This window comes from Botryobacter ruber (genome assembly GCF_003347595.2).
In the GTDB taxonomy this organism is placed as follows: domain Bacteria; phylum Bacteroidota; class Bacteroidia; order Cytophagales; family Hymenobacteraceae; genus Pontibacter; species Pontibacter ruber_A.
The window spans coordinates 1-57,671 of sequence record NZ_QCZK02000018.1 but is presented as its reverse complement, the minus strand read 5'-3'; the positions used below and the strand labels follow the sequence as shown (position 1 = coordinate 57,671).

Annotated in this window: 47 protein-coding genes (1 of these 47 running past the window's edge); 21 read left to right on the top strand and 26 right to left on the bottom strand. The window is 49.6% G+C overall.

The window, feature by feature from the left end:
- From DCW36_RS04235 to porX, 7 genes are all read right to left on the bottom strand, one after another.
- Positions 1-1,843 carry the 5' portion of a T9SS type A sorting domain-containing protein gene (locus tag DCW36_RS04235; protein ID WP_164891025.1) on the bottom strand. It extends 185 nt beyond the left edge of the window, so only the first 1,843 of its 2,028 coding nucleotides appear in the window; it begins with the start codon at positions 1,841-1,843; its stop codon lies beyond the left edge, outside the window.
- A gap of 622 nt (positions 1,844-2,465) precedes the next feature.
- A complete protein-coding gene (locus tag DCW36_RS04230; RefSeq protein ID WP_164891024.1) occupies positions 2,466-2,708 on the bottom strand; it encodes a PID-CTERM protein-sorting domain-containing protein in 243 nt (80 codons plus the stop codon).
- 76 nt (positions 2,709-2,784) lie between these two features.
- The gene (locus tag DCW36_RS22465; RefSeq protein ID WP_164891023.1) at positions 2,785-4,764 is read right to left on the bottom strand and encodes a T9SS type A sorting domain-containing protein; all 1,980 of its coding nucleotides are present in this window, start codon (positions 4,762-4,764) and stop codon (positions 2,785-2,787) included.
- 1,741 nt (positions 4,765-6,505) lie between these two features.
- The gene (locus DCW36_RS04220; RefSeq protein WP_240676045.1) at positions 6,506-7,849 is read right to left on the bottom strand and encodes an undecaprenyl-phosphate glucose phosphotransferase; all 1,344 of its coding nucleotides are present in this window, start codon (positions 7,847-7,849) and stop codon (positions 6,506-6,508) included.
- 1,120 nt (positions 7,850-8,969) lie between these two features.
- A complete protein-coding gene (locus DCW36_RS04215) occupies positions 8,970-10,196 on the bottom strand; it encodes an alanine dehydrogenase (protein WP_170312502.1) in 1,227 nt (408 codons plus the stop codon).
- A gap of 1 nt (position 10,197) precedes the next feature.
- Positions 10,198-10,644 (bottom strand): tRNA (adenosine(37)-N6)-threonylcarbamoyltransferase complex ATPase subunit type 1 TsaE, encoded by a 447-nt coding sequence (gene tsaE / locus DCW36_RS04210; RefSeq protein ID WP_240676044.1) that lies wholly within the window; start codon positions 10,642-10,644, stop codon positions 10,198-10,200.
- Entirely contained in the window at positions 10,637-12,199 is a 1,563-nt protein-coding gene (gene porX, locus DCW36_RS04205; protein WP_114783161.1) for a T9SS response regulator signal transducer PorX, read from the bottom strand. Before porX ends, tsaE begins: the two co-directional genes overlap by 8 nt.
- 212 nt (positions 12,200-12,411) lie before the next feature.
- Between porX and DCW36_RS04200 the strand changes: the two genes are divergently transcribed.
- The 4 genes from DCW36_RS04200 (at position 12,412) to DCW36_RS04185 (ending at position 17,246) form a co-directional block, all read left to right on the top strand.
- Positions 12,412-13,641, top strand: a complete 1,230-nt coding sequence (locus tag DCW36_RS04200; protein WP_114783160.1) for an HD domain-containing protein — start codon at positions 12,412-12,414, stop codon at positions 13,639-13,641.
- Between the two features lie 420 nt (positions 13,642-14,061).
- Positions 14,062-14,799 (top strand): hypothetical protein, encoded by a 738-nt coding sequence (locus DCW36_RS04195; RefSeq protein ID WP_114783159.1) that lies wholly within the window; start codon positions 14,062-14,064, stop codon positions 14,797-14,799.
- Between the two features lie 180 nt (positions 14,800-14,979).
- The gene (locus DCW36_RS04190; RefSeq protein WP_114783158.1) at positions 14,980-16,026 is read left to right on the top strand and encodes a patatin-like phospholipase family protein; all 1,047 of its coding nucleotides are present in this window, start codon (positions 14,980-14,982) and stop codon (positions 16,024-16,026) included.
- A 107-nt stretch (positions 16,027-16,133) separates the two neighbouring features.
- Complete coding sequence (locus DCW36_RS04185) at positions 16,134-17,246, top strand: mandelate racemase/muconate lactonizing enzyme family protein (protein ID WP_114783157.1); 1,113 nt, start codon at positions 16,134-16,136, stop codon at positions 17,244-17,246.
- A gap of 101 nt (positions 17,247-17,347) precedes the next feature.
- Here DCW36_RS04185 and DCW36_RS04180 read toward each other — a convergent pair whose 3' ends face one another.
- A complete protein-coding gene (locus DCW36_RS04180; protein ID WP_125185453.1) occupies positions 17,348-17,983 on the bottom strand; it encodes a DUF6799 domain-containing protein in 636 nt (211 codons plus the stop codon).
- Between the two features lie 443 nt (positions 17,984-18,426).
- On the opposite strand from DCW36_RS04180, the gene lpxD reads away from it, so the two are divergent.
- The 6 genes from lpxD to DCW36_RS04150 all read left to right on the top strand — a co-directional run bounded on the left by lpxD (position 18,427) and on the right by DCW36_RS04150 (position 24,582).
- Positions 18,427-19,461, top strand: coding sequence for a UDP-3-O-(3-hydroxymyristoyl)glucosamine N-acyltransferase (gene lpxD / locus DCW36_RS04175; RefSeq protein ID WP_114783155.1), 1,035 nt, complete (start codon positions 18,427-18,429; stop codon positions 19,459-19,461).
- Positions 19,462-19,627: 166 nt separating this feature from the next.
- The gene (locus DCW36_RS04170; protein WP_114783154.1) at positions 19,628-21,022 is read left to right on the top strand and encodes a bifunctional UDP-3-O-[3-hydroxymyristoyl] N-acetylglucosamine deacetylase/3-hydroxyacyl-ACP dehydratase; all 1,395 of its coding nucleotides are present in this window, start codon (positions 19,628-19,630) and stop codon (positions 21,020-21,022) included.
- Positions 21,019-21,810, top strand: a complete 792-nt coding sequence (lpxA, locus tag DCW36_RS04165; RefSeq protein WP_114783153.1) for an acyl-ACP--UDP-N-acetylglucosamine O-acyltransferase — start codon at positions 21,019-21,021, stop codon at positions 21,808-21,810. Before DCW36_RS04170 ends, lpxA begins: the two co-directional genes overlap by 4 nt.
- On the top strand, positions 21,800-22,426 hold the full coding sequence (locus DCW36_RS04160) for an ABC transporter ATP-binding protein (RefSeq protein WP_114783152.1): 627 nt from the start codon (positions 21,800-21,802) through the stop codon (positions 22,424-22,426). Before lpxA ends, DCW36_RS04160 begins: the two co-directional genes overlap by 11 nt.
- Positions 22,427-22,789: 363 nt before the next feature.
- Positions 22,790-23,497, top strand: coding sequence for a YebC/PmpR family DNA-binding transcriptional regulator (locus tag DCW36_RS04155; protein ID WP_114783151.1), 708 nt, complete (start codon positions 22,790-22,792; stop codon positions 23,495-23,497).
- Between the two features lie 125 nt (positions 23,498-23,622).
- On the top strand, positions 23,623-24,582 hold the full coding sequence (locus DCW36_RS04150; protein WP_114783150.1) for a calcium/sodium antiporter: 960 nt from the start codon (positions 23,623-23,625) through the stop codon (positions 24,580-24,582).
- 504 nt (positions 24,583-25,086) lie between these two features.
- Here DCW36_RS04150 and DCW36_RS04145 read toward each other — a convergent pair.
- Both DCW36_RS04145 and DCW36_RS04140 read right to left on the bottom strand, forming a co-directional pair.
- Positions 25,087-26,367, bottom strand: a complete 1,281-nt coding sequence (locus tag DCW36_RS04145) for an erythromycin esterase family protein (protein ID WP_114783149.1) — start codon at positions 26,365-26,367, stop codon at positions 25,087-25,089.
- Between the two features lie 157 nt (positions 26,368-26,524).
- Positions 26,525-27,253, bottom strand: coding sequence for a DUF4197 domain-containing protein (locus DCW36_RS04140; protein ID WP_114783148.1), 729 nt, complete (start codon positions 27,251-27,253; stop codon positions 26,525-26,527).
- 63 nt (positions 27,254-27,316) lie between these two features.
- Here DCW36_RS04140 and DCW36_RS04135 point away from each other — a divergent pair, with 63 nt between their 5' ends.
- The 6 genes from DCW36_RS04135 (at position 27,317) to DCW36_RS04110 (ending at position 32,196) form a co-directional block, all read left to right on the top strand.
- On the top strand, positions 27,317-28,576 hold the full coding sequence (locus DCW36_RS04135; RefSeq protein WP_114783147.1) for a competence/damage-inducible protein A: 1,260 nt from the start codon (positions 27,317-27,319) through the stop codon (positions 28,574-28,576).
- 178 nt (positions 28,577-28,754) lie between these two features.
- Entirely contained in the window at positions 28,755-30,122 is a 1,368-nt protein-coding gene (locus DCW36_RS04130) for a dihydrolipoamide acetyltransferase family protein (protein ID WP_114783146.1), read from the top strand.
- A gap of 223 nt (positions 30,123-30,345) precedes the next feature.
- A complete protein-coding gene (locus DCW36_RS04125) occupies positions 30,346-30,861 on the top strand; it encodes a hypothetical protein (protein ID WP_114783145.1) in 516 nt (171 codons plus the stop codon).
- Between the two features lie 122 nt (positions 30,862-30,983).
- Positions 30,984-31,202, top strand: a complete 219-nt coding sequence (locus DCW36_RS04120) for a hypothetical protein (RefSeq protein ID WP_114783144.1) — start codon at positions 30,984-30,986, stop codon at positions 31,200-31,202.
- Positions 31,199-31,567, top strand: a complete 369-nt coding sequence (locus tag DCW36_RS04115; protein WP_114783143.1) for a type II toxin-antitoxin system PemK/MazF family toxin — start codon at positions 31,199-31,201, stop codon at positions 31,565-31,567. The genes DCW36_RS04120 and DCW36_RS04115 overlap by 4 nt, the downstream gene beginning before the upstream one ends.
- Positions 31,568-31,596: 29 nt before the next feature.
- Positions 31,597-32,196, top strand: coding sequence for a hypothetical protein (locus DCW36_RS04110; RefSeq protein WP_240676043.1), 600 nt, complete (start codon positions 31,597-31,599; stop codon positions 32,194-32,196).
- 93 nt (positions 32,197-32,289) lie between these two features.
- On the opposite strand, the gene DCW36_RS04105 is transcribed toward DCW36_RS04110, so the two are convergent.
- Entirely contained in the window at positions 32,290-34,938 is a 2,649-nt protein-coding gene (locus tag DCW36_RS04105) for a valine--tRNA ligase (protein ID WP_114783141.1), read from the bottom strand.
- A 101-nt stretch (positions 34,939-35,039) separates the two neighbouring features.
- Positions 35,040-35,393, bottom strand: coding sequence for a 4Fe-4S binding protein (locus DCW36_RS04100; protein WP_114783140.1), 354 nt, complete (start codon positions 35,391-35,393; stop codon positions 35,040-35,042).
- Positions 35,394-35,503: 110 nt separating this feature from the next.
- Here DCW36_RS04100 and DCW36_RS04095 point away from each other — a divergent pair, with 110 nt between their 5' ends.
- Positions 35,504-36,520 (top strand): acyl-CoA reductase, encoded by a 1,017-nt coding sequence (locus DCW36_RS04095; RefSeq protein ID WP_114783139.1) that lies wholly within the window; start codon positions 35,504-35,506, stop codon positions 36,518-36,520.
- A 248-nt stretch (positions 36,521-36,768) separates the two neighbouring features.
- Positions 36,769-37,068 (top strand): hypothetical protein, encoded by a 300-nt coding sequence (locus DCW36_RS04090; protein ID WP_114783138.1) that lies wholly within the window; start codon positions 36,769-36,771, stop codon positions 37,066-37,068.
- A gap of 148 nt (positions 37,069-37,216) precedes the next feature.
- Here DCW36_RS04090 and DCW36_RS04085 read toward each other — a convergent pair whose 3' ends face one another.
- The 8 genes from DCW36_RS04085 to DCW36_RS04050 all read right to left on the bottom strand — a co-directional run bounded on the left by DCW36_RS04085 (position 37,217) and on the right by DCW36_RS04050 (position 46,749).
- On the bottom strand, positions 37,217-38,071 hold the full coding sequence (locus DCW36_RS04085) for a nucleoside phosphorylase (protein ID WP_114783137.1): 855 nt from the start codon (positions 38,069-38,071) through the stop codon (positions 37,217-37,219).
- A gap of 141 nt (positions 38,072-38,212) precedes the next feature.
- A complete protein-coding gene (gene trhO, locus DCW36_RS04080; RefSeq protein ID WP_114783136.1) occupies positions 38,213-39,181 on the bottom strand; it encodes an oxygen-dependent tRNA uridine(34) hydroxylase TrhO in 969 nt (322 codons plus the stop codon).
- Between the two features lie 47 nt (positions 39,182-39,228).
- Positions 39,229-39,828 carry a hypothetical protein gene (locus DCW36_RS04075; RefSeq protein ID WP_114783135.1) on the bottom strand — a complete coding sequence of 200 codons (600 nt, stop codon included), beginning with the start codon at positions 39,826-39,828 and terminating at the stop codon, positions 39,229-39,231.
- Positions 39,829-39,876: 48 nt separating this feature from the next.
- A complete protein-coding gene (locus tag DCW36_RS04070; protein WP_114783134.1) occupies positions 39,877-40,512 on the bottom strand; it encodes a NeuD/PglB/VioB family sugar acetyltransferase in 636 nt (211 codons plus the stop codon).
- A gap of 47 nt (positions 40,513-40,559) precedes the next feature.
- Positions 40,560-41,870: a hypothetical protein gene (locus DCW36_RS04065; protein ID WP_125185452.1), complete on the bottom strand. Its 1,311-nt coding sequence runs from the start codon at positions 41,868-41,870 to the stop codon at positions 40,560-40,562.
- Positions 41,867-43,156 carry a DUF2851 family protein gene (locus DCW36_RS04060; RefSeq protein ID WP_114783132.1) on the bottom strand — a complete coding sequence of 430 codons (1,290 nt, stop codon included), beginning with the start codon at positions 43,154-43,156 and terminating at the stop codon, positions 41,867-41,869. The genes DCW36_RS04065 and DCW36_RS04060 overlap by 4 nt, the downstream gene beginning before the upstream one ends.
- 290 nt (positions 43,157-43,446) lie before the next feature.
- Positions 43,447-44,433: a bile acid:sodium symporter family protein gene (locus DCW36_RS04055; protein ID WP_205702868.1), complete on the bottom strand. Its 987-nt coding sequence runs from the start codon at positions 44,431-44,433 to the stop codon at positions 43,447-43,449.
- A gap of 240 nt (positions 44,434-44,673) precedes the next feature.
- Positions 44,674-46,749 carry a biosynthetic peptidoglycan transglycosylase gene (locus DCW36_RS04050; RefSeq protein WP_114783131.1) on the bottom strand — a complete coding sequence of 692 codons (2,076 nt, stop codon included), beginning with the start codon at positions 46,747-46,749 and terminating at the stop codon, positions 44,674-44,676.
- A gap of 356 nt (positions 46,750-47,105) precedes the next feature.
- On the opposite strand from DCW36_RS04050, the gene purB reads away from it, so the two are divergent.
- Positions 47,106-48,458 carry an adenylosuccinate lyase gene (gene purB / locus DCW36_RS04045; RefSeq protein WP_114783130.1) on the top strand — a complete coding sequence of 451 codons (1,353 nt, stop codon included), beginning with the start codon at positions 47,106-47,108 and terminating at the stop codon, positions 48,456-48,458.
- A 275-nt stretch (positions 48,459-48,733) separates the two neighbouring features.
- Entirely contained in the window at positions 48,734-49,237 is a 504-nt protein-coding gene (locus tag DCW36_RS04040) for a cupin domain-containing protein (RefSeq protein WP_114783129.1), read from the top strand.
- 269 nt (positions 49,238-49,506) lie between these two features.
- Here DCW36_RS04040 and DCW36_RS04035 read toward each other — a convergent pair whose 3' ends face one another.
- Genes DCW36_RS04035 through DCW36_RS04010 form a run of 6 tightly spaced genes read right to left on the bottom strand, consistent with a single transcriptional unit; the run spans position 49,507 to position 56,010 of the window.
- Positions 49,507-50,649: a glycosyltransferase gene (locus tag DCW36_RS04035; protein ID WP_114783128.1), complete on the bottom strand. Its 1,143-nt coding sequence runs from the start codon at positions 50,647-50,649 to the stop codon at positions 49,507-49,509.
- 3 nt (positions 50,650-50,652) lie between these two features.
- Positions 50,653-51,624: a glycosyltransferase family 2 protein gene (locus DCW36_RS04030; protein ID WP_114783127.1), complete on the bottom strand. Its 972-nt coding sequence runs from the start codon at positions 51,622-51,624 to the stop codon at positions 50,653-50,655.
- 4 nt (positions 51,625-51,628) lie between these two features.
- Positions 51,629-52,147: a DUF4199 domain-containing protein gene (locus tag DCW36_RS04025; RefSeq protein WP_114783126.1), complete on the bottom strand. Its 519-nt coding sequence runs from the start codon at positions 52,145-52,147 to the stop codon at positions 51,629-51,631.
- Positions 52,148-52,167: 20 nt separating this feature from the next.
- A complete protein-coding gene (locus tag DCW36_RS04020) occupies positions 52,168-52,677 on the bottom strand; it encodes a DUF4199 domain-containing protein (protein ID WP_114783125.1) in 510 nt (169 codons plus the stop codon).
- Positions 52,678-52,736: 59 nt separating this feature from the next.
- Positions 52,737-53,999 (bottom strand): dihydroorotase, encoded by a 1,263-nt coding sequence (locus DCW36_RS04015; RefSeq protein ID WP_114783124.1) that lies wholly within the window; start codon positions 53,997-53,999, stop codon positions 52,737-52,739.
- Between the two features lies 1 nt (position 54,000).
- The gene (locus DCW36_RS04010; RefSeq protein WP_114783123.1) at positions 54,001-56,010 is read right to left on the bottom strand and encodes a BatA domain-containing protein; all 2,010 of its coding nucleotides are present in this window, start codon (positions 56,008-56,010) and stop codon (positions 54,001-54,003) included.
- Positions 56,011-56,313: 303 nt separating this feature from the next.
- On the opposite strand from DCW36_RS04010, the gene DCW36_RS04005 reads away from it, so the two are divergent.
- Positions 56,314-57,354, top strand: a complete 1,041-nt coding sequence (locus DCW36_RS04005; protein WP_114783170.1) for an SDR family oxidoreductase — start codon at positions 56,314-56,316, stop codon at positions 57,352-57,354.
- Positions 57,355-57,671 lie beyond the last annotated feature (317 nt).

Sequence of the window (57,671 nt, the reverse complement as noted above, 5' to 3'; positions counted from 1 at the left end):
TTCTGGCTTCAAGACCAGAAAGCAACAGGTGGATGTCGCCCTTGCTCGGGTTTGGATAAACCATCGCCTCTACCCCGGCGGCCGTTAACTGCCCTACGCTCAGCGGGCTGCCTGCCACGGCCGAGAAATTCAGCACGAAGCGGTGCGGATCAGTCGATGGGCTCAGGCTCAGGGTGATCTCCTTGTCCTGGCTCAGTGCATGGCTCTGCTTGGTCTCTTTGTCGTACAACTGCACTTGTGCCCCTGCCGGGAAGTTTACCAGTTTGGCTACCGAGAAGGTATAGCTGCCGGCTTTGGGCACGTAGAACTCCAGTGGGAGCGACTGAGCGACATTGTTGAGCGGAAGGCCTTTGATAGCCATAGCATCTTTACCCAGTTTGGCAAACAGCATTGGCTTGCGCTCAGAGTAAGTCTGCACTTTGTAGGCATCAAACTCACCGTTTACAGCTGTGGTGGCTTCCTGCTGGAAGTATATGTAAGCCTCATCCGCCAGCCCCTGGCTGTCTTTGAGGTTGAGCTGCAGTTGCGGACGCACATCGGCTGTGGTACGGAAGAAGTGGGCGCTGTTGCTGCTGCGGGCTGCATTGGTAAAGGTAAAGGTAACAGGTGCCGTCGCACGTACAAAGAAGGCCTGCATCGCAGCAATGGTATTAACACTTGCGTTGCCAATACCATTTACAAAGCTGATATAGTCGCCTTCATACTCACCGGTAGAGCGGCTCACGTAGATTGCAGCCTCAACACTTTTCGCTCCGCCAAGCAAAGGTTGCGCCGCATAAAGGGCATCCCACTCGATACTTGAGGCGTACGGGTTGCCCAGCAGGTGCCAGCCTGCTTGTTCTGCTGCGCCTTTACTCAGTTCTACATCAATGTTGCCATTGTTGAGCGTGCCGGTAAAGCTTACTTTTTCAGAAGCTGCAATGTTCACGGTATAGCCTCTGCCTACTTGCAGAACATCATCAGTGGTCGCAGGCGAGAACCAGCCGTAGTCAAAGTCGCTGGTGTAACCGGTACCGGTAAGCCTGCTCTCGTTATAGCCGAACACGTTCGGGAAAGGGGTAAGCGTAGCCGTGTTAACAGCTGTGTTATAAGCAGGGTTTACCACAGGTGTAAAACCGGTAGTGGCAAGTCCTGATACCTTAGCCCCGCTTACCGGCGAAGCATAGTGGCGGTAGCCCAGGCCACTGTTGAGGATTGGGTTGATGTAACGCTCTACCGTTACGTTGCCTGTCACATTACCGATCTGGTAATTGTTACCTACTACATTGGCTGTGGCAGTGCCATCAGAGAGCAGCCTAAGCTTTCCGTCAGAGTTCAGGTTGCCTACAAGGGTAAGCGTCTTTGCAACGGAAACAGGGCTATTCAGCGTCAGCGTAGCGCCATTTGCCACCGTCAGCGTCTGAAAAGCAGTAGAACTGGTGCCGCCTATGGCAGCCGTACCGTGGAAAACAACTGTTTCAATTGCATTCAGGGTGCCGTTGTTGATCAGGTCGCCGGTAAGGCTCAGCTGTGCATATACAGTTAATGTAGCTCCTGCTGCTATTGTTACGCCTTTGGCTGTAACGGCACTGGTGATAACAGGTGTGCCTGAATTTATCACGGCTTGCTTGTTGGCATTAGGCACACCGTCAGTCCAGTTGCCCGCATTCTCCCACATAGTAGAACTGGTGCCTTTCCAGGTGGTGGTAGAGGTAGTGGCGGCGGCAGAGACAAAGGCATCTTCGTCATTACCGTCTACATTTAGTGCGAATAAGGGTTGTGTGCAGGAAATTCCCAGAACAGCTATAAGCAGGGCATGCTTTAGCCGTGTTGCTTTCTTTGCAGTAGTAGATTGTTCATTCATGAATGATGACATTATGTTGAAAAATGATTTACTATTGTTTTGTACAGAACAGTATAAAATTGAAAGCAGATTACAGGCAAAAGGCTTTATATATTCTTGATATTGGCGGTCTGCGAATACTTCCCATTTGCAGACTACAATCTTTATTATAGATAATATTAAAAAAGGAACAGGCTAATCCGAATTCTATAATAAGAATATATTAATACAAATATAGTTTCCTAATTTTAAAAACAAAAAAATTTATTCTTTTTTTCACATATAACCTTTTTGATTCTAGTTCTGCTTCTCAGGCTACCCTTTTTGTAATCTCATTCATTGCCTTATGGTACAGTTTTTTATCAAAATTATTTAATATCAACCAGTAAAAAAATTCTTTTTACAGTTCAGAATTTAGCAGATGTTTCTGCAGCTATTCACAAGTTTCCCCAAAACGAGCTCGGGATTTTCAGTTTTCAGGATAACAGGAGCGAGCAATATTTATTTGGAAGCAAACAATTACTATTCTAATAAAATATTTCCTGGAACTCTGATCGGATCTCCCACTACCTCCACCATATAAGCAAAGAGCCTCCGAAACTTCTGTTCCGGAGGCCCATGCTATCTTATGAGCGCCTGAATGTTATGCCTCTGGCTCCTGCTTTCTGCCTTTGCGCATCTCATGCACCTTCTTCAGTCCGTAGGCAGCACCCGCTGCCAGCAGCAGACCCGCACCGCCGTCAATCGGAACACCGGTCCTGCCTGCGCGACTTGGCCCCAGGTTGCCTGGCCTGCCACCCTGGGCAAGGGCTCCTGTGGCGGAAAAGGCCAGCAATAGCCCTACTACCAGAACGGGACGCAGTATCAATATCTTTATCTTTTTCATGACTCGTAATTTTATCTTTTACAATCTCTTTTACTTAACCCGGAAGCACCTGCTACTGCAAGCGCTCCCATTGGTCTTATTTGTCCAGCACTACCTTTTTCGTCAGCTTCTTACCGCCGGCTACTAGTTGCAGGTGGTAAACGCCTCCGGCCAATCCGGCTGCTTCCAGACGAACGCCTGCCTGTACTTCGGCAGTGCTGAAGCGGCGCTCCAGCACCGGCTGGCCCAGCATGTTGTAAAGCACCACGTCTACGGCTTCTGCTCTGGCTTCAAGACCGGTAACAGACAGGTGGATATCGCCCTTGCTCGGGTTTGGATAAACCGTCGCCTCTACCCCGGCGGCTGCTAACTGCCCTACGCTCAGCGGGCTGCCTGCCACGGCCGAGAAATTCAGCACGAATCGGTGCGGATCAGTCGATGGGTTCAGGCTCAGGGTGATCTCCTTGTCCTGGCTCAGTGCATGGCTCTGCTTGGTCACTTTATCGTACAAATGCACCTGCGCCCCTGCCGGGAAGTTTACCAGTTTGGCTACCGAGAAGGTATAGCTGCCGGCCTTTGGCACGTAGAACTCCAGCGGAAGCGACTGGGCAGCATTGTTGAGCGGAAGGCCTTTAATAGCCATGGCGTCTTTGCCCAGGTTGGCAAACAGTGTCGGCCTGCTCTCGGAGTAGGTCTGAAGCTTATAGGCATCAAACCGGCCATTTACGGCTGTAGTGGCTCCCTGCTGGAAGTACACGTAAGCCTCATCTGCCATTCCTTTGCTGTCTTTGAGGTTGAGCTGCAGCTGCGGACGCTGATCGGCTGTGACACGGAAGAAGGAGGCGCTGTTGCTGCTGCGGGCAGCATTGGTGAAGGTGAATTTGACATTATTAGCCGTCGCACGCACAAAGAAGCCTTGCATCGCAGCAATCGTAAGTGCCTCCCGGTTACCAATATCATTAACATTGCTGATATAGCCACCTTCATACTCGCCGGTAGAGCGGCTCACGTAGATTGCAGCCTCAACAGCTTTCTCTCCAGGCTCTCCGCCCAGCATATCAGGTTGTGCCTCATAAAGAGCGTCCCACTCGATGCTCGAGGCGTACGGATTACCTAACAAGTGCCAGCCGGATTCTTCTGCTGTGCCTTTGCTCAGCGTTACCTCAACTTTTTTGTTGTTGAGCGTGCCGGTAAAGCTTACTTTTTCAGAAGCTGCAATGTTAACGGTATAGCCTCTGCCCACTTCCAGTACATCAGCAGTGGTCTCTGGCGAGAACCAGCCGTAGTCGAAGTTGCTGGTGTAACCGGTACCGGTGAGCCTGCCCTCGTTATAGCCGAACACGTTCGGGAATGGGTTAAGCGCAGCCGTGTTAACAGCTGTGTTATAAACAGGGTTTACCACAGGTGTAAAGCCGGTAGTGGCAAGTCCTGCTACCGTTGCCCCGCTCACCGGCGAAGCATAGTGGCGGTAGCCCAGGCCATTGTTGATGCTTGGGTTAATGTAACGCTCTACCGTTACATTGCCCGTCACATCACCGATAATATTATTGTCGCCTACTACACTGGCTGTACCAGTGCCATCGGAGAGCAGCGTAAGCTTTCCGTCAGAGTGCAGGTCGCCGTTAAGGGTAAGGGTTCCGGCAACAGAAACAGGGCTATTCAGCGTCAGCGTAGCCAAGTTTGCCACCGTCAGCTTCTGGAAAGAAGAAAGGCTGGCACCGCCTATGGCACCCGTACCGTGGAAGATAACCGTTTCATTTGCATTCAGGGTTCCATTGTTGATCAGGTCGCCGGTAAGTTCCAGCTCCGCATTTACTGTTAAAGCAGCTTCCGCTCCTATTGTTACGCCTTTGGCTGCAGTTGGAGAAGAGACAACAGGCGCACCTGCATTTATCACGGCTTGCTTGGTCGCGCTAGGCACACCGGCGCTCCAGTTGTCCTCGTTTTCCCAGGCAGTAGAAACCGAACCGTTCCAGGTGGTAACAGTTGCTTCAGCTACGCTCAACGTAGCAACACCACTTGTAGTAGTGCAGGTACCTGCTCCTGTAACTACAACACGGTACTCATAACCGCTCATAGAAACAGCAGGCTTTGTTAAGCTAAGGGTTGCCGTTGATGCACCAGCATAAACACCTCCATTAGTTACTGGATTCCATGAACTGGCAGAGCTTGTTTTTACCTGCCACTGATAACCGGCAGCGTTTGTTGCTGTAGTTGTGAAGGAAGCGTTTTCACCGTAGGTAATGGATTGATTTGATGCTGTTGTCGCAGTTGGAGTAGGATTTACTGTAAGCGTAAAGGGGTTAGATGTAACTTCAGGACACGCACCGCTTTTCACTACCGCTCTGTAATAAGTAGTAGCTGTTATGTTAGTGTATGCTAACGTTGTTGTTGTATTAGCTATTTGAGTCCAGGCAGTGCCGTTCGTGGATGACTCCCACCTTACCACACCTCCGGTCGAACCTGATAAAGATAAACTTCCACTAGCACCTGAGCATACAGGAGAAATACCACTTATCGTTCCAGCAACTGAAGATGGGCTCACTGTAATATTAATAGGGCTGCTAGTGGCTGTCGTAGTAGTAGCACATGGTGCATTAGATGTCATTACACAGGTAATAGCATCATTGTTAGCCAATCCTGTTGCAACATAAGTTGCGCTGTTTGTACCAACATTACTGCCATTCTTCTTCCACTGATAAGAAGGAGACGTGCCCCCATTGGTTGGTGTAGCTGTAAAAGTAACGTTACTACCGGAGCAGGTAGGATTTGTACCTTGTGTAATGGCAATACTAACACTTGGTGTTACTGGAGCTGTAAGTGTAAAGTCTGAACTTGATGGACTAGTAACAGTAGGGCCAATTGAACCCACTCTTAAATATCTGGTACCAGAACCTTCTGGAAGAGTAACTGTATAAAAAATGGTCGCAGTTTCTCTGTTTGCTGAAAGAGGATATGATGCAGAAGTAAAATTTGATCCTAGAGTTGTCCAACCTCCCGTTCCAGTATTTGAAATTTGAACGTAATATTCTGTTGTTGCCTTAAAATGATCAGCAGAATTACCATTTGTGTGTTCAAGCCTAAAAGCAATCTCCAACTGCGAATTAGCACAAAAGGAATTCCCTGTAAAAGTTGGTGCATAAATTTTCTGCGCCTGCGCTCCTACTGCGGCCAGCAGCATGAAGGCCATAACGAGCATTAGCCCCCTAAAAGCAAAGTATCCTCTTGCTTTTTGTTTTAGTAAAAGTTTAACATTCATAAAATTTATTAGATAAAGGGTTTAGGTTTTTGAATTATAAGAGCCAAAGTGGATTGATTTTTAATAAACTTTTAGGGGTACCGGCATTATGTCAGGAAAACAGTAATTTCAACAGGAATAAAATTTGATACTGCTTGAACTACTTGGTAATTATATTTTTTATATAATTATTTATAAAATCAAAAGTAAACCGCATTTCCTTATTAACAAACACCTTAACTTATTTTTTTTATTAAAAAAATATTAAAAAATTCTTAACTTATCTTTAGCCGATCATAACAAGATTCGCATCCTACACTTTAAGCAAACCAGCTTATGATATTTCTAAGTTATACCGGATAATATACAGTGCCTTCCATCTCTGAAATTACATTTAGCCGACCTACGTGCAGTTCGCCCACAAGATCCCCCGAATCAAGTCCGGGATTTTCAACCTACGGGATGACAAAAGGGGAATTGGTTTGCGGAACAGTGTAAATACTATCTGGCATTATTTTAGGGTTAGATTATCTTACTTCTGCTCTTCTTTTAAAGAACAAGTTCCTTATAAAGAGAAGCTTTAATAAGCTTTTTCGTCACCACGAATGGCATTCCACACCGTTAGGAAAATTATCTTCAGATCCAGGAGCAGGTTCCAGTTTTCCAGGTACCAGAGATCTGCCTCCACCCGTTTCTCCATTTGCCTGGTGTCTTTTGTTTCACCACGGTATCCGGATACCTGTGCCCAGCCGGTAATACCTGGTGTTAAGAAATGGCGAACCATAAACTTATTGATAAGAAGCGAATAGTCTTCGGTGTGCTTGATCATGTGCGGACGTGGTCCAACAACTGACATATCGCCTAACAACACATTAAAAAACTGAGGAAGTTCGTCGATACTGGTTTTGCGCATAAAAGCTCCCACACGTGTGATGCGTGCATCTCCTTTACAAGCTTGCTTGCTATCGGAGTCGGCATTAACTGTCATACTCCTGAACTTAAGACAATAGAAAGGCCTGTTATTTTTACCCGACCGTAATTGTTTAAAGAAAACAGGCCCTTTTGAATCCAGTTTAATGATGATAGCCATCAGTGGTATAAACCAACTCAACAAAAAAACCACCACAATGAAGGAGAAAGCTATATCGAACCCGCGTTTCACAATTTCATTTGCCTTGTTCTCCAGTGGCTCCTGGCGGGGAGATAATACCGGCATATCGCCGTACACCTCCAGCATCACGTTTCTATCATACAAGGCTGTTAGATCCGGCACCAGCCTGAAGCGTATCATGTGCTTATCAGCCTCGAGCATCAGCCTTTTGATCTGCTCCAGCTGGCTGCTCTGCAGCGCACAATACACCTCTGTAACGTTGTTCTTTTTGGCGTAGCTGATACAATCATCCACCTTTCCCAATATAGCTTGCTCCTGCCCCTGTTCAGAAACAGGCTCGTCTTCAAAAAAGCCGGCTACATTATATCCCAACTGCGGATTTTCGACAATGTGCCTGTACAGGTTCTGCCCGATCTGGTTTGCTCCTACAATTACTATCTTTTGATATTCGATCCAGAACTTTCTCCTTATTTTCCGCAACGACAGAAACGACACTTTCCAGAGGAGGATGGCAAAAGAAAAAAGAGACAGCGCAATACGAAGAAAGTCATCAGACAGGCTCAGCCCTGGCAGTAAACCGGTGAGCAGCGCAGGCAGCAAGAAAAAGGTAGCCAGCGAAGCCAGCATAGTTTTTAGAACTGGTACAGCTTCCTTTCTTAATACATCTTCATAGAGTCTTGCTAACGTTGTGCAGTAATACCACAGCAGATTCAGTAGCAGAAAGTTGATCTTATAGAAGTCTGGAACGTTAGACCATAAAAGATGCGGGTTCTCTACAACAAAAGCAACGTATAGTACCAGGTTCAACAGCATGTAATCCACAATAATATTAACACACTTAAAAAGGGTGGCGTATCTGTATGTCATAAAGCTGGATTTAGTTTATTATAATATATTGTCATTTTATTGCACTAAAGTAGAATCAAGATTTTTATAATACAACTAAAAAAATATATTTTTATAAAATCCTATTTCTATATTCTGATTATGCGAATTTTACTAACAGATATTAGGGGTATTGATTAACTCAGAGTATTGTAGCAGCCACTGTTTAGACAGTGATCTTAGCAAACTCCACCAGATTCACAAACTGAATACCAAACTTGCAAAGGCCCAAATAACAATAATTAAACTATTTTAATTATAATTTTAAAGTTTTAAAGTACCATTTTGGGAAAAAGCTTTACTATTTTTGGAAAAGAAACTTGATAATAGAGAATTTAGAGAATCGCTTTAAACAACAATACCCAGATGGTGATTGAACAGGAAGGATAAACTACTTAATTAACTGTACTAAAAAAAGTTATAAATTATTTTCTCCACCTTTTGCAACCGCAGATGAAAGCTTATTTTTATCTCCTGATATTGTGCGAATGTTGCGTTCGTGCGTCCGGTAGAAGGCTGGGGCGTTTCAGTTTAAAATTTATAGCGCGGGTGTCCCTTCGTGTTTACCACTCGCGGCCTCTGCCGCAGTAATACCACATAGTATTTATTTGCTTCCATATAAATATTTCTCCCTCCTGTCATCCCGAACGGATCTTGTGGGCTAGCTGCAGAAACATCTGCTAAAAGCAGATTCGTAATGGAAGATCCTTTTTGCTATTTGCTCTAAATTGACTGAAGATTAGTTTACACCGGCCAGCGGCCGCGAGTAGTAGACACAAACGAAGACGTTCGCGCCTGGTGTAGTTGTAAGAAACGGCCCTGCGGTAGTAGGGTAACTTTATCACTGTTCTTCCAGTGATTCTCTTTGTATTGAAGATGAATAAAGAAAACATAGTAAGCCCTACATCAACAAGATAAATTGTGCATTCCCACTTCAACGGCTTATGAGAAATGAACTCCTCCCACCACCACACCCACTACTCCTCCCCTGAAAGCAAAAAACCCGCCGAAGCGGGTTCTATACAAAATGTAAAAGACCGACCACCTGCTAATTTCGCACAGCAATCATCAGCCCCAGCTCTTTATACCGCATGCCAAACCGCTTGGCGATAGGGGCATTAGTGAGGCTGCCTTTGTAGATGTACACGCCGCTGCGGTAGTGCTCGTTCATGAAGAGCACTTCGTTTACGCCGCCGTACTTTGAGATTTCGGTGAAAATGGGGGTAAAGATGTTGCTGAGGGCATTGGAGGCAGTGCGTGGAACGCGCGATGGAATGTTGGGTACGCAGTAATGAATGATATCGTACTTACGGTAAACGGGGCGGCTATGTGATGTTACTTCAGACGTTTCGAAGCAGCCGCCCTGGTCGATGCACACATCTACAATGACAGAGCCAGGCGCCATCTGCGACACAATATTCTCTTCTACCATACAGGCAATGCGGCCTTCCTCTGCCACGAGAGCACCTATCACCACATCCGCCTGTTTTATTTCGGAGTACAACACGGCTTTGTCGAGGGTGGAGGTGAACAGCTGGGTGCCAATGTTCTGCTTGAGGCGGCGTAGCTTGTAGATTTGATTGTCGAAAACCTTGACCTCGGCTCCCAATCCCAGGGCTGCACGGGCCGCATGTTCTGCCACGGTACCTGCACCCAGGATAACTACTTTGGATGGCGGAACTCCTGTAATGCCTCCCAACACCACACCTTTGCCCTCTTTGCTGCTGCTCAGGTATTCGGCGGCAATCAACATAACCGTGCTACCGGCTATCTCGCTCATGGCACGCACCACCGGTTTTGATTCCGACTTGTCCCGTATCAGCTCAAACGAAATGGCATTTATTTTCTTCCGCAGCAGGGCGTTGATATAATCTGACGTCAGGTGACCAAAGGCCAGGGCGGAAATGAGGGTCTGGTTGGGCTTAAGGTATTCAATTTCGCCGTAGGTAGGCGGGGCAATTTTGAGGATAATGTTTGCCTCGTACACCTCCTCCGGCGAATACACGATCTGGGCGCCGGCCTCCGAATATTCATGGTCGGAGTATTTGGAAGGCCCCCCAGCCCCTGCCTCAATCACGATTCGATGCCCCTGCTCGGTAAGCTGCTTTACGGCGTCCGGTGTCAGCCCTATCCTGTTTTCCTGAAACGAAGACTCTTTGGGAAGCCCAATAAAAAGGCTGCGGCGCCTCTCCTCTACCGCCAGCATCGATTCCTTTGGATAAAGTGCGGCACTCGAAGCTATTTTTCCCAAATTCGCGGCCAATCTCTCCGTCATATTATACTTTCTTAATGGTCATGATACGCGACGCACCAGCGGTGTCGGGCTGTAACGATACGAGCAGGTAATGCTCGGGCAACAGATTCGGGATAAGCGACGGCCACTCTACCAGGCACAGCTCCCCCGAATCGAAATATTCCAGGGCACCTATGCCGAGCGCTTCCTGCTCGTCTTTGATCCTGTAAAAATCAAAATGGTAAATAACCTTGCCGGCTGTAGTTTCATACTCGTTTACCAAAGCAAAGGTAGGGCTGCTCACGTTTCCCTCCACGCCCAGTTGGCGGCACAACTCCTTGATCAACGTGGTTTTGCCGGCCCCCATGGGCCCGTCGAACAGGATGAACGGCTCCTGCTTTGCCTCTTCTGCCAGCATCGCCGCTGCCGCCGGCAAATCTGCCAGCGACTTCATTTCCACTCTTGCTTTTTCTACTACGGAATTATGCATTTTTCGGCGTAAGTGTTACCAACGGAATTATAACTTCTTCCAGCGAAATGCCTCCATGCTGAAAAGTGTCTTTATAATAATTCACGTAGTAATTATAGTTGTTTGGGTACGCAAAAAAGTAATCTTCTATTGCAAATACAAACGTAGTAGAAACATTGGCTTTTGGCAAGAAAAATCGTTCAGGTTTCCGCACTGTAAACACATCTTTATCGGTGTAGCCCAGGTTTTTACCGTGTTTGTAGCGCAGATTGGTATTGGTGTTGCGGTCGCCGATAATTTTGAACGGCCGTTTCACCCGTATGGTGCCGTGGTCGGTGGTGATGATCAGGCGCGCCTTGCGTTCCGAAATAAGCTTCAGGGTTTCAAACAGCGGCGAGTGCAGAAACCAGGACCGGGTGATGGAGCGGTACGCCGATTCGTCGGGCGCTAGTTCACGTACCATGTTGCTGTCGGTGCGGGCATGAGAAAGCATGTCCACGAAATTGTAGACGATCACGTTCAGCTTGTTGTTATCCAGGTTGTTGAACTTGGCCAGCAGGTCTTTACCGGCGGCGGTGTTTGTTATTTTGTGGTAGCTGTGCTTGTCGGTAATACGGTTCTGCTGGCATTGTATGTCCAGGAACTCCGGTTCGTGCAGGTTTTTGCCTTCTTCCTCGTCGTCGCCCACCCACAGGTTGGGGTAGCGCTTGATGATTTCGGTAGGCAGCATGCCCGAGAAAATGGCATTACGAGCATAGGCAGTGGTGGTGGGCAGTATGGAATAATACATCTCCTCCGAATCAACGGTAAAGTATTCCAGGATGAGCGGCTCCAGCACCTTCCACTGATCGTAGCGCAGGTTGTCGATCAGCAGGAAATAAACGGGCTTTTCCGATTCCTTCATCATCGGGAACACCCGCTCCTTAAACACCTGGTGCGACATGAGCGGCGCATCCTCTGCGTCTTTGTTTATCCAGTCTTCGTAGTTCTCCATGATGAACTTGGAGAAATTGGAATTGGCCTCGTCCTTCTGCATGTTGATTACGTCGGCCATGCTTTTGTTTTCGGTCTCGTCTATTTCGAGCTCCCAGTACACCAGCTTCTTGTAAATATCGGCCCACTCCTGCGGACTCAGGCGCTCGCCAAAGGCCATGCCCAGCGACCGGAAGTCGCGCTGGTAGCTCATGTTGGTGCGCTCCGACACCAGCCGTTTGTTCTCGAGCACTTTTTTAACCGAAAGCAAAATCTGGTTAGGGTTGAGCGGCTTGATGAGGTAATCGGTTATCTTAGCGCCAATGGCCTCCTCCATGATATGCTCTTCTTCGCTCTTGGTGATCATGATAACCGGAATAGCCGGACGAATGGCCTTTATCTCAGTCAGCGTTTCCAGGCCGCTGATGCCGGGCATGTTTTCGTCGAGGAACACCACATCGAAAGCCGACTCCTGTATCTTCTCGATGGCATCGGCACCACTGTTTACGGGCGTGATATCGTAGCCTCGCTCGGTAAGGAAAAGGATATGGGGCTTGAGCAGGTCTATTTCATCATCGGCCCATAAAATACTGTATCTTTGCATAGTTTTATATTGGTTTTGCGTAATTTTTACTGTTATTATAACTTACGTAAATAAGCAGGTAACTTAGTGTATACTGGCAGATGCTTTTTTAGTTTTTTGTCTGAACCACAGATTTAACAGATTAAAGGATTCCACAGAAATTTCTAAAAACAAAATTAACGGGTAGGCAACACCCGCTGCTTATACGCTTAAGCCTTTAAACACAACTCCGTTTGAACAAGAAAAAAATATTTAACGACCCGGTCTATGGTTTTATTACCGTACCTACCGACCTGCTGTTCGACATTATTGAGCACCCTTACTTCCAGCGCCTGCGCCGCATAAAGCAGCTGGGGCTTACGGAAATGGTGTACCCGGGAGCGCTGCACACACGTTTTCATCATGCGCTGGGCGCCATGCACCTCATGGAAACCGCCCTGAGCACCCTCCGAAGTAAAAATAATGAAATAAACGATAAAGAGTACGAAGCATCGCTGATTGCCATCCTGCTGCACGACATCGGGCACGGTCCTTTTTCGCATGCCCTGGAAACAGCCATCTTCAGCAATGTACACCACGAGCACCTCTCGCTGCACATTATGCAGCTGCTCAACGAGGCTTTTGGCGGCAGGCTGGAACTGGCCATGCAGATTTTTACCGGTACCTACCACCGCAACTTCTTTCACCAGCTGGTAACGAGCCAGCTCGACATGGACCGCCTCGACTACCTGAACCGCGACAGCTTTTACACCGGCGTGTACGAGGGTAAAATTGGGGCCGACCGTATCATCAAAATGCTCGACGTGGCAAACGACAAACTGGTAGTGGAAGAAAAGGCAATTTACAGCATCGAAAATTTCCTGGTGTCGCGGCGGCTGATGTACTGGCAGGTGTACCTGCACAAAACCGTAATCAGCGCCGAGAACATGGTGCTGCGCACGGTACAGCGCGCGCGCCAGTTGCTGCAGCAGGGCCACGACGTTCCCGCCAGCCCCTGCCTCCGCTTTTTCCTGGCCTCCAACCTCACCCTGCAGGATTTCGAGGCCGATCACAGCATCCTGGAACGCTTCGCCTCCCTCGACGACCACGATGTGTGGAGCGGCATCAAGCAATGGGCGTCGCACTCTGACCGTATTCTCTCGTTCCTGGCCACCAGTATCCTGAACCGCCGGCTCTTCAAGGTTATCATCTCCGCCAAACCCATCGACAGTGAATTTCTGCTGGGCATCAGCGAACTGGTACAGGAGCATTTTAAAGTGAGCCCCGAAGAGGTAAAGTACCTCATGATTTCAGGCAAGATCAGCAACAACGCCTACCAGGCCGAGGGCCAGTCGATTGATGTGCTTACCAAGGCGGGTTATATGGTGGACGTAGCCGATGCCTCTGACCTGCCGAATATCCGGGCGCTGGGACATAAGGTGGAGAAATACTATGTGTGCTACCCCAAGGAAGTGGCGCATTAATTTCAGCAAACTTTTTCATACAAGCAGAAGCTTATAAATTACCTGGTTCATTATTTTTTTGAAATATTCTACTATATTGCTCCCGGTTTGCCGCCAGTTGTTTTAACCTGGCAACAGCAATACCTCCATCAATCTGGTAACACTACAATTCAGCTCAATAGTATAAATTTTCCTGCCACTCCGACGCATACGTAGGTGATGGCCAGGTATCCGGCAAATTTTGCTTTTAGTAAAATGTAGAGCTTAAATTTTTAAGCTTGCCGGTTGTATTTCTCTTCAGCAGAGCGAGCGTATGCATCCGCTACGGGCATGGTATAGTGTTTCGGAAGAGTTGATGGGATAAATCACGATTCCCTGGTATTTTATTAACAGAAGATCATATTTAAAGCTTTATTATTTCACAATTAAAAATTTACGCACATGAAAAAAATTTTACTGCTGTTATTGGGGTTCATCGCTCTTCATCCTGTTGCATTCGGACAGGTAGATGAAACCAGAAATTTTATTTACCTGTATTCCGATTCTGTAATTTATGCCAGAACTATTGATTATAAAACGCCACTTTTAGGCGGAGCGCACTTAATTGTAGACGCCAGAAAAGTAAAAGGTGAGTTAGTAAAGTTTTATCAAAACGAAAAAGGTTTTTTTGCAAATACCAGTAACTTAAACTTTACTGGCGGGACAACATTTTCAGAAAGGATCAGGAAAGGAAAAATTAACTTATACGAATTAGAAACTGTCAATTATTCCCCTGGTCATTTCAGTCCCGGAACCGGAATGTATACCGGTGGCGGATCGTCCAGGAACATCAAAAATTATTACAACATTGGGTTTGGTGAGCTAAAAAAAGCAGATTACAAAAACCTGAGCGTTGATTTAGGTGAAAACCCGGAGAGTCTGGCTCATCTAAATAAATATAAATCAAACACAAATACACAAACAATTTTATATGTTGTGGGTGGAGCAGCTATACTTGGCGGTATAATTAGCTTCGCAAACAGTGGCGAACCCCAAAACAACGAAGTGCACGCCACTCCAAACATGACAGTTCCACTGATAGGTTTAGGAATTGGCGGCGCCAGCCTCTGGACTAGCTACCTGATATCGCTTTCCAAACCAAAACACCTCCGGTCCGCTATCGACGCCTACAACAGATAATGCTGTGCAGCGGGTGTGGTGGCTGAAGCTGCATTACTTTCGTGCTGTTTTACTGGAAAGGCTCCCGCAAACGAACTCTAAAAACTATCCTGCCACTTTTACCAGTGCCAGGATAGTTTTTTTTACACAGACCGTAAAAACAATAAATAATTTACTAAACATTCGTCCCGGTAGAAGCCCATGAAAAGGTTCGTAACAACAGCACTCATTTTACTTTTCCTGTCGCTGCCGGGCTTTTCCCAGACCTGCGCGTTTCAGAACCTGGTGTTTGAAGGTGCCGGCATCCGTGGGCTTGCCTATGCGGGCGTAATCGAAGAACTCGAGAAGCACGATAAGCTGAAGGATGTGCAGAAAGTTGGAGGAACCTCGGCAGGAGCAATTACGGCACTGATGGTTTCGCTAGGGTACACATCCGAAGAAATAGCTGAAATTATTTCTTCCACGCAGTTCAGCAGGTTTAACGATGGCCGCTTTATGTTTGTCGGTGGCCTGGTGCGCATGAATAAAGTGTACGGCTGGTACCGGGGCGAAAAATTTACCGAATGGCTGGGAGCGTTAATTGAGCAGAAAACCGGAAATGCGGATATTACATTTGAACAACTTAGCCAGAAAGGCTACAAAGACCTGTATGTAACGGCAACCTGCTTAAACCGACAGCAGCTCCTCGTGTTCTCCAGAGAGAACTATCCGCACATGAAAATAAAAGATGCCGTCCGGGTTTCCATGTCGATACCGTTGTACTTTCAGGCTGTGTTTATCGACAGTACCGGGGCGGTTTACAAAAAACCAGATAAAACAAAAGAACTTGACATCGTGGTGGATGGCGGCATCATCGGCAATTTTCCCATCTTCCTGTTCGACAGGACCGAAACAGATGCAGCCAGCCTACAGCACAGGATACCAAACCCGCAAACAATCGGCGTCCGGATAGATACTGATGTGCAGATACAGAATGATGCCAGCTCACGGGAACTGGTACCGCTGGAAATAAACAGTTTCAACGACTACATCGCTGCCTTTTACATCTTCGTGCTCGAAAACCTGAACCGCAACACCTTAACGGAGGCCGACTGGTCCCGGACCATCTCCATCTCTTCCGTAGGCATCACCCCCAGGATAAAACGTTTGTCAGCTGCACAAAAAGAGAAACTGGTAAACAGTGGAAGAGAATTCACGGCCGCCTATTTATCGCAGAACTGTGCTGCTGCTACTGAACGCAACAAGTAAACCTACTCATTCTTTTCACGCCTCCCAACAACTAACCAAAATAAGGCAACACTGCCATACCTTTTCTACCCTATGCGTAACATCATGTAAAACGGGAACTCTAGCGGATGAATCCGATGAAAATTACGCAGATCGAAGTCTACAAATCGCCTATTAAACTGAAAGCGCCCTTCGTAACGGCTTTAGGCCCGCATACCTGTGCTGGAAATGTAGTGGTGGTTATCCGGACGAACGAGGGAATTACCGGTTTTGGGGAGTGCAGCCCCTTTATGGCTATAAACGGCGAAAGCATGGACACCTGCTTTGTGGTGGCGAAGTACCTGGCCAACGTGCTGAAAGACAAAAACCCGCTGGACATGGAGGCATGTTCCCGGGCCATGGATGCGGTCATTTACGGCAACGCCAGCATCAAAAGTGCTTTCGACATGGCCCTGTACGACATTGCGGCGCAACAGGCCAACCTGCCGCTGTTTGCTTTTTTGGGAGGTTCGAACAATAAAAAAATTACCACCGACTACACCGTCAGCATTGGCGATCCGCAGAAAATGGCAGCCGATGCACTGGCTATAAAGAACCGTGGCTTCCGGTTGATCAAAGTAAAACTGGGCGAAGCAGCAAAAGATGTGGAGCGGATCCGGCTTATCCGGGAAGCGGTCGGGGAAACCATACCTATCCGGATAGATGCCAACCAGGGCTGGAGCAAAGCCGAAGCCATCGAAACATTAAAGGCCCTGGCGCCTTACCAGATCCAGTACTGCGAAGAACCTATTCCCCGCTGGAATTTTATGGCGCTGCCGGAAGTGCGGCAGCAAAGCCCCATCCCCATCATGGCCGACGAATCCTGCTGCGACCACCACGACGCCAAACGCCTCACCGACCTGGCTGCCTGCGACTACATCAACATCAAGCTCGGTAAATCGTCGGGTATTTTCAAAGCCCTTAAAATTATCGAAGTGGCAGAGCAGGCAGGACTGCAACTGCAGGTAGGAGGTTTCCTGGAATCGCGTTTGGGCTTTACGGCTTCAGCCCACCTGGCCCTGGCCAGCGACAACATCGTCTACTTCGACTTCGATACGCCGCTGATGTTTGTGGAAGACCCTGTAGCAGGCGGCATCCGCTACGACAGCACCGGCGGGGTAACGCTGCCCGACCAGCCGGGCCTTGGCGCAACAGTCGATGCGCAGTACCTGCAGCGGCTGGAAAAGATGATTATCAGTTAAGGCCCGTAAAACAGGTGTAAACGCTTTGCTGCAGCCGCCACCACAGCCTCTGCTCCTGTTTTGCCGGGAGCAGAGGCTGTGGTGGCGGCTGCAGAACAGTTTTATTCTTCCGCTTTCTGCTCCTGCGCAGGCTGTGGCTCTAACGATTTCAGTTCCTGGTCAATCTGTTTAAGCCGGGCATTGATCGTTTTTAGTTCTTCATTCTTTGGAATTTCCTTCGTTTTCAGCCTGTTCATCAGTTCGGCTTTCTGCACTACCAGGCTGTTCTTTTCCGAAATCAGAGCAGAGCGCCGGGAGTGATCGGTGGTCAGCTGTCCCGTATTACCAGCTTCGGAAGGGTCCACCACGACAATGGTGCTATCGCCTGTTGTGATAATCTGCGTTGCCGTGTTGCCCAGCATGCGCTGGGAATGGCTCTGGATAGCTTCGGGCTTCATCATATCGTATTCGAGCAGCACAATTTTACCCATTTTGTTAACAGCATACCCTTCGCGGAGTTTCTGCGGTTTTTTACCGGGCAGTACCACGGTGCCATCCTGCATCACCTTGGTACCATCTTCCATGGTCACATCTTCTTCCATCGGAGTGATGGTTCCGTCGGCAATATGGATCATCTTGCCTTCGTGCATGCCATAGCCTTCTTTCAGGGCTTCCGGGGTGTTGGTTTGCGCCCAGGCCTGTTGCGCCCCCGGCACTAGCATAAAACATATAAAAAGTATTGTAAACAGCTTTTTCATGATGATAGGTTAAGTTTAGTATATTTTGCGTAAAAACCCCGATATGGTTGCACCCGCTCTTATATAATTTATCGCAGCCCGGCATTTACACCCTCTTCCTGTATTTGTGAGCACGGACAAGGTACATGCAGCCTGTTTTATTTAAGTCTCTGATCTGCTGCAGCAGCCACCATAGCCTCTGCTCCTTATTTTTATTTCTGCTGCCCCTAAGAAAGGGATCAGCAGCTTACCGAACAGCAAAAAATGCAATAGCTGACTGCATTTGCAGAAAACGCTGCCGCAACTGTATATCCTGCCAAACAGCGCAGAACAAACCGGTCCGGTTTTTTCAGGCCATGTGCATAATTATATGTAGCCCGACGTTATACACCGGGGTTATAATTTTAGTAAGTTTGCGCCCCCAAGGTAGTAGCAGATTTAATTTTTTGGTCTAATTTTACAAAATGGAATTTACTGTTCAACAGATAGCAGACCTGCTCCAGGGAACGATTGAGGGGGATAGCCAGGTAAAAGTAAACAGTTTAGGGAAGATCGAGGAAGCTCAGGCGGGTGCTCTTGCCTTTCTGTCAAATGCTAAATACGAGCCTTATCTCTATACCACGGGCGCCAGTGCCGTTATCGTTTCCGATAAGCTTGAACTCAAGAAAGCGGTAGCCGCTACCTTAATCCGGGTTCCGGACCCTTATACCAGCTTTTCTACCCTCTTAAGTTATTACCAGACGGCTTTGCTGGCCTCTAAAACAGGCGTAGAAGAACCCTGCTTTCTCGGGCAAAACAGCCAGGTCGGCGAAAACCACTACCGCGGCGCTTTCTCCTACATCGGCCACAACTGCACCATCGGCAACAATGTGCGCATTTTCCCGCAGGTTTACATCGGCGACAACGTAACCATCGGCGACAATACCACGCTGTTTGCAGGCGTAAAGGTTTATACCAATTCCGTAATCGGAAGCAACTGCACCTTACACGCCGGCGCCGTGATTGGCAGCGACGGTTTTGGCTTTGCTCCCCAGCAGGACGGCAGCTATAAAACCATCCCGCAGATTGGCAACGTGGTACTGGAAGACGATATCTCGGTAGGCGCCAACACCACCATCGACTGCGCCACCATGGGCTCTACCATTATCCGGAAAGGCACCAAGATTGATAACCTCGTACAGATCGCCCATAACGTGGAAGTGGGTCACCATACCGTTATCGCGGCCCAGACAGGCATTTCGGGTTCGTCCAAGATCGGCAATTACAACGTACTGGCAGGCCAGGTGGGCATTGTAGGCCACATCACCCTCGCCGACAGAACAACGGTAGGGGCGCAATCGGGTGTGGGCAAATCGGTAAAAGAACCCGGCACCATTATACAGGGCTCTCCGGCCTTCGATTACAAGCAAAACCTGCGCGCACTGGCTGTTTTCCGGAAATTACCCGAACTGCAGCGCGAGCTGGAAAGCCTGCGCGAAGGAAAATTTACCGAAGGGTAAACCTGACTTATCCGGTGATTATAAATAAAAGTAGCAAGACCCGCTATTATATATTAAGTTTGCAGGCGCGTAGTGTTTGCGCCCAAAACCAGTACCTTAGCACGGCAGTTCCGGCTGCCCCACCGGTGGCTGGTTACAAACAAAACGATACACTACTGTTTCATTAATGAACGAAAAACAGCATACCATTAAGGCTCCGGTAACGGTATCGGGCATTGGATTACACACGGGTGTAGTTTCTAACATGACGTTTAAGCCTGCGCCTGCCAACCACGGCTACAAATTTCAGCGTGTGGATCTGCCTGGTCAGCCTCTTGTAAATGTTGATGTAGACAATGTAGTTGACCTTTCGCGCGGCACTACCATCGAGCAGAACGGGGCCCGGGTTAATACTGTAGAACATACACTGGCCGCCCTGGTAGGCTTGCAGATCGACAATGTACTGATCGAACTCGACGGTCCTGAGCCGCCTATTATGGATGGTTCCGCGATTGAGTTTGTGAAAGCCCTGGCAAGTGTTGGCCTGGAAGAGCAGAACGCCCTGCGCAACTATTTCGAAATTACCAAAGGCCTGAGCTACAAAGACGACAGCCGTGGTGTTGAAATTGCCGCCCTCCCGCTCGACGATTACCGTCTGACGGTGATGGTGGATTACAACTCACCTGTCCTGGGAAGCCAGCATGCTTCTATTACCGATTTTAACCAGTTTGAAGCGGAAGTTGCTCCTTCCAGAACCTTCTGTTTTCTGCACGAACTGGAAGCATTGTTTAAGCAGAACCTGATAAAAGGCGGCGACCTCGGAAACGCTATCGTGATTGTGGACCGTGTGGTGCAGGACGAGGAGCTGGATTACCTGGCCGACCTGCTGCACAAACCAAAAGTTGAAGTGAAAGAAGAAGGTATCCTGAACAATACCGAACTTCGCTATAAAAACGAACCGGCCCGCCACAAGCTCCTGGACCTGATGGGTGACCTTGCCCTGATTGGCAGACCGCTGAAAGGACAGATTTTAGCAGCTCGTCCGGGTCACGCAGCCAACATTGCCTTCGCCAAAAAAGTGAAGCGCCTGATTAAAGAGTCCAGCATACAGAACGTTCCGACCTACGACCCCAGAAAGCCGCCGGTAATGGACATCAACCAGATTGCCGCTACACTGCCACACCGTTACCCTTTCCTGCTGATAGACAAGATCATCCACCTGGACGAAACCTCGGTTACAGGCATTAAAAATGTCACCATGAACGAGCCGTTCTTCCCGGGCCATTTTCCCGGCAACCCTGTGCTGCCGGGCGTGGTGCAGATAGAAGCCATGGCGCAGACAGGCGGTATCCTCGTTCTGAATACTGTTGAAAATCCTGAAGATTACTGGCCTTACTTCCTGGGGATTGACAAGTGCCGTTTCAAACGCAAAGTTCTTCCCGGAGACACCATTATATTCAAATGTGAATTGCTGGCTCCTATTAAGCGTGGCATCGCCAAAATGGCAGGTCAGGCCTTTGTGGGAGGCAAACTGGTAATGGAAGCAGAAATGTCGGCAAGTATCGTAAAAAAAGACGCATGAACCAGCCTTTAGCATACATCCACCCCGAAGCAAAAATTGCGCAGAATGTGGTAGTAGAGCCCTTCACCACCATTCACAAAAATGTTGAGATTGGCGAAGGCACCTGGATCGGACCTCACGTTACAATTATGGAGGGCGCCCGCATCGGCAAAAACTGTAAAATATTTCCTGGCGCCGTGGTTTCCTGCGTACCCCAGGACTTGAAGTTTGCCGGTGAAATTACCACCACGCATATAGGCGACAATACCGTTATCCGGGAATTTGTAACCGTTAGCCGTGGCACTGTGGATAAAATGAAAACCGTGGTGGGCAGCAACTGCCTCATTATGGCCTATGCCCACGTTGCCCACGACTGTATGGTAGGCAACAATTGCATTATCGGGAATGCCGTGCAGATGGCAGGCCACGTGGAGGTACACGATTATGCCATCATCAGTGCGACGAGTGCGGTGCACCAGTTCGTAAAAATTGGCGCCCATGCCTTTATTTCCGGCGGCTCCAAAGTACTGAAGGATGTGCCGCCGTTCGTAAAAGCTGCCCGCGAACCACTTTCCTATGCAGGCATTAACTCTGTTGGGTTGCGCCGCAGAGGCTACGTGAGCGAGCAGATAAACGAAATTCAGCAGCTCTACCGCATCCTGTTTATGAACGGGCTGAATAATTCGCAGGCCCTGGACAAAATTGAGCTGGAGCTGAACCCAAGCACCGAGCGCGACGAAGTAACCAACTTCCTGCGCAACTCGGGCCGCGGCATTATCAAGAGCTACAACTTTAAAGATGCGGATTAACCTACACAAGTTAGGCAAACGCTATAATTACGAGTGGATTTTCCGGAACCTGACCTATACCTTTGAGGCAGACAGTTCCTACGCGATTCTGGGCCACAATGGCTCCGGAAAATCCACCCTTCTTACCATTATTTCCGGGCACAACCTGTACAGCGAAGGCACCATCGAATACCTTCAGCAGGATAAACCCATCGCCCCCGAAGCCGCTTACCGCTACCTCTCCCTCACAGCCCCCTACCTGGAACTGGTCGAAGAATTTACCCTACAGGAGATGCTGGCTTTCCATACCCGTTTTAAGCCCTTGCGCGGGCAGCTCACCCAGGAACAACTCACCGAGCGGATGGGCCTTGTAAAGGCGCGTCATAAGTTCGTGAAAGACTTTTCTTCCGGCATGAAGCAGCGCCTGAAGCTGGGGCTGGCTATCTACTCCGAATCCCCCCTCCTGCTGCTCGACGAACCCACCACCAACCTCGACCAGGAAGGCATTGCCTGGTACCAGGAGCACATCGCCCAGAACAAAAAAAACCGCCTGATCATTGTAGGCTCCAACATCGAACACGAATACAGCTTCTGCGACCACCGCCTGCACATCACCGATTTTCATCCCAGAAAATAGTTGTTGGAGTTAGAGAGTTAGAAAGTTTAGGAGTTTGAGAGTTTAGGAGGTAGAGAGGTAGGAATTTTTGTATGGGTTGAAAATCTCCTACACGAACCACAGACAAATCCAATCCTGTTAATCCACTAATGTGGTTAATCCAGGTTCAGACAAAAAACTTCTGTCTGCTCCTGCCACCATAGCCACTGCTCCTGTCTGAACACGATTAAATGATTGAAGGATAAACAAGATTCAAAATTCTTACCTCTCTAACTTTCTAACTCCTAAACTTTCTAACTTATCATGCCCTCCCCAATAACTAATAACCAATAACGAATAACTAAAAAAATGCCTAACTTTGTGTAATTACACATAACCGATACTATGGGACGCGCATTTGAATTCAGAAAAGCACGTAAATTTAAGCGTTGGGACAAAATGTCGAAGGCCTTTACACGCTTAGGTAAAGAGATCGTAATGGCCGTAAAAGAAGGCGGTCCTAACCCCGAGTCCAACGCACGCCTGCGCACTGCGATGCAGAACGCGAAAGGTGTGAACATGCCAAAAGACAGAGTGGAAGCTGCCATCAAACGGGCTTCCTCCAAAGAGGAGAAAGATTACGAAGAGGTGGTATACGAAGGCTACGGCCCGTATGGCATCGCGATACTGGTGGAGACAGCCACAGACAACATCAACCGCACGGTAGCCAACATGCGCGTTTACTTCTCCCGTGCCGGCGGCTCGTTAGGCAAAACCGGTTCGCTCGACTTCCTGTTCACCCGGAAAGGTATATTTAAAGTAGCTGCCGAGGGAGTAGACCTGGAGGAGCTGGAACTGGAACTGATCGATTTCGGGGCGGAGGAAATTTATGAGCACGAAGGCGAAATCATTATCGAAACTGCTTTCACCGATTTTGGAGCGATGCAGAAGGCGCTGGAAGAAAAAGAGCTAAACGTGATAAGTGCCGAACTGCAGCGTGTGCCGAACACCCGGACAGAGCTTTCCGACGAACAGGCTGAAGAGATAGAGAACTTGGTGGAGAAAATTGAGGAAGACGACGACGTTCAGGCAGTTTACCATAACATGCAATAACGTACACCGGAGCTGAACGTACAAAGGCTGCCTGATGCGAAAGCTGCAGGCAGCCTTCTTTTTATGTAACGCTGCAGCCCCCCCCCCCCCGCAACATCATTTCTGTCTCCAATTCATGTGGTAAAATGCTGACATTTCTTCTGCTTCTGCTAGGTTTTGTGCTGCTGATAAAGGGTGCAGACACTTTGGTAACAGGTGCTTCTTCTATCGCAAAGCGCTACGAGATTCCGGATATGGTGGTGGGCCTGACCATTGTTTCTTTTGGCACCTCGCTCCCGGAACTTATTATCAACATTCTCTCGAGCCTGCAGGGGCAGTCGGAGCTGGCAATAGGCAACGTATTTGGAAGCAATGTGGCCAACCTGCTGCTGATCATCGGCATTACCGCTATCATTTGCCCGCTGCCCATCAAACGGAACACGGTCATAACCGAAATCCCTTTTTCACTTATTGCTACCCTGCTGGTGGGCTTCCTGGCCAATGCCGTACTTTTTGGCGACAAAACTCAGCTCTACATCAGCCGCATCGACGGCGGCATCCTGCTCTTCTTCTTTGTGTTGTTTATGGCCTATATTTACAATGTTGCTAAAACCAACAACGAGCCGGGCCTGGAGCAGGCAACTCCTTTTATGTCTTTAGGAAAATCTGTTGCTTACATTACATTAGGAGGAGCCGGGCTTTTCCTGGGAGGAAAATGGGTGGTTGACAGCGCTGTTTCGATTGCCGGCGTATTTAACCTGAGTGAATCTTTTATCGGGCTTACTGTAGTTGCCATTGGTACCTCGTTACCGGAACTGGTTACGTCAGCAGTGGCTGCCTACCGCCGTAATATTGATATAGCCGTAGGAAATGTGATTGGCTCCAACATCTTTAACCTGCTCTGGATATTGGGGATCAGTGCCATTATCAACCCGATACCGTTCAACGTAATCAGCAACTCCGACATCATCATGATGATTTTTGCCAGTACACTGTTGATCATCGTGCTCCCGATCGGCAGGCGCAACACCATCGACCGCTGGAACGGCATTCTTTTCCTGCTCATCTACATAGGCTACATCATTTTCCTTATCGAAAGAGGGTGAGGAAGTTAGAGAGTTTTGGAGTTAGAGAGTTAGAAAGGTAAAAAGGTAGTTATTTTGTAGGGGTTGAAGATTTTCAACCCTTTCACGATTCACAGACAAAACTAATCCTGTTAATCCACTAATCTGGTAAATCCTGGTTCAGACAAAAAAACTTCTTTCTGCTCCTGCCACCATTGCCTCTGCTCCTCTGTCTGAACCTTTGATTTACGGTGATTTTTCTGATTTACTTGATTTTGATTGTGCTCGATTAATTGTCTGAATCAGGATTTACGGAATTTTTGAATTTTCAGGATTGGATTTGTCTGAACAAGATTAAGAAGATTTAAGGAATAGCAGGATTGATTGGATTTGCCTGTGGTTCGTGCAGGAGACGCGGGCACCGCGTCTCTACAGCCATCCCCCCAACCACTCTACCTCTCTGTTACAGGGTTGAAAATCTTCAACCCCTACAAAATTTCTACTTTTCTACCTCTTAAACTTTCTAACTCCCAAACTCTCTAACTTCTAATAGTTCCACGGATACAGCTCAGGTTCCTGGGCGCCGCGGATCTTCATGTGGAGCGGGTGAACGGCTTCTGTTTCGTCGAAGTAAATAAAAGCATCGTAGCGTCCGGGGATGATCGTTGGCACATAGTTACCAAACTGTTCAAATTTCGGATCATATACAACCCCGATTGCCCGGTGACCGATCCGCTTCTTCAGCTCCGGTACCTCCCATAAATCCCGGGACAGGATAAGTTTATCTTCGTCGCTGATGCGGTGCAGTATTTCTTCCCAGCTGCCAGGTACCGCTTCGGGTACATCTATTTTCTGCATAGGCGCTCCCCAGGCTTTACCTGCGATCACGCTGCCCTTGTACGTACCAAATCCAACCAGCTTTACATGTTCGGGGCCATATTTATCGCGGGCCAGCTGCCCGATGTTGATCATGTTTTCGTCGGCCATATCGGTGGCGCTGGCGTCGCCGATGTGCGTGTTATGCTCCCAGACAATAGCTTTTGATTGCGGGCCGTGCAGCTCGAGGAGGCGGTCCAGGGTTTCCATCATGTGCGTATCGCGTACATTCCACGACGACACCCCACCGCGCACCATGGTGCGGTAATACTTTTCGGCGTTAACGGCAACCAGTGCATTCTGCTTCGAGTTGAAGTCATGCTCTGCATCATCGGGGAACTGCGGCTGCTTGAGTACGCGCTGCAGCATCTCAATCACTTCATCCTCGCAGTCAGTAGGAACAAAGGCTGTAGCACGTGCATAATTCTGCGGGTCGCGGTTGTAAGGTTCAAAGCACTGCATGGCATTCCGGGCAGCTTCAGCGGCTTTGCCTCCCCGCTGCTCCACCGACTGAAGCACCTGTTCCAGCGATTCCCATAGGCTGTACACATCCAGCCCGTAAAAGCCGACCTTCTCGTTTATGCTGCGCAGGTGGTTAAAGTCGCGCATCCACTCTACCAGGGCAGCCACCTCCCAGTTCGCCCACATCCAGGTGGGCCAGCGCCTGAACACCTGCAGCACATCGGCAATTTTGCTCCCCGATTTCTGGTATCCTTTAATAAAGCGGTTCACGGTATAGCACTCGGGCCAATCCCCTTCCACAGCTATAAAATTAAAGCCTTTCTCCTCTACCAGGCGCCTGGAGATGGCCGTGCGCCAGGTATAGTACTCCGATGTTCCATGCGATGCCTCTCCCAGCATAACAACCCGCGCATCGCCAACTTCGTGCAGCAGGACATCCAGATCTTTTTCTTTCCGGATGGGGTGGTAGTTGAATAGTGCTTTTTCCATATTCCCGATATTACAACAAGCTATCTTTTGGGTACTTAAAGTTTGCTGTATTGTACTTTTAATCGGCCTGTAAAGTTCTGAAAAATAAAAGCGCCCGCACTACATTGAAGTAAAGCGGGCGCTCCGGCAGGTAAAATTATGTTATGCCTTAGCCAAATCAGGTTTGATTTTCCCGGCTAAAAACCCTCCGCAACAGCTCTGTGGTGCGGGCAATCGGGTTTTCGCGGATGTTCTCCTCTTCCTTCGCTATCAGCAGGAACAGGCCATCCATGGCTTTCTGTGTCGCATACTCATTCAGGTTGGGGTTTACTTTCTGTACCAGCGGAATCTGGTTGTAGGAGTTAACAATGTCTGCGTAATACTTGGTGGCATTTGTTTTCTCGAGCGAGCGCTGCATCACCGGCATAAAGGCATCGCGCAGCTGCGAAGAGGTGGTGCGCTTCAGGTATTGGGTAGCTGCATCCTTATCGCCTTTCAGAATGGCCCAGGCATCGGCAATGGTCATTTGTTTGATCGCTGACACAAAAATAGGCACTGCACTTTTGGCAGCATCTTCGGCGCCACGGTTAAGCGTCAGAATAAATTTATCTACTTCATTGCCCAAACCAACCTGCCGCAACGTATTCTCTACGCGCTTCACCTCTTCCGGAAACGGGATCCGGATGAGCGGGTTCCGGTAGTAGCCATCTTCCTGCGAAGCCTGGTCCGAACCGCTGCGGATGCCTTTTTCCAGCGCCTGGCGCAGCCCTGCAGCAACCTCATCGCGGGTAACAGGGCCTCCGGTTCCGGCCAGCACACCATCCACGGTTCGCTGCACATCGGCTACGGTACAGGCCGAAGCTCCCAATAAAAGCGCTAAAAAAGAAGTATAAACAATTTTTCGCATAACTTAGAACATCTTAATTTTAGGATATAAAGGTGGATACGCATAAATCAGACCAAAAACAATATGAAGGAAGTAAAGGCAGAGATAATTACGGTTGGGGATGAGATCCTGTTCGGGCAGATTGTGGATACTAATTCGGCCTGGATGGGCACTGAATTAACAAGAATCGGTATCAGAGTACAGCAGATTACGTCTATATCTGACAAAGCCGCTCATATTGTCGCTGCCCTGGACGATGCAAAAACCCGGGCCGATATTATTTTAATAACAGGAGGACTGGGACCAACCAAGGACGACCTGACAAAAGATGTGCTTACCTCCTATTTCAACACCGAACTGGTGCTGCACGAGCAGTCGCTGGAGGATGTGGCGCACATCTTCAAAACACGCGGCCGTGATCTTACCGAACTAAACCGCCAGCAGGCCTTTCTGCCGGCCAGCTGCACCCCCGTCCGAAATGTGCTGGGCACAGCGCCGGGTATGTGGTTTGAGGAAGAAGGAAAAGTGTTTGTGTCGATGCCCGGCGTGCCGTTTGAGATGAAGCGCATGATGACCGACACGGTTCTTCCGAAGCTGAAAGGACATTTTAACACGCCGGAGATCATTCATAAAGTTGTGCAGACGGTAGGCATCGGCGAATCGTTTCTGGCAGAAAAAATAGAAGCCTGGGAAACAAAACTGCCCCCCCACATCCGGCTGGCCTACCTGCCCCACCTGGGCGGCGTACGCCTCCGCCTGACCGGCATGGGCCCTGATCCCGACCAATTGGAAGACGAGCTGCTGGAGCAACTGGCGCAGCTGACCGATCTTATTTCTCCCCACATTTTTGCCTACGGCGAAATAACGCTGGAGGAAGTGGTCGGGATGATGCTGAATGCCCGCAACTACACCATCGCCACGGCCGAGAGCTGCACCGGCGGTTATATCGCCCACCGCCTCACCAGCGTCCCCGGCAGCTCCATGTACTTCATTGGCAGCATGGTAGCTTACCACAACGATGTAAAGATACGGGAGCTCGGCGTAAAACCGGAAACCATTGCCGAAAACGGTGCCGTAAGCGAAGCCGTGGTACGGGAGATGGCCGAGCAGGTGCGCCTGAAATTTAAGACCGATGTGGGTGTTGCCACGAGCGGCATAGCCGGTCCGGGAGGCGGCACACCAGATAAACCTGTAGGCACGGTCTGGGTTGCGTACGCCGACAAAGAAAAAACCGTGAGTAAACTGCTCCGGTTTAACAAAGACCGGGCACTCAACATCGAGTATTCCGCCATGGCAGCGCTCAACCTCATCCGGCAAAGTTTAACCCGGACCGTTGAGGAATAGCCCAAAATCCTTACCTTTGTTCGGGTATTGAGGCAGCAGCAATCCGGACTCAACACGCAGGTCCGGTACAGAAAAAACTAACACCTGTTACTTCTGCCTTGATTCCAGACTGTTCGGGAAACTACCCGAATCAATTACTAAGAAGCGAAAATCGAACTACGATCATAACTAACAAAGCATGGCACTTGTAGAAATGGTAATGCCCAAAATGGGCGAAAGTATCATGGAAGGCACCATTCTGAAATGGCTCAAAAAGGAGGGCGACACCATTGAAGAAGACGAATCGGTGCTGGAGGTAGCTACAGACAAGGTAGACACAGAAATACCAGCCATCGAAAGCGGCGTACTGAAAGAAATATTAGTGAAAGAAGGCAATATAGTAGCCGTAGGTGCACCTATTGCCATCATAAACACAGGCGGAGCTGCTGAAGCTACCGATGCTCCTGCCGCCACCGAACCTGCTGTTACTGAGCCGGCGGCTGCCACTGTCGAGGAGGCTCCTGCCCCTGCTGTTGCCGAACAGCCTGCTGCCAAAGCAGCCGCCCCTGCTCCTGTAGCCCGCTTAGAGAGACCTGCTTCCGGACGGTTCTACTCGCCGCTGGTGCTCAACATCGCCCGCGAAGAAGGCATTTCGATGCAGGAACTGGAGTATGTGCCCGGCACCGGCAGCGAAGGACGCGTTTCCAAAAAAGACATTCTGGCCTACCTGGAAAGCCGCCACCTTGCCCCTCAGCCAGCTGCTCCGGAAAGCAAACCGACGGAACCGGCAACAGCCACTGTGTCACAGCCTAAAGCAGAGACACAGCCTGCAGCTGCACCGGCCTCTTCTTACAGCGGCAACGACGAGATTATTGAGATGGACCGCATGCGCAGCATGATCGCCGAGCGCATGCTCGAAAGCCGGCGTATTTCGGCCCACGTTACGTCTTTTGTGGAGGCAGACGTTACCAACCTGGTAAACTGGCGCAACAAGTGGAAAGATGCGTACAAAAAACGCGAGGGCGAGCCGCTAACCTTTACACCGCTGTTTATCGAGGCCATTGCCAAGGCCATCAAAGATTTCCCGATGATCAATGTGTCGGTGGAGGGGAACAAGATTATCCGCCACAAAGACATCAATATCGGTATGGCGGTAGCACTGCCTAATGGCAACCTGATCGTGCCCAACATCAAAAATGCGGATCAGATGAACCTGAACGGTCTTGCCAAGAAAGTAAACGACCTGGCTAACCGTGGACGGGTGAACAAACTCACGCCCGACGATTTATCCGGCGGCACCTATACCATGTCGAATGTAGGGGGATTTGGAAACGTGATGGGTACACCGATCATTATGCAGCCGCAGGTGGCTATCCTGGCGCTGGGCATTATCAAAAAGAAACCAGCCGTTATCGAAACACCCGAAGGCGATTTAATTGGTATCCGGCACTTCATGTTCCTGTCGCACTCCTACGACCACCGCGTGGTTGACGGTTCGCTGGGCGGCATGTTTGTGCGCCGCGTTGCCGATTACCTCGAAAACTTCGATCCGAATACCATCATCTGATTTCAGGCTACGGCATGAATTGGATTGGCAAAAAAATATAGCCTGCTCCTGTTACCGGGGCAGGCTATATTTTTGATTTCTGCTGCTTTGCGAACTGCTTTACGCGCTCCGGGAGCAGCAGTGGATGTGGTGGCAGGTGCAGCAGCGTTTTTATAATGATTTTCGAAGTCACGTTACCCTGTTTTAGCTTTTTCCGTTTACAGACTGAATTTAACCTAAACCTATGAGAAACCTTTTACCCTGGCTACTGGCCGCTGTTTTCCTGGCACTGGCCTTTTACTTTTACTGGGAACAACGCGAAGCTGAAGGCCGCTTAACAGTAGCAGATACCCGACTCGAAGAAGCAAATCAGCAACTGGCGCAGCAACAAACCCAACTGGACTCGCTGGAGGAGATGGTACTGCCGCCCGATACCATGACGTTGGTACCTCCGGGTGGTGTAGATTTCGTAGATCAGCTGGGTGTGCTGAGCGAGAGCGACATTCGGAAGCTCGAGAAAAAAGGCCTGAAAAACCCCGAAGCAGACCTCATGAACGACCTGAACCGAAAGCAACAGCAGCTCATCCCTGCCGAAGGCACGATGGGCGGTACCATGACCATCCGCGACAGCCGCATCCTGAACGACCGCTACGCCCTGGCCTACTACGAAGACGGCCACAACGGCGGCTATATGCTGCTAAAGTATGAGGTAAACAACGGCAAGATAAACTGGCGGGTAGTTGATAGCTCGCGGTTGTAGAACCGGATTAGGATGGCAGATGTTATAAATAGGATGTACAGATTGATTGTCCTTATCAGTATCAGCCGTAGTTCCGTAAAATATAAAAAATCGAGCTTTTTACCTGGAAAAAAAATTGCGAAATGAAAAAGATAGAAATAACAGTAAATGATGCTGACTTTTTAATCGTAAAGAGTTTGCTCGAGAATCTGCGTTATATAAAATCTTTTGAGGAAAAAGAACCTGTAGATGAAGTAACATTACTTTCTCAAAAGTCTTTAGCGGAAGACTGGGATTCAGAAGAGGATGACAGATATGACCAGTTGTATAATGCAGAAGCGGGTGAAGCAACAAAAAAATGACCTACAATAGAGGCGATGTTGTCTGGATTAAATTTCCATTTACAGATTTAACACAACAGAAATTACGACCGGCCCTCATCATCAGCAATCAGGTTGTAAATCGTACCGGTGATTATATCCTGGTACAGATCACTAGCAAGGAGAGAAATGATGTCCTTAGTATCCGGATAAACGACAATAACTATTCAGAAGCACCACTATTGGTACAAAGTTACCTGAGGTTACAAAAAATTTTTACCCTTCACGAGTCGCTTTTATCGGGTAAACAGACAGCAGTTACGGAGGATTTCATTGCCGATGTAGTTAATTCTGTCAACACGCTACTATCAAAAGACCAAGAAGCTAACGAAAGGCATGGGTTTTGAGTACAGGTAGATAAAAGCTAAAGAAGATTATGCCGCTATTTCTGACCTTACTGCCTTTGTACTTCTCACTCCTGTTCACCCAGCCCGATACTTTCAGGCTGGCGCAGGACATGGAGCAGGATCTGAAGCTGCTGCGAAACTCCCAGTATTTCATCAGCGATAATGCTTCGCTGGCGCCATCGCTGCAGACAGTGGAAAATGACTTACAGCTTTTTAAAATAGTTGCGAACACCAGCCTCACCAACGGCACCTATTCCAGCACGAAGCACGGAAACCACCAGGTAAACAAGTGGGAGTTTGATGACGGGGAAATTCAGGCTATTTTCCAGATAGAAACCACGGTGCAGCTCGACACGGTGATTATGCAGCGGTACCTCGAAAACAGGCCGCCTACGCCGCAGAAAATCAATAATACCTTTACGTTCAGGACCTATGCTGTTGCTACAAAATCAAATCCTCAGAAACTGCTCTACATTACCGAAGCCGACCAGGGACTGCTCACCTACATTCTTGATCACAGAAAGGTGGAGATTATCTATAGCAAGCAAAAAGAGGGATTAAGCGCCGTCTTCCCTGGCTTTGTGGAGGAGATAGAGCAACTGGTCTCAAGCCTGCAGAAGAAGCCGTAAATTGAGGAGCAGCGGGAGTGGTGGCTGCTGCAGCAAAAAAAAAAGCGGCTGCCCCGTCATCCGGAACAGCCGCTTTTTTGAAATTTCACACCTCTACAGCGCTGCCAGACTTTGCTCCAGCGCTTTTATTTTGGCTTCGGCATCGGCTTGCTTTTTGCGTTCGTTGGCAATGACTGCCTCTGGCGCCCCTTTCACAAAGCGCTCGTTGCTCAGTTTCTTGGTTACTGAATTCAGGAAGCCTTGGGTGTACTCCAGCTCCTTGAGCAGCCGCTCACGCTCTGCCGCCACATCAATGTTGCCTTCCATCGGGATGAAGAACTCATCGCCGGCTTCCACAAAGCTTATAGCGCCCTCCACACTTTCCTGCACTAAGCTGATCTCGCTGATGTTGCCAAGCTTGCGGATGATACCCAGGAAAGGTGCATAGTCCAGCTGGCCCATCTGTTTCACCGACAGGTCGAGCGACTTGTTGTTCGGGATGTTCTTGGAGTTACGCACATTCCGGATAGCAGCCACCACCTTCAGCACGCTCTCCATCTGGTCGATTATTTCCTTATTGAACCGGTCTTTTTTAGGCCAGGAAGCTACAATAATGTACTCCAGCTCCTTACGCTCCTTCAGTTCATGCCACAGCTCTTCGGTCAGGAAGGGCATGAACGGGTGCAGCACTTTCAGAACCTGCTCCATAAAGCCAACGGTTGCCTTCAGCGTCTCCTTATCGATTGGCTGCTGGTAGGTCGGTTTGATCATTTCGAGGTAGTTGGAGCAGAAATCGTCCCACACCAGCTTGTACACCGACAGCAGCGCATCCGAAATACGGTATTTGCTGAAGTGGTCTTCGATCTGCACAAAGGCAGCGTTAAAGCGCGACTCGAACCACCTGATCGCCGTTTCGTTCGGGCAAGGCAGCGTTTCGTCTACTTCCCAGCCTTTGATCAGCCGGAACGCATTCCAAATCTTGTTGCTGAAGTTACGCCCCTGCTCTATCAGCTTCTCGTCGAAAAACAGGTCGTTGCCGGCCTGCGAGCTGAACAGCATGCCGGTACGCACCCCGTCTGCTCCGTACTTTTCTATCAGGTCGAGCGGATCGGGTGAGTTGCCCAGCGATTTTGACATTTTACGGCCCTGCGCATCGCGCACGATACCGGTCAGGTACACGTTGCGGAACGGCGGCTCGTTGCGGAACTCATAACCGGCCATAATCATACGCGCTACCCAGAAAAACAGGATTTCAGGAGCCGTAACCAGGTCGTTGGTCGGGTAATAGTACTGGATATCTTTGTTATCGGGATCTTTAAAGCCATCGAACACCGAAATAGGCCACAGCCACGACGAAAACCAAGTATCCAGCACGTCTTCGTCCTGGCGCAGATCTTCTGCCTGCAAATCGGCGTTTCCGCTCTCATGGCGGGCCAGTTCCAGGGCCTCTTCCGTTGAGCATGCTACCACATACGAACCGTCGGGAAGGTAGTAGGCCGGAATGCGCTGTCCCCACCACAGCTGGCGCGAAATACACCAGTCGCGGATGTTCTCCATCCAGGACCGGTACATGTTCTTGAACTTGGGCGGGTGCAGCTTTATCTCATCTTCCATCACGGCTTCCATAGCCGGCTTTGCCATGGCATCCATTTTACAGAACCACTGCAGCGACAGCCGCGGCTCTATTACGGCACCGGTACGCTCGGAGGTCTGCAGCACGCTGGCATATTCCTCTATCTTTACCAGCAGTTCCGCTTCCTCCAGGTCCTTTACAATATTGCGACGGGCGGCAAAACGGTCCTGTCCCACGTACAGCTGCGCCTTCTCGTTCAGGCTGCCGTCGTCGTTCAGGATGTCGATGATGGGCAGGTTGTGTTTGAGGCCCAGTTCGTAGTCGTTCAGGTCGTGCGCTGGTGTTACTTTCAGGGCGCCTGTACCAAAGTCGATGCTCACGTACTCGTCCAGGATAACCGGGATGGCGCGGCCCAGCAGCGGGATACGCACTTTTTTGCCGTGCAGGTGCTTGTAACGCTCATCGTTGGGGTTTACAGCCACTGCCACGTCAGCCATTATTGTTTCCGGACGCGAGGTAGCTACCGTAATGTAAGCTGGCACCCCTTCGTTGAGTACATCGTCCACATCGCGCACCACCTCGTAGCGCAGGTGGTACATTTTGGCCATGGTATCTTTTGGGATTACTTCTTCGTCGGAAAGCGCGGTGCCGCCTTTCGGGTCCCAGTTTACCATGCGCACGCCGCGGTAAATCTGGCCTTTGCGGTACAGGTCCACAAACACCTCGATTACGGCAGCCGACAAGTCTTCTTCCATCGTGAAGCGGGTGCGGTCCCAGTCGCAGGAGGCGCCCAGTTTTTTGAGCTGCTCCAGGATAATGCCGCCGTACTTTTCCTTCCACTCCCAGGCATACTCCAGGAACTCTTCGCGGGTGAGGTCACTTTTCTGAATGCCCCGCTCCTGCAGCATTGCCACTACCTTGGCCTCAGTAGCAATAGAGGCATGATCGGTACCCGGCACCCAGCAGGCTTCTTTTCCCCGCATGCGCGCGCGGCGCACCAGGATATCCTGGATGGTGTTGTTGAGCATGTGCCCCATGTGCAGCACCCCCGTTACGTTTGGCGGCGGAATTACAATGGTATAAGGCTCTTTTTTGGGGTTGGGCTTAGAGCGGAAGAAGCCGTGCTCCAACCAGCTTCCGTACCACTTGTTCTCTATTTCCTTCGGGTTATATTTTGTTCCTGTCGACATCGTAAACTAGCTTGTGGACGGCAAAATTAGGAATTTAAAAGCCATAAAAAAAGCCTGCCCAAAAGAGGCAGGCTTCCGTTAGTTCCGGAGGGTTACCCAGCTTAGCTGGCCTCCTGGTGCAGCCAGTCCTTCTTGGCCAGCAGTTCCTCTTCGCTTTCGCGGTAGTCTGGGTCGTCCACGCAGCAGTCTACAGGGCAAACAGCGGCACATTGCGGCTCTTCGTGGAAGCCCATACACTCGGTACATTTATCTGACACGATGTAGTAAAACTCATCTGATATCGGCGTCTGAGGCGCATCGCCGGGAACAACTTCGCCACCGTCGATCTCCACTTCCGTCAGAGCTGTGCCACCGCCCCATGTCCATTCCATGCCGCCTTCGTATATAGCGGTATTCGGGCATTCTGGTTCGCAGGCACCACAGTTTATACATTCGTCAGTGATCATTATTGCCATAATCGTATCTCCTGATATTTTTTATACTTTTGTAATTCTTAGTTTAAATCAGAACAAAATTAGTAACATTAAGCATCCTTATCAAATATTTTTTTAAATTACCGTTTGTCATGACATTAGAAAACAGGATTGAAGCATTTATTAAACTGGGGAATCAGCTGCAAAACCTGCCGCCTGAGGAACGAAAAGCGCTGGCCGCCGCCGCATTTGCCAGGAACCCCTGGTTCGATGAAGAAAATGTTTCCTGTGCTTTAAACGGAATAATTACCTATTTAGAGGAGCAGTACCTGCGGGAGTGGCTCTACCCTTACCAGCTGAAACACATCAAACCTAAAACGGTTGGCGTGGTTATGGCCGGCAATATTCCGCTGGTAGGCTTCCACGATTTTTTGTCGGTACTGATCAGCGGCCATGTGCTGCATGCCAAACTCAGTTCCGGCGATGAGGTGCTGATGCGCTGGATTGCCAACACGCTCATCAGCGTAGAGCCTGCTTTTGCCGAATACATTCATTTTGTGGAGATGCTGAAGGAGGCGGATGCCATTATTGCCACCGGCTCCGATAACACGGCACGTTATTTTGAGTATTACTTTGCCAAACGGCCGCACATTATCCGGAAAAACCGCAACAGCATTGGCGTGCTGACAGGCCGTGAGAACGAGCGGGAGCTGCAGGCGCTGGGCGAGGATGTATTCCGGTACTATGGCCTGGGCTGCCGCAATGTTTCCAAGCTGTTCGTGCCCGAAGATTATAATTTCGAAAAGTTTTTTGAAGCCAACAAAGCGCATGCTTCGCTGCTCGACCACCACAAGTACCGCAACAACTACGACTACAACAAATCCATCCTGCTGGTTAACCGCGTGCCGCACTTCGATAATGGCTTTATGCTGGTAACCGAAAGCGAAAGTCTGGTTTCGCCGATTTCGGTATTGAATTACGAAAAATTTTCGTCGCTGGCAGACCTGCGGCAGAAAATAGCTGCGGCCAGAGAAAAAATCCAGTGCATTGTGTCGGCCCATGGCTGGTTTGAGAACAGTATTGCCTTTGGCGATGCGCAGTGCCCGATGGTATGGGACTATGCCGACGGGGTGGATACGCTGGCTTTTTTACAGGAGATCGGTTCTTAACGTTGCTGTTGCAAACACAACCTACCTATAGCCGTTGCACCTGAAGTGCTAAAAATTATTCCCTGATTCAGCTTATGTGAATACCATTTTATCAACCTTCTGTGTCTAAAAATAGTATATAAAAGTAACTCTTACGGTTTTAGCTTTCAACCTGTTGGAATGTTCAGCTTACAGGTGATGGCTCCAGCAAAGCCATCCCTGTCCGGCGTGACTGTGTATTTTATAGACTCTTTTAAACAGCAAATACGATGGCTTCACTGATTAACCATGCTCCTTTAGTTGAGAAAGAGCAAATTCCCTCCTTCCATTTTAGTACAAAAGATGTACTGACAGATCCTGAAGCTCAACAGAAAAGGAGACTGGACCTGGATCGTGCTTCTTCGCTGGGAAATGCGTATCACGGGAAGGTAGAAATTACGTTTCAGCCGGTAGACGGGGAGCAAAAACGGGTGGAGACGACCGTATGGTGTGTTGATGATAAATACCTGGTCCTGAAAGCAGGATGCGCTATTCCTGTTACATCCATTATCGGCATTGAATTCTTTTAAAATTGATTTTCTAAAACCTGATAAAGCATTGTACTAAAACAGCAAAAGCCGGTTGTAAAGCCGGCTTTTGCTGTTTGCAGGAAATGATATTCCCGTCTGTGCGCATTGAGGTGGTGCAGTGGCAATGGTGGCAGGAGCAGTGAACTTTTTATAACCTGTCGAGCACCTTTACGATCAGGTCGTCGAGAATTTCGTTCGGGTTGGAGGCAAACTCGTGCTTAACCCGGTTGGCTAATATGGCATTTACCGACAGCACCTCGTGCCCGAGCAGCCTGCCCAGGCTGTAATAGCCGGCTGTTTCCATTTCTATATTCGTCAGCCTGAAATCGCCTAGCCTGAATGCGTGGTACTGTTCCAGCAGCAGCTTGTTCCGCAGGCCGCCCCGCAGCTTCCGTCCCTGTGGCGCATAAAACCCGGGACAGGTGAGGGTGTTGCCGGGTATCATGTCGTAGGCAATGGTATCGAGCAAGGTCGGAGAAGCATTTACGCAGTAAGGCTGAAAGCCCAGGCCCAGTTCCTCCTGCAGCTTCCGGGTGATGGTGTTCTCGATTTCGCTCTGCTCCAGCGGGTAGAACTGCATCAGCGTATCCAGCCCGATCGCATAATGCGAAGCCAGCAGACTGCCTACCGGAATAGTTTCCTGCAAGGACCCGGATGTGCCGATGCGGATTATCTTCAGGGCGATCTTCTCCTGATTCGGCTCCCGCGACACAAAATCGATATTCACCAGGGCGTCCAGTTCGTTCAGCAGCAGTTCCACATTGTCGGTGCCCATGCCCGTAGACATCACCGTCAGGCGTTTGCCCCTGTAGTAACCGGTATGGGTAATAAACTCCCGCTTAGCAACCTGGGTCTCCATCTCTTCAAAATACTTGCTCACCATCTGTACCCGCTCCGGATCGCCAACCGTGATAATGGTATCGGAGATTTGTTCGGGCAACAGGTTCAGGTGGTATACCGATCCGTCAGGGTTCAGGATCAGTTCTGATTCCGGGATTCGCATGGCTTTATCTTTTGTTGGTTTTGGGAATATAGTCTTTTTATCATCTACTCCCTCCTACGCATGAATATAAATTTTGAGAGTAAAAAGTACAAAAAAAGCGTGGCTTTAGGGCTCACGCTTCTTCTGATGCTGGTCAGGTGGTTATTCCGTTACCTGCTTTGTTTTGCGGCGGTTAAACCCTTTCAGGGGATTGTAGCCGTTCAGTTCTTTCTGGTAATAGCCGGTGCCGTCGTAAGGCCGCTTTTCCGGGTGCTCTTTACATTCCGCTGAGCAGGCGCCTTCCATCTCAACGCCGCACTTTTCGCAGATAGGCACGTGCAGGTTACACACCGGGTTGGCACAGTTTACCATGCGGTCGCTGTTGGTGCCGCACACGTGGCAGGTAGAAATTACAGTTGGGTTAACTTTGTTCACATCTACGGCTACGCGGTTGTCGAATACATAGCACTTGCCTTCGAAGTCTTCGCCGCCGGCTTCCATGCCGTATTTAATGATGCCGCCATGCAGCTGGTACACATTCTCGAAGCCCTGCTCCAGCAGGAAAGCGCTGGCTTTTTCGCACTTGATGCCGCCGGTGCAATAGGTCAGTATTTTTTTATCTTTATACTTCTCCTTCAGCTCGTCTACCTTCTCCGGAAATTCACGGAAATTCTCGATATTAAGCGTCACAGCATTTTTGAAACGGCCCAGGCTATACTCGTAATCCGAGCGTACGTCCAGTACCACGACATCCTGCTGGTCTTTCATCTCCCGGAATTCTTTCGGCGTCAGATGGATACCGGTGCGTACATTCGGGTTGATGTGCAGCAGGCCGGAATGTACAATTTCGGCTTTGGTACGTACATGCAGCTTCGTGAAGGCATGCTCCTCCGAGGCATCCACTTTAAAATCGATGTTGGAGAAACGAGGGTCCGCTTTGAGCGTCTGCATGTACTTTTCGCAGTCTTCCTTCAGACCGGAAACTGTACCGTTCAGTCCTTCTTTTGAAACTATGATGCGGCCCAGCATATTCAGCTCCAGGCAAAACAGGTGGTGCTCCTCCCGGAAAGCTTCCGGATCTGCTATCGGTGTGTAGCAGTAGTACAGTAAAATGCTATAAGGTTTGTTCATAACGGCTTAGTTTCGGCTAAGTGTTAAATGGTTAAATTGTTTTATTGTTATATCTTGTCCGCCAATTGTTTAGGCAATAACTTATCTAAAATAAACTTTTGCTTTTTCTCGATCACAAGAAATTTCCAATCTGTTTTTCCATTTTTTGAAATTGCATAAGCCTGTTTTTGAGCATTTATCTCAAAAGCTTCTGCTTTCTCATCATACTTCACGTTGTTTGAACCAAAAGCTTCTTCAAAAGATAGTTTAATCATGTTCATTCGCAGCTTGTGTTCGGTTTCTGTTTCTTCCTCCAAGTTTATATCAATGAACTTCATCTTCATTAGACTTGAATAGCTCATTAAGGAATAATACTTATCACCAATTTTTTCAGTATCAGAGATTTCAGTAATCTTTGGACTTTTAAGTTCAAATTCCATTTCAGGATTACTGAATGTCTTTTCCATAATTAGAACCATTTGATCCTTAGGAACTATCTCAAAGAATTCCTCTGGCATAAATTCCATTGATTTATCAAAATCCTTATTGATAATTAGATTGTTATAATCTAAAAACTGGCTTTTAATCTCTTTCTTATAATCCTGACTGATACCAATTGTAGAAATGGCTAAAAACAAGATTATTAGAAGTCTGGTTTTTATATTCATTATTTTGTTATTTAGATAACAGCTCAACAACAGTGTAAACTGAAAAGTTTACTTCACCGGTGCTGCCGGATTACCGAACACCGTAGCTTTGGCAGGAACATCGGCTACTACCACAGAACCGGCACCAACCCGGGCGTTTTTGCCTATTTTCACGCCAGCCACCACAACGGCACCGGAACCGATGAAGGCGCCTTCTTCTACGACCACTTCTGAGTTAATCACGGCCCCTGCACCTACCTGTACAAAGTCGCCAATTTCAGCGTAGGCATCTACCAAGGCCCTGGATTGTATCAGGCAGTTGCTCCCGATTTTGCTGTTGTTGTTGACAATAGCGCCAGCCCCGATCATGTTGCCATGCCCTAGCCAGGCGTGTTCCGACACAGCACTGAAACGGTGGATGGCATTTACCGGCACCACCTTATACTCCTCCTTCAGCATCTTGACAAGGCTTTTGCGGGCAGCCGTATCTTCTGCGGCCACAAATACATCGCACTTCTTGCCAATCAGCTTCAGGAATTCGCTGTCTTCGGTGCTGCTCATGACCGATACATTGTTTACCTCCGTTTGCTGCAGTTTACCGCTATCGTCCAGGAAACAGTAAACTACTACATCGTTACTGGAAAAAATATCGAGTGCTGCCGTGCCCAACTGCTGGGCACCAAGAATTATGACGGGGTTTTGCATAGTTATTTCTAAAATTAGGGTGCAAAGGTACGAAGAAGGCAGGGAGTTTAAAAGGACCGCTGAAAGAGTCTGGCTTTAACCTTCCTGATAAACAGTTGCACATAATAACTCTGCAATAGCAGGTAAACCAGGAAAGGCAGGAACGCGATCCGGTAGCGGCTGAGCGAACCGAAATTGGGTGTACTCAGGCCGATTAATACGCCTGCCACTGCGATGTACAGGACAAAACCTACATATAGCAGCGGAAGCTCCAGCCTTTGTTTTCTAACCAGCCACGAAGCCAGCAGCAGCGCCGTAAGCACAAGCAGAACCAGGTTTTCCAATCCGATAGCTACATACAGCGGCTGCCACGCTTCCCCGATAAAAGGACGGTACACGGCACTGAAAAAGGCTTCCGGTGAATTTAGCAATATACTCTCCAGCGTTGGCTCCAGCTGACTATAGGTAATGTGCGGCCCGTGCAGCGACTGCTCCAGGAGCTTGTTGTGCGCAAAGACCACCTGCCGGACCAGGTAGTTCGGCATTAAGCGGTCAAACAACTGCCATGCCGCAATACCTGCTATTCCCACCACTATTACCAGCACCCCTGCCTGCACCTTTACATCAGCCAGTGCCGCAACACTTCGCGAAAGCTTCCGGAGAAGGTAATACACCAGCAGGACAGGCAGTAAAACCGCTGCTAAAAAAAGCTTGATGCGCACGAAGAGGTACAGCATGGGCAGCACCAGCAGCAGTTCCGGGAGCCTGAGCGGTTGCCCATGCACCCTGGCTATCGCAAAAGCCACTACCCAGCACATGCTGCCCATCATCACGCTATCTTTGAGCAGGCCCGAACTCCAGAAAACCACCGAGGGGAAGAACAGGAAAGCGAGGATAGCAGCAGCGCGTGTACCGGGAAAATATTTTGCCAGCGTAGCGGCTAACCGGGCTGCGCCCCAGAAGCTGAACAAGGAGAACCAAAGGCTTATGAGGTAATAGGAGCTTCCGGTGAGCAGGTTGAGCAGGCTTACAATTTTTATCAGGAAAAAGGAATTGGAGAAAAAAGCGAATCGCGCAAATGGCAGACTAGCCTGCAGCGCCTCCGTCTCGAACTCATTCAAAAACAGGATTCTGAAATATCCTGCAGGGTTTTCGTAAAAATAAGCCGTTAGGCGCTGTGCACCATTAAAATAGGTCAGGGTGTCGCCGGAACCATAGTGGTGCTGGTAGAGCAGCCCCAGCAGCAGACCAGCCAGCATCTTAAACAATAAAGCAGGATAGAACCAGCGCCCGAGCATGCCGCTCCAGGATTGTTTTTTTAACGCCAGGCTCAGCCCCGCCAGCACCAACAAGTTAAAAAGAGTAAACAGCAGACTCAAAGGGCAGCAAGGTTTTGTTTCAGAATTTTGTTTCCTACACCACAGTGCAGGCACTTGACAGGCTGACAATAGCGCTTATACAGCCCCAAAGCAGCCTGGTTATCTGCCGCAGAAAGGGCCTTCCAGCCCAGCTCCTCGTACAGGCGCGTCACGTTGTTCGAGGTCTCTTTCAGCTGCTCGAGCAGCCCGACTGCCCGCTCCAGGTACTCGCGGTGTTGTGTGTAGTGTGCATACGCTGCCAGTAACGGCACCGCTACGTTAATGATCAGGTTGTGGGCGCTGCTCCTGCCTATGCTTTGCTGCGTTGCGGCAGTTTCTCTTCCAAACATGTAATGCTGCTGCCAGTAAGCCGACATGGGCATCCTAAACAGCGCTTCAAACTCCTTTACCGTGCCGGCTTCGGATAACCTGGAAAACAAAGGCCCGGAGCTTGCCAGCACCGCCGCCAGCTGTGCCAGCCGTAACGTAGGAAAGTTAGCGGGGCGCATGCGCAGGAAGTTCCACTGGTGCCGCTGCATGGCATCGGGCTGCAGGGAGTACTTATGGCGCAGGAACGTGTATTCTTTTGCCAGTTGACTTGCATAAGCATCGTCTGCCTCGGTTAAAAAGCCTGCCTGCCCGAACAGCAATGCCTCCACCTGGAAAAGCGACTGCCGGTGCTTCCGCACCACAGTCAGCGGCAGCGCGCGGGCCAGTTGTTCGAAGGCATCCTGGTTTGTTTTAAACCCGAAGCCTTTGCAGAGCAGCTGGTAGGCCGTCTGTTCCCAATCGTTGCCCTGGTGGCTGAAGTTTTGCAGCACCTCCTTCCCTTTCTGCTCCAGCCGCTCCACCAGTGCCCGCTCCAGCATCATGGTCTTGGTAATGTCCGGCACGCTGGGCCAGAAGCCGGCACAGGGTATTGGCGCGCGCTGCTGCTGCAACTTTTCGTAGGTCTGCAGCAGGTGGGGCGACACCCGGTCCTGAAGCACGAGTGCCGGGATGAGAGAGCCGTCGGTGCGCTGCACCGGCACATCTGCCTGCCACACCACATGCAGCACCACCTGGTCGTATTTCGGGTCGGCCTGGTGCTGGTGCCGCTGCCAGTCAGAAGCTTTCAGGTGAATTTCCACGCTGCCCGACCATTCCACCTCACCTATCTTCAGGAGCGCTTCCTTAAAATCGGGGCCTGCATCGGTGTTGTAATAGCCCACCTTCAGCACCAGCAACGGCTCCCCCTCCACCGTCAGGAGGTCCGTTTTATCAAAATACTGGTGTTGCCAGATGTAATGCAGAAACTCTTCTTTCATTTGTCCCGGGTTGCGGCAGGTACAACAAAAGTACAAAATTTTAATGTGCTAATTTTTTAATGTGCTGATGGGTTAATGGCTGAATGGTTGAATGGCTAAATTGTTAAATGGTTGTAATTCTGAAAATCATAAAATTCTGTAAATCCTGATTCAGACAAACATAAAATCACACCCATCATTCCATCCTGCCATCAACGGTTCAGACAAAGGAGCAGTGGCTGTGGTGGCTGGAGCAGTATGCTTTTTATCCATCAACAATTAACCCATCAGCACATTAAAAAATTAGCACATTACTCCCCCCCGGCTTTACGGGCCATGGCTTGGGCTATGATGCTGGCTGCTATCAGCTGCAGGGCGTGGTAGAGCATGATGGGAAGCAGTACAACGCCTATTATAGTAGCATCCGGAAACAGCACCTTCGACATCACCGTGCCCTGCACCAGCGACTTTTTGGAGCCGCAGAACAAGGCGGCAATCCGGTCTTCGCGGTTAAAGTTGAGGAGCCTGCTGATGCCGTAAATGATCAGGTACACCAGGAAGAACAGCCCCACCATCAGGCCTGCCAGTTTTAATATATCGCCGCTGCTGTAGCCTTCGAACATGTTCAGGGCAAAGGACTCGCAGAAGGATGTGTACACGATCAGCAGGATCACCACCTGGTCGAAATAGCGCATCTGCTTCCGGTATTTCTCCGCAAACGTACCCAATCGCTTGTTCAGCAACAGCCCCAAAAGTACCGGGGCCAGCACCTGCAGCATCAGTTTGGCAATGATAACGGAAATGTCGTAATCGCCGGAGCTGGTGGCCAAAAACAGCCCCATCCAGAGCGGTGTGATAAAAACGCCAAGCAAACTGGAGATGCTGGCATTAAAGATAGCGGCCAGCATATTACCGCCGGCAATCGAGACCATTACAACAGAAGAAGAGACTGTGGAGGGTAGTGCAGCCAGGTAAAAGGCCCCCAGCCACAGCAACTGGTTTCGTTCACCTGAAATAAGCGGTTTAACAGCAAGCAGCAGCAGCGGGAAAATAACGAAGGTAGCCAGGTGCACCACCAGATGCAAACGCCAGTTGCCCAGGCCTTCCCGCAACTTCCGCGGGTTCAGGCGCAAACCGTAGAAAAAGAAAATGAGGGTAACGCCGTAACCGGCGATTTCGCTCAGCGATACCGGCTCTTCCTGCACCCCCACTTCAGGCCACTGGGATGCCAGCACAATCACACCGATTAGGGCCAGCAGAAACCAATCAAAACCGGCACGGGCTAGCAGGTTAGTCAATCTACTGAAACTGAGCGGGGGCAAACGTTCGGACTTTTTCAATTATGACGGTGTATCCGGATGAGGTGCAAAGGTAAGACAAAGCTGGTATAAATTTCCATGACAGGCAGGAGCGCTTCGGCTTGTATTGCCATAAAAAACCTTTCTGCACCTGCCACCACTGCCTCTGCTCCCCTTCAAAGCAGAACGGTCTCCGTCAAATGCTGACATGAGACCGTTCTTTTCAATGTTTTGCCTGTACTAGAAGCCGAGCATGTCGATTGGTTTTAGCTCGTATTCCGGTTCCTCTTCCTCCTCTTCTCCTTCGGGTAGCTTTTCGGTTACAATCAGGTCGCGGGCGCGGCCATAGAGTTGCACATTCGGCGTCAGGTTATCGTATTCTTCCTGCGTGATTTTGCCCCGGCGGAGCATAATGCCGGCAATCAGCCTGAAGTAACCGCCTTTCCAGCTCCGCAGGTTGCCATAGCTGTCGAAAGACGACCGGTACTTTTTAGGACTCGGGATGATGCTGGTCAGGAAGATGGCTTCGGCCAGTGTGAGTTCAGATGGCTGCTTGCCGAAGTAGAAGCGGGAGGCATCTTTGGCGCCATACACGTTGGGTCCCCATTCAATAATGTTCAGGTACACCTCAAACATCCGGTTCTTGGATACCAGGTCCTGGTTCTCGATCAGCCATACAATAATGGCTTCCTCTACCTTACGGGCTACTGTTTTCTTGCGCGTCAGGAACACGTTTTTCACGAGCTGCATCGAGATGGTACTGCCTCCGCGCACGAAATCGTTCTTTTTCAGATTGGCGGCAATTGCCTGCCGGAAAGCCTCTTCGTGGAAACCATTGTGGCGGTAAAAGCCTGCATCCTCGGCGGTAAGGATTGCATCGCGCAGGAGAGGCGATATCTGGCTGATAGGGCTGTAAAACGGATTGGACGGTCCCACCATAAACGTCCGGACAGGTTTACCATACTCATAAACAGTATGCTCAAACTGTCCTTTTATTTTTTCAAGATTGGTATTACCGTATTCCACGATCTTAAAGTCTTTGGAAGCATCCAGGTCCGAATCGAATTTCACGCGGTCAATGCTATCCATGTTTACATGGAAGTTCAGCTTATACTGCAGCGTACCCTCGGCGCGTATCCCTTCCAGGTTCTCAAACAATCCGGCTGGCAACGACTCGAAAAAATCATTGGCAGGGATAGCTTTTGTCTGCACCTTAAGATCGTAAATCCGGGTAACGTCAGGCTCCCGGCTCTCCTCGTCTTTGCCGGCAGCAGCTGTTTTTTTGGTGGTTTTAGCTTTTTGGGAAGGCGCTTCGGATGGCGGATTCTGGTAAACAGCATGCAGGTTGGCTACCGCTTTGTTTATCCTGACAACCGTTTCTTCATCCACAGAATAATAATTTGGCCCGATGGTTAGCGCATAATCCACGGCACTATCCTTTACCAGCACATCCTCGTCGGCAATTTTGGCGTGGTGAAGCACCAGGTTTTTGGCCCTTGCCCTGCCTTTGATGGTGAGCCTTTCGCGGCGGAACTGCTTGTCCGTCAGGCTCAGGTGCAGCGTATCGAAGGCAACAGTTCCGTTAAATTTTTCCTCTATATACGGCAGTCGTATCCCCTGCTTATCCGTTGCATACAAACTACCCGCAATCCTGTATTTCCGGGGGTCGATGGTGCCGTGCACGCGCATGTTGTTCAGCAGCGAGTCGGTCAGGACAGACATCCGGGAATCGATCTCCCCATCTTCGATCGTCAGATAAGGCATCTTCATGTCGATGGTTCGGGTGCGTGACTTAAACGACACGTTCAGGTTCCGGAAGTCCACCTGGTCGGGCACGTTGTCGAACGCTGTTTCGATCAGCCGGTTCAGGAGCTCGCCGTAGTTGCGGGAAGTCCGGGTGGTATCGGAAGGGGTTTGCGCATTCTTGCGGAACAGGAAGGAGAAGTTATCCTGATCACCATTTTTGCGTGCAGTCAGGTAGGCATTCGCCACATCGAGGCGTTTAAACACGATCCGTCCTTTAAAAATAGAGCGTACGCTGATGGCGGCATACACGCTGTCGGTAGTGAAGAGGGTGTCGCGGTTGTCGGGTACAAAATAGAGGTCGCTCAGCACGACGGAATTCAGGTCTACAAACTCCGCTTTGCCAACATTAAAATCGCCGGGATAGCGGTTCTCTACTTTTTCTACAATTTGTTCGATCGTGTAATCCAATACCCTTGCTCTGAAAATGATCAGCAAGGCAATCAGGAGCAGGAAAAAGGCCAGCACACCGCCAGCCCCCCAGAGAAGTCGTTTTTTCGTTCGCGGGTTCAAAATATATCTGTTCGATTTAAGCAAAATTTTATTAGTATCTGGTAATCAAGGCCTAAAGCTCAAACTTCAGGCCAATTCTCAAATTTTGTTGTCTGGTTTCGTTTATACCACCTCTACATACGGCAGAACAGCATAATTGATATGGGCTGCTGCTTCCTGTAATTTCAGGCCTTTTCAGTGCCCGAAAAGAACTGCCAACACCGTAACGAAATTTGTGACCGTTTCTGCGGTTGTGGCGCAAAGTAAAGCAAAATTTAAGGGTTTAACGGGCAAAAGATGAAGCTTTGTGCATACCAGCCCCTTTGTTATTGGCTTACTTGGCTATTCCTGCTTATCTTTGGGCAAAGAACTTTGGCATGAACTTAACAACGCTTACCGCCATATCGCCAGTAGATGGGCGCTACCGCAGGCAAACAGCTGACCTGGCTGCCTATTTTTCTGAATTCGGACTGATACGCTACCGTGTGCTGGTAGAGGTGGAATATTTTATTGCTCTCTGCGAGCAGCCGCTCCCTTCGCTGAAGGATGTTCCGCAAACTGTTTTCGGTGACCTCCGGAAGATTTATGAGCAGTTCACGGAAGAGGATGCCCTTAAAATAAAGGAAACCGAGAAGGTGACGAACCACGATGTAAAGGCCGTTGAGTATTTCCTGAAAGATAAATTTGACGAACTGGGGCTGGGCGAGCACAAGGAGTTTATTCATTTCGGGCTTACTTCGCAGGACGTGAACAACACGGCTATTCCGCTCTCGCTGCGCGAGGCCGATGAACGCGTAGTGGCCCCGGCTTTCCAGAGCCTGCACCAGAAGCTCAAGGAGCTGGCGCAACAGTGGAAGGACATCCCGATGCTGGCACACACGCACGGCCAACCAGCCTCTCCTACCCGGCTGGGCAAAGAGGTACAGGTGTTTGCAGAGCGGCTAGAAAAGCAGCTGGAGCTCCTGCGCCAGGTGCCTTTCTCGGGCAAATTTGGTGGCGCAACCGGCAACTTCAATGCCCACCACGTCGCTTACCCGGACGTGGACTGGCCTGCCTTCGGAAACAGGTTCCTGGAGCAGGCACTCGGCCTGAAACGCTGCCAGTACACCACCCAGATTGAGCATTACGATAACCTGGCCGCTTACTTTGACGGCTTAAAACGCCTCAGCACCATTCTCATCGATTTTTCCAGGGATGTGTGGCAGTACGTATCGATGGGTTATTTCAAGCAGAAGATAAAAGCCGGTGAAGTGGGCTCTTCGGCTATGCCGCATAAAGTAAACCCGATCGATTTCGAGAATGCCGAAGGTAACCTGGGCATCGCCAACGCCCTGCTGGAGCACCTGTCAGCGAAACTGCCCATTTCCAGGCTGCAGCGCGACCTCACCGACTCTACGGTACTGCGCAACGTTGGCGTGCCGCTGGCGCACCTGCTGATTGCATTGAAATCGCTTGAAAAAGGAATCGGTAAACTGGAACTGAACGAAGCGGCCCTGCGCCATCACCTTGAAGAAAACTGGGCAGTAGTAGCAGAAGGCATCCAGACCGTATTGCGCCGCGAGGGTTACCCGCAACCATACGAAGCACTGAAAGCCCTGACCCGCACGAACGAAAAGATAACCGAAAAAACCATCAGTAGCTTTATCGAAACGCTGGAGGTGAACGATACTGTAAAGGCGGAACTGAAGCAGATAACACCTTATAATTACACCGGGGTGGATCTGCTGTAAGCGCAGCTTCCGTTTTGGTTCTATAAAAAAAGGACCTGCTAAGCCTGAGGGTGTGGCAGGTCCTTTTTTGTTTGCGATCCTTGATGAGCAGGTAAGGGAGTGGTGGCAGGTGCAGAAAGACTGTTTTGAGATTTAAGCTGCTGCTACCTTTGCTGCTCCGTTTAATTTTTGGCAATTTCTTCAGCCTTACCCGTAAATTTTCTATCTTACCGCACTTTTTTACCAGCTGCCCTCTGTGCAGCGGCTTATCCTGAATTTCAGAACAAATCCTAACCATGACAACAGACACCGAGAAAGCAGCATTATTTAAAGAAGTGGAAGAACGCTTAACCGCACAGGGTTTTAAGATTGACAAGCAGGACCAGGAAAGGCCATGGGGCGGTTTTTTTGTGATAAACGAGGACCAGGCCCAGCAGTTCGCCGATACCTATTTCGATGGCCTGTCGGTAGACAGCCTGCGGATTTCTGGCAAGCTGAGCCCTAAAATACTCATTGTAGCACCGGAGAAAAGACTGTCGTGGCAGTACCACCACCGCCGTGCCGAGATCTGGAAAGCTGTGCAGGGAACAGTCGGCGTTGTTACCTCTGATACCGACGAGGAAGGCGAAACCAAAGTTCTGAAGCCCGGCGACCTGATCACGCTTAAGCAGGGCGAGCGTCACCGCCTGGTAGGGCTGAAGGAATGGGGCGTGTTGGCTGAGATCTGGCAACATACCGACGGAGAAAACCCATCGAACGAAGACGATATTGTGCGGGTACAGGACGATTTTGGCCGGTAAAAAGCTTTCTCCTGCTGCCACCATACCCACAGCTCCTGCTTTACACAAGGCAGGAGCTTTTTTTATGGTTATACCAAATAATATTTATTCGCTTCCATATAAACATTTCTCCCTCCTGTCATCCCGAAGGGATCTTGTGGGCTAGCTGCAGAAACATCTGCTTAAAGCCGAATCGTAATGGAAAATCATTTTTACTATTTGGTATTATTGCGAAAATGCAGGAGCAGAGGCTGTGGTGGCAGGAGCAGCAGAAAAATTCAGGCTCACTTTTACAGTTTAGCAGCCAACTGGTATATCTCCTGCACAAAGGTTTTCCAGCTGAAGCGGTTTTTATAGGTCTGTATATTTTGGGCAAATGCAGCAGCATTAGCTGAAGCGAAAAAATTGCCAATAGCTGCTGCTATCGCCTCCGGTTCGGGCTCCACCACATAGCCTACTTCCCCGTCAGGCACCAGTTCTGCCAGGCCGCCTACCTTCGTTACCACCATCGGTTTGTTGAAATGGTAAGCCACCTGCGTCACGCCGCTCTGCGTGGCGTGTTTATAGGGCTGCACCACCAGGTCGGCTGCACTGAAGTAGTAACGCACGTCGGCATTCGGAATAAAATCGGTACGCAGCACCAGTTGCGCCTGCAGGTTCAGCTCGTTGATCAGGTGGTGGTAGGGAGCAGGATCGTCGTAAAATTCGCCGGCCACGAGCAGCTTCAGCTTTGGTAACTGCTGCAGCCTACTCTCCGCCATCGCTTTCAGCAGCAAATCCAACCCCTTGTAGGCACGGATAAAGCCGAAGAACAGGATATAACGGTACTCCGGGTCCAGGTTGAGTTTCGCACAGGCTTCTGCTTTTGTTACAGGGTCTCCAAAGTTATCGTACAGCGGGTGCGGCAGGTAAACATTTGGCTTGTCGGGTTCGAAACGCTCCAGGTCCTGCTGCACCGAACGCGACATGGCGATAAACCCGTGGCAGGCGCTCAGGAAATAGCGGGTAAAAGGCACATCACCCGGACGCTGTTCGTGCGGCACCACGTTATCGGTAATAGCCAGTATGCGACTGCGTTTGTTCCTGCTGATGATGCGGGCAATGGTGCCGAAGCAGGGGCCCATAAACGGCAGCCAGTACCGGAAGAGCACCAGGTCGGGCTTCTGCTTGCGGATGTAGTTGCCTGCTTTTAACCAGCTGAGGGGGTTGATGGAGTTGATGAGTACTTTGATGTTCAGCCCTGCTGGAGCAGGTTCATCGGTGTACTGGCTCTTGCCCGGGAACAGGAACGAAGGGTACTGCAGGCTGAACGTCACAATTTCGACTTCATCGCCCTCTTCCTGGAAAGCCTTTGCCAGCCGCTCGTTAAACGTGGCCAGTCCGCCGCCACGCAAGGGGTGTGCAGGTCCTACAAGTACGATCCGCCTGGCCATTGCTTATTTTATCATCCCTACCCTGTCGCGGATCAGGTATTCGTTCTTTTTGGCAGATGCCAGCGAAATCATTTCGGCCAGGAAACCGGCCAAGAACAGCTGCACACCAACAATTACAGCGACCAACGCCAGGAAGAACAGGGGCTGATCTACCACATCGCGCACACGCCCTTCCGGGTACAGGCGGAAAACCTTTTGAATAATAAGCCAGAACGTGATCACGAAACCAACTACAAACGAGACAGTACCCAGGGTGCCAAAAAAGTGCATCGGGCGTTTTTTAAACCGCGATACAAACGAGATGGAGAGCAGGTCCAGGAAACCGAAAATAAAGCGCTCGATGCCAAACTTGGTGGTACCGTACTTGCGCTCCTGGTGCTGTACTTCCTTCTCGCCAATACGGGTAAACCCGTTCCATTTTGCAATTACCGGAATATAGCGGTGCATCTCGCCATGCACTTCAATGGTTTTTACCACCAGCTGCCGGTAAGCTTTCAGACCGCAGTTAAAGTCATGCAGCTGAATGCCGGATAATTTGCGGGTAGCGGCATTAAATAGCTTGGAAGGCACTGTTTTGCTGACCGGGTCGTAGCGCTTCTTTTTCCAGCCCGACACCAGGTCGTACCTCTGGCGCTTGATCATGTCGTAGAGCGCCGGAATTTCTTCGGGGCTGTCCTGCAGGTCGGCGTCCATGGTAATCACCACCTCGCCCGTACACCGCTGGAAGCCCTCGTTCAGAGCAGCCGATTTGCCGTAGTTGCGGTTGAAGCTGATGCCTTTGATCGTATTATCCTGTTCGCTCAGTTCGTTTACCACATCCCAGGAGCGGTCGGTGCTGCCATCGTCCACCAGAATCACTTCGTAGGAAAAGCCGTTGGCGTGCATCACACGCTTAATCCAGTTTACCAGTTCAGGCAGCGACTCCTCTTCGTTAAAAAGCGGCACCACTACCGATATATCATAAGCATATTGCATATTGCTATTCAAACTCAGGCCGCGTTTTTTTCAGGATGGCGGAAATAACAAGTGATACCAGGAAACCAATGAATGCATACCCCACAATGCTCATGACGATGGTCATAAACGGCCCCTGCAACGATTGACCGATAGAAAGAGCCGCATCAATCTGGGCATCACTCATTCCCCGGTCCTCCAGTTCCATCCGTTGCTCCTCAAATATTTTATTAAAATGTTCAGGGTCGATAAACGTTGTGTAAATAACCACAAACACACCGCTTAATATTCCAATAATAGCAGATACAAGCGTTCCGATACCAAGCCCCTGCCCGTAGGACATATAGCCAAAGTTCTCCTTTTTAAACTGTTTCATAGCTATAAACAATATAGCTATCAGTATCAGGTACGTGAGAGCACCAAGTATTTTATTGGTACTCATATCCAGCACCATTAATATGGCAGTATACAGCACCACAAAAAGCCCTCCAACTAAGCCATATATTAAGGCAACAGAAGTAACGGTAGGTTGTTTTTCGTCCATTATTTTACGTAAGCTTTAGTTTACTTTCTGAAAAAAACGGCAGCTACAATAGAAAGCAACCCTCCTAATAAGAGCCTTCGGAAGAAATCGCTAACTGCAACTTCGCCTGGAGTTACGTTCTTACTTTCTGCCATCAGCATATCGTAATTTTCTTTGCCAAAAAGCCTGATCTGTTCTTCCTTGTTCGCCTCCAGCATCATCCGCATTTCTTCCATTGTTTCTCTTAAAAGATCAGGGCCTACCGTATAGATAAACAGAAAGAGCAGCAAGGCAGTGGTAAGAGCCGTGTAAAACGTAACAGAAAAGCCTACCCGCCAGCCTCTAAAAAAGCTAATTTCGGTGTCGTTAAATTGCTTAAAATACCGCAATCCTAAAAAGATAAAAATGGGAATGGGCAGGTAGCTGACCTGGCCTGCACTTCCCAGCGGGTTATTCCCCAGGAAATACACCAGCAGCAAAATGCCAAAACAAGCTATCCCGCATAATACACCATACTTAATACCAACTCTTGCAATTGCCTGATCAAACATTATTCTTTACCCGCTAAGGTCGTGTGTTGCACCTGTTCAGTTATAAAAATATAAAAAGCTTAATTAAGAACTACTTGTCCTTTATGGATAATGCCCAAAACCCTGCCTTTAAGTTCCTGCCCATAGAAAGGGCTGTTCCTGGACCTGGACTTCGTTTCTGCTACCGCAGGCACCCACGGCTGGTCCGGAGCAAACAAGGTGAAATTGGCAGGTTCGCCAACAGCCAGTTTGGGCGCAGGCAAACGCAGTATTTCGCGTGGACCAGTGGTAAACTTAGCGACAATGGCCTCGGTAGACAGCACATCTGCCAGCGCCGTGTTGGCAGCGGCAAAAGCTGTTTCCAGGTTAATGATTCCAAAATCGGCCAGGTCGAACTCCAGGTTTTTCGCTTCCGGGTCGTGTGGCATGTGCGCCGACACCAGCGCATCGATAGTACCATCCTGCAGCCCCTGCTTTAACGCCGCTGCATCCGCTTCGCTCCGGAACGGGGGCGACACTTTGTAATTGGTATCGAAAGGCTGAATTGTTTCGTCGGTGAAGGACACCTGGTAGCTAGCCACATCGCAGGTTACCTGTAAGCCGGCTGCCTTCGCCTTCCGGATTGCCTCTACCGAGGCGGCAGTAGAGATGGTAGAGAAGTGCAGGCGTCCGCCGGTGTAGGCCAGCAGCTGCAGATCGCGGGTTACCATAACGTCTTCGGCTACGGCCGGAATGCCTTTCATGCCAAGCCTGGTGCTGGCTTCGCCTTCGTGCATTTGTCCGTACTCGGTCAGGCGCTTGTGCTCGGGCCTGTTCATCAGCAATCCGTCGAAGAACTGCACATACTGCAGCGCCTTTGCCAGCACCTCGGCTCCCTGCAGCGGCTTTGTTCCGTCGGTAAACGCAACCGCGCCTGCACGGTGCAGGTCAATCATTTCGGTCAGGTCTTTTCCGGCAGTATCCACCGTAACGGCTGCCGCAGGGTGTAAGGTTACCGGAAGCTGACCGGATTTGTCTTTGATAAAGCTGACGGCACCTTTGGTCTGTACCACCGGCTGCACATTGGGCAGGCACACTACTTCTGTAAAGCCGCCTGCCGCCGCAGCTGCTGCCGCAGAGGCCAGGTCTTCTTTCTGTTCGAGCCCCGGCTCTCCCACAAAGGCCGACATATCCACCCAACCCGCCGATACACTTAAGCCTGCTGTGGCAATGGTCTGGTCGGCCTCGGGCGTTTCATCACCAATGTAGGTCACAATACCATCTTCGAGTAATATGTTTTGCTGCTGCAAATGATAAGCTGATGCTGGAAAATAGATGCGTGCTGCCTGGAGAAGTATTTTCATGCTAAAGGAATCTAATAAGCGCTATTTCTGCCAATAAGAAAATCAGACACAATATTAGGCAATATTTCCAAAGCTTGACGCCAAAAAATCGTTTTTCGAACTCACCTTTTACCGAAAAGGCATCGCCGTACTTATATACATGCACATTCCTGAGTTTTTCAGGCACAAAACTGCGCAATTCTTCCGGCGAATACTGTTCCAGCAACGACTCCTCTTTATCGAAATTGAAGGCCAGGGTCGTCAGGGTAGAATCGTTCAGCCGCAGATCATAAAAGCCGGCTTTATCAATAGTAGGCGGAACGGAAAACAGCAACCTGCCCCCCCGCACCTGCTGTTCCGGAATATACTCGAGGCTGTCCTGCACCAGTTTGTAAATGCCTTCGCGCCTTGCCGGAGTAGCGACCGGTATGGTTACCGTGGTATTTTCATCCAGTGTATAAGCCAGTTGCTGCTCCTGTTTGTAGCTCGAAATTGCCATTTTGTACATCACCGGCACAAATAGCGCATGGTTCTGCAGCTCGTTATAGGCATCCTCCAGCGGTGAGGCCATCAGGTACACCTGCCCGCTCCCCCGCTCAAAACGCGACAGAAACGGCGTGCCTCCCCTGAACTTGAGAATATCGTCCGCTGCCCTGGACCATACCAGCTTACGGGTGGCAGCAGGCATCTGCATTTTTGGGTCGTAATTGGAAAAGATACTTTTAAAGAACGGGCTGTTCGGATCCGGCACGGCCAGTGCTGTTTTAGCCCCCTCGCCTGTGGTTGCTGTTATGTTGGCCGGAATATTCAGATTCCCAAACAAAGCGGAATAGCTGGCGTTATCAGCCTTCTCAGCGGGTATTACCACCAACGTACCTCCCCCCTTTACAAAGCCAGCCAACGTAGACGCTACGCCGGAAGAGATAGTACTAACCGCATTCAGGATCACGATATTTGCAGACGAAGCACGCGCATAGTCCAGGTTACCCTGCTGGTAAAGCTGCGGACGGAAAAAAGCTTCGTTCCGGTACAGGCGCTGCAACGGACTGGACGCAGCATCCGAAATTTCCACGATATCGATGTTCCGCGACGGCGCCATCACAAAGTAATGCGTGTTATCGAACTCTACCGGATAATCCTCTACCAGCACATACGCTTTGCTTATTCCCTTGCTGATGAGGCTGAAATTCAGGGAGGTTTCGGTGACCTGCCTGGGAGGCAGGTCCAGGCTCAGCGAAGCCAGTTGGTTATCGTTCACCACCAATTTAACAGCACAATCTTCCACAGTCTCGTCACCGGCATTGTACAACCGGATGTGCAGCACATTATCCCCGGCAGGACGAATAAACTCATCGTCGAGGTAAACGGAATCGATGGTGATATTGGCAGTACCTGCCCCTTTTAACGGCACCAGGTGCACCTGCCTGGTAGAATCCAGTGCTGCCAGCGACTGTGGCTGAAAAGTGCTTTTCTGAAAATCGGAAATAATGAAAAGCTGCTCCGAAGCCGTATTACCGCCACTGAATGGCAGGTTTTTATTCGAAGAAAAATCAATTCCCTGCAAAAATGCGTTCGTAGCGTTGCCTTCTACCATGGCAGCAGTTCCGGCGCCAGAGGCTGTTGAAATCTTAAAAGTAGCAGAGGCCGGGAAAAGATCGATGATCGTTTGGGCCTGTCCGACTGCACCGGACAAAAGCGGCTCATTTTCTTTTTCACGGGTGTTCTGCATGCTATAGGAATTATCCACCACAATACCAACCTGCGATGTATCTGCCGGCAAAAACGATTCGGAAGCAGGTATAAAGGGTTGTGCAAAGGCCAGCACCAGGAAAATGACAAACAGGATACGGCACAGCAGAATGAGCAATTCCTTCAGGTTACGCTGGCTCGCCGTAATGTCTTTGGAAGCTTTGATGAACTTCACATTACTAAACTCAACGCGCCTGGCTTTTCGCAGCTGGGCCAGATGCAGAATAACAGGTATAGCAATAGCCGCTAAGGCATACAAAAAAGACGGATATAAAAGGCCCATAGCTAAAGGTAAATAGTAGCTTCCTAATAAGCAATTATCTACTCTGTTTGAGCCAAAAAGTAGTTGTGCAAAGGAAAAATATTTTGAAATTTGTTACTGCTCCTGTCACCATTTCTTCTGCTCCATAATTTTTTTTCTGCCCCTGCCACCACTCCCGCTGTCCCCGGTGGCAATATCCTTCCCCAATTAGCAACAAGCTGAACATCTCAAACTATTTTAGGACAACATCGGTAGCTGTTGTTCCCGTATAGCCTCTAACAGTATTTGAATACATTTCCATTATACAAAACAAACTTAATGAATATGAACGTTTCGCTAAAACCTATTCAGGAACAAGTAATTGTGATTACCGGTGCCTCCAGTGGAATTGGACTGGCAACTGCCCGTGCTGCAGCCAGGAAAGGCGCTAAGGTGGTGCTTGCTTCTGAAAACAAAGAAGAACTGGCCAAAATTGTGCAGCAGATACAAAACGAGGGAGGCCAGGCCATTTATGTAGTGGCTGATGTTGGTCGCCAGGAAGACATGCAGCAAATTGCAACCAAAGCGATAGAACGTTTTGGCCGCTTCGACACGTGGGTGAACAACGCCGGTGTTTCGATCTATGGAAGACTGGAAGAGGTAACTGAAGCAGATAACCGCCGCCTGTTTGACACAAACTTCTGGGGAGTAGTTTCAGGTTCACTTGTTGCGGCAAAGCATCTTAAAAAGCGCGGAGGTGCCATTATCAACCTGGGTAGTGAGTTATCGGATTTATCAATTCCGCTACAGGGCATGTATTCGGCGAGCAAACATGCGGTGAAAGGCTTTACGGATGCGCTACGCATGGAATTAGAGGAAGACGAAGCGCCTGTTTCTGTTACGCTGATTAAGCCGGCTGGCATAAACACACCGTATCCGGAGCATGCAAAAAACTACACAGACCAGGAGCTTACCCTTCCGCCTCCGGTCTATGAACCGGAAGAAGTAGCCAACGCGATTTTATATGCAGCTACGCATCCGAAGCGGGATATTTATGTAGGCGGCGCCTCCAAACTAATGAGTACGCTCAATAAGGTTGTACCGGGCGTGGTAGACTGGGTAAACCAGAATTTTATGACGGAGATGCAGCTAAAAGATAAGCCCGCACGGCATAAAGAAGGAGGATTACACAAACCAGGAAAGGGTGGTAAAGTGCATGGCACGTATGAAGGGCACACACAGAAAAGCCTTTACACCCGCGCCACAATCAACCCTGTCATTTCTGGTGTGGTACTGGCAGCCGCCAGCGCTGCAGCCATAGCTTTGATAGGCAGCAATCGCTCAAAACACGGGAATGGTCAGTATACCAGACGGAAATCTGTTTAATAAGCTGTAGTCAGCAGCAGCGGCTGTGGAGGCTGGTGCAGCTGACTTTTCAGACCGGCAAGAAGCAGGTGGTAGGGATTCTGTATCTCATCTGGCATCACACGCCACCTGCTTCCTCTGTTCAACAGCTGAAAAACAGGTCCGGATACTCAGCAGCTGCCCTCACCACAGCCACTGCTCCAGCTTAAGGAGCAGTTAAACTTACAACAACCGTCCTAAAACGCAAACAGCCCCTGCACATTGCTGTACAGGGGCTGTTGGAATGGTGTTGGCGGCTACCTACTCTCCCGGATGTGACTCCAGTACCATCGGCGCAT

What these genes read in the sequence shown, in the direction of transcription:
- DCW36_RS04120 (WP_114783144.1), top strand. Translation starts at nt 30,984, where the DNA reads ATGAAAAAGATAGAAATAACAGTAAATGATGCTGACTTTTTAATCGTA.
- DCW36_RS04195 (WP_114783159.1), top strand. Translation starts at nt 14,062, where the DNA reads ATGAAAAAAATTTTACTGCTGTTATTGGGGTTCATCGCTCTTCATCCT.
- DCW36_RS04090 (WP_114783138.1), top strand. Translation starts at nt 36,769, where the DNA reads ATGGCTTCACTGATTAACCATGCTCCTTTAGTTGAGAAAGAGCAAATT.
- DCW36_RS04035 (WP_114783128.1), bottom strand. Translation starts at nt 50,649, where the DNA reads ATGGCCAGGCGGATCGTACTTGTAGGACCTGCACACCCCTTGCGTGGC.
- DCW36_RS04130 (WP_114783146.1), top strand. Translation starts at nt 28,755, where the DNA reads ATGGCACTTGTAGAAATGGTAATGCCCAAAATGGGCGAAAGTATCATG.
- DCW36_RS04105 (WP_114783141.1), bottom strand. Translation starts at nt 34,938, where the DNA reads ATGTCGACAGGAACAAAATATAACCCGAAGGAAATAGAGAACAAGTGG.
- DCW36_RS04040 (WP_114783129.1), top strand. Translation starts at nt 48,734, where the DNA reads ATGACAACAGACACCGAGAAAGCAGCATTATTTAAAGAAGTGGAAGAA.
- DCW36_RS04155 (WP_114783151.1), top strand. Translation starts at nt 22,790, where the DNA reads ATGGGACGCGCATTTGAATTCAGAAAAGCACGTAAATTTAAGCGTTGG.
- DCW36_RS04100 (WP_114783140.1), bottom strand. Translation starts at nt 35,393, where the DNA reads ATGGCAATAATGATCACTGACGAATGTATAAACTGTGGTGCCTGCGAA.
- DCW36_RS04140 (WP_114783148.1), bottom strand. Translation starts at nt 27,253, where the DNA reads ATGCGAAAAATTGTTTATACTTCTTTTTTAGCGCTTTTATTGGGAGCT.
- DCW36_RS04060 (WP_114783132.1), bottom strand. Translation starts at nt 43,156, where the DNA reads ATGAAAGAAGAGTTTCTGCATTACATCTGGCAACACCAGTATTTTGAT.
- lpxD (WP_114783155.1), top strand. Translation starts at nt 18,427, where the DNA reads ATGGAATTTACTGTTCAACAGATAGCAGACCTGCTCCAGGGAACGATT.
- DCW36_RS04005 (WP_114783170.1), top strand. Translation starts at nt 56,314, where the DNA reads ATGAACGTTTCGCTAAAACCTATTCAGGAACAAGTAATTGTGATTACC.
- DCW36_RS04015 (WP_114783124.1), bottom strand. Translation starts at nt 53,999, where the DNA reads ATGAAAATACTTCTCCAGGCAGCACGCATCTATTTTCCAGCATCAGCT.
- DCW36_RS04095 (WP_114783139.1), top strand. Translation starts at nt 35,504, where the DNA reads ATGACATTAGAAAACAGGATTGAAGCATTTATTAAACTGGGGAATCAG.
- purB (WP_114783130.1), top strand. Translation starts at nt 47,106, where the DNA reads ATGAACTTAACAACGCTTACCGCCATATCGCCAGTAGATGGGCGCTAC.
- DCW36_RS04170 (WP_114783154.1), top strand. Translation starts at nt 19,628, where the DNA reads ATGAACGAAAAACAGCATACCATTAAGGCTCCGGTAACGGTATCGGGC.
- DCW36_RS04160 (WP_114783152.1), top strand. Translation starts at nt 21,800, where the DNA reads ATGCGGATTAACCTACACAAGTTAGGCAAACGCTATAATTACGAGTGG.
- DCW36_RS04145 (WP_114783149.1), bottom strand. Translation starts at nt 26,367, where the DNA reads ATGGAAAAAGCACTATTCAACTACCACCCCATCCGGAAAGAAAAAGAT.
- DCW36_RS04125 (WP_114783145.1), top strand. Translation starts at nt 30,346, where the DNA reads ATGAGAAACCTTTTACCCTGGCTACTGGCCGCTGTTTTCCTGGCACTG.
- DCW36_RS04030 (WP_114783127.1), bottom strand. Translation starts at nt 51,624, where the DNA reads ATGCAATATGCTTATGATATATCGGTAGTGGTGCCGCTTTTTAACGAA.
- DCW36_RS04215 (WP_170312502.1), bottom strand. Translation starts at nt 10,196, where the DNA reads ATGACGGAGAGATTGGCCGCGAATTTGGGAAAAATAGCTTCGAGTGCC.
- DCW36_RS04115 (WP_114783143.1), top strand. Translation starts at nt 31,199, where the DNA reads ATGACCTACAATAGAGGCGATGTTGTCTGGATTAAATTTCCATTTACA.
- DCW36_RS04020 (WP_114783125.1), bottom strand. Translation starts at nt 52,677, where the DNA reads ATGTTTGATCAGGCAATTGCAAGAGTTGGTATTAAGTATGGTGTATTA.
- trhO (WP_114783136.1), bottom strand. Translation starts at nt 39,181, where the DNA reads ATGAACAAACCTTATAGCATTTTACTGTACTACTGCTACACACCGATA.
- lpxA (WP_114783153.1), top strand. Translation starts at nt 21,019, where the DNA reads ATGAACCAGCCTTTAGCATACATCCACCCCGAAGCAAAAATTGCGCAG.
- DCW36_RS04025 (WP_114783126.1), bottom strand. Translation starts at nt 52,147, where the DNA reads ATGGACGAAAAACAACCTACCGTTACTTCTGTTGCCTTAATATATGGC.
- DCW36_RS04085 (WP_114783137.1), bottom strand. Translation starts at nt 38,071, where the DNA reads ATGCGAATCCCGGAATCAGAACTGATCCTGAACCCTGACGGATCGGTA.
- DCW36_RS04070 (WP_114783134.1), bottom strand. Translation starts at nt 40,512, where the DNA reads ATGCAAAACCCCGTCATAATTCTTGGTGCCCAGCAGTTGGGCACGGCA.
- DCW36_RS04075 (WP_114783135.1), bottom strand. Translation starts at nt 39,828, where the DNA reads ATGAATATAAAAACCAGACTTCTAATAATCTTGTTTTTAGCCATTTCT.
- porX (WP_114783161.1), bottom strand. Translation starts at nt 12,199, where the DNA reads ATGCAAAGATACAGTATTTTATGGGCCGATGATGAAATAGACCTGCTC.
- tsaE (WP_240676044.1), bottom strand. Translation starts at nt 10,644, where the DNA reads ATGCATAATTCCGTAGTAGAAAAAGCAAGAGTGGAAATGAAGTCGCTG.
- DCW36_RS04185 (WP_114783157.1), top strand. Translation starts at nt 16,134, where the DNA reads ATGAATCCGATGAAAATTACGCAGATCGAAGTCTACAAATCGCCTATT.
- DCW36_RS04135 (WP_114783147.1), top strand. Translation starts at nt 27,317, where the DNA reads ATGAAGGAAGTAAAGGCAGAGATAATTACGGTTGGGGATGAGATCCTG.
- DCW36_RS04180 (WP_125185453.1), bottom strand. Translation starts at nt 17,983, where the DNA reads ATGAAAAAGCTGTTTACAATACTTTTTATATGTTTTATGCTAGTGCCG.
- DCW36_RS04010 (WP_114783123.1), bottom strand. Translation starts at nt 56,010, where the DNA reads ATGGGCCTTTTATATCCGTCTTTTTTGTATGCCTTAGCGGCTATTGCT.
- DCW36_RS22465 (WP_164891023.1), bottom strand. Translation starts at nt 4,764, where the DNA reads ATGAGCGGTTATGAGTACCGTGTTGTAGTTACAGGAGCAGGTACCTGC.
- DCW36_RS04110 (WP_240676043.1), top strand. Translation starts at nt 31,597, where the DNA reads ATGCCGCTATTTCTGACCTTACTGCCTTTGTACTTCTCACTCCTGTTC.
- DCW36_RS04190 (WP_114783158.1), top strand. Translation starts at nt 14,980, where the DNA reads ATGAAAAGGTTCGTAACAACAGCACTCATTTTACTTTTCCTGTCGCTG.
- DCW36_RS04230 (WP_164891024.1), bottom strand. Translation starts at nt 2,708, where the DNA reads ATGAAAAAGATAAAGATATTGATACTGCGTCCCGTTCTGGTAGTAGGG.
- DCW36_RS04220 (WP_240676045.1), bottom strand. Translation starts at nt 7,849, where the DNA reads ATGCTGTTGAACCTGGTACTATACGTTGCTTTTGTTGTAGAGAACCCG.
- DCW36_RS04150 (WP_114783150.1), top strand. Translation starts at nt 23,623, where the DNA reads ATGCTGACATTTCTTCTGCTTCTGCTAGGTTTTGTGCTGCTGATAAAG.